The organism is Paenibacillus sp. J14 (assembly GCF_000518465.1).
GTDB classification, from domain to species: Bacteria; Bacillota; Bacilli; order Paenibacillales; family Paenibacillaceae; genus Fontibacillus; species Fontibacillus barengoltzii.
The window spans coordinates 57,672-115,342 of the sequence record NZ_JADQ01000009.1 but is presented as its reverse complement, the minus strand read 5'-3'; the positions used below and the strand labels follow the sequence as shown (position 1 = coordinate 115,342).

Sequence of the window (57,671 nt, the reverse complement as noted above, 5' to 3'; positions counted from 1 at the left end):
GTGGAAGCAGGGCAGGGTGAAGGCATCGTATGGCCGGCCGGCTTCAAGCTGGAAACTGGGGTGGAGCTGGACCGTGAGGGGCTAGTTGCGGAGGACAGCTTCCTCGGTGAGCTGTTCCGGTTAGGAGAACGCACAGCCGCTGAACCTGAACGGGTGGAGGAGTTGGTTGACACCGCGCTGGCACAGGCGGCAGAGAACCGGCAACTGCGACGGATCTTGCAGGAACTGAACCTGGAAGCCAAGCGGGAGCTGGTTCGCCGGGCGGAGGAGTTGGCCGCGGCCTTGCTGATTGATGACACGCCGACGTCGCGGGAAGGGAGAAGCGTCTCATGAAGCTGGAACGGATGCAGATCAGCGGCTTTGGCCGCCTGAATGGGCTGGACGTGGAGCTTCCGGGGCAAGTAACGGTGCTGTACGGTCCCAATGAAGCAGGCAAAAGCACGCTGCTGGGCTTTGTCCGGGCGATGCTGTTTGGCATCCCTACCCGGGCGGCTGCGGCTGAACGGTATGAGCCGCTGCGGGGCGGTGCGCACGGCGGGGTGCTGACAATCTTGGGCGATGACGGAACGCGCTGGATGATCGAGCGGTATGCGCAGCCGCCGGAGGGACGAAATTTGCCGGGCACGCGCGGCGACCGGCTGCGGATCACGCGCAGCGATGAACAAGGCGGCGTGCGGGAGGCATCGCAAGAGGAAATGCAGCGGGAGCTGCTAGGCGGCATGTCCAAGGCGATGTTCAAGCAGCTGTTCGCCGTGTCGCTGACGGAACTGCAACAAGTGGGCGCCTTGCAGTCGGAGGAGCTGAGCCGCTACCTGTTCCACGCCGGGATTGGCGGCGGAGCAGCGGTGCTGCGCGGGGAGAAGCGCTTGGTCCAGGACATGGACAAGCTGTATCGGCCGCGCGGGCGCACGCAGGAAATCGCTCAGCTCCTCCAGGCGGTGGAGCGGCTGGAGCGCGAGGCCGAGGCGGCCAAAGCGCTGCTGCCGCGTTACAACGACGTGCTGGAGGAGCTGGAGCGGCTGGCCGCGCAGCTGGCGGAAGCCGAGGCGGCCCGCGCCGCGCGCAGCCGGGAGACGGCCCGGCTGCAGCGAGCGGTAGGCAGCCGGGCCGATTGGCTGCAGCGCGAGGCGCTGCGCGCGGAGCTGGCGGCGCTGCCGCCGGTCGCCCGCTTCCCCGCGCAGGGGGCGGCGCGCTGGCAGGCGCTGCAGGCGGAACGCGAGCGCCTGCAGCTGGAGCGCAGCGAGTGGGCCCGGCGGCGGGAGGCGCTGCAGGCGGAGCTGGCGCGGCACCGCCCGGATGCGGCGGTGCTGGCGCAGGAGCTGGCGCGGCACCGCCCGGATGCGGCGGTGCTGGCGCAGGAGCTGGCGCGGCACCGCCCGGATGCGGCGGTGCTGGCGCAGGAGCCGGCGCTGCGGCAGCTGGCCGGCCTCCTGCCGGGCTACGAGGCCCGGCAGGGCGAGCTCGCCGAGCTGGCGGCGGAAGCGCTGCAGCTCGAGAGGCGGCTGGCCGAGTGCCTGCGCAGCATCCACCCGGCATGGGGCGCGGAGGATTTGCGCGCTTTTGCCGGGACGGTCGGCGAACGGGAGAGCGTTCGCCGGTTTGCGGCGCGGTTTGCCGCGTACGACAAGGAGATGGAGCTGCTGCGGAGCGAGCGTGCCAAGCTGGAGCGGGCCGCGGCAACCGCGGAGAAAGCCGCTGCGGCAGCGGTCGCGCGGCTGGAGGCCAGCGCTGTGGAAGGGCGGCGGCAGTTCGCCATGCTGGTCCCGCAGGAGCCGAGCGAAATCCGCGCGCTCTGGAGCGAGCTGCGCGGCGAGCTGGACCGCTGGCGGGAAGGCCAAGGGCGGCTCGCGTCTGAGCAGCGGGCGGCTGACGCCAGGGCGCTGGCGGCAGCGCAGATGCGTGCGCTGTACCGCAAGCTGCTCGCCGGCTGCGGCCTGCTGACGGTGGCGCTGCCCGTCATCCTGTGGCTGACGGCGGACGCGCCTTGGGCGGCCGCAGCCACAGCGGCGGCGCTGCTGGGCCTGGACGCGGCCCTGGCGCGGGCCGCCTTCCGCAGCGCACCGCCTGCCGGCGAGCGGCGGCTGCGCCGCGGTGCGGCCGCGTTTGGCGCCGGGGACGACGCCGGCCCGGAAGCGCGGCTTGGCGCGCTTCTATCCCGGCTCGTCCGCCATCCGCAGAGCGCCGCGGCCGCTTCCCGGTCGCGCAGCGGGGCCGCCCCTTCGTCCCGTCCGGTGGACTGGGACGAGGAGGAGCGCCAGCTGCGCCGGTTGATGGAGGCGTGGCTGCTGTGGGATCAGCGCCACGCCGCGCTTCAGGGCGAGGCGGAGGCCGCCTTGAGCCAGGCCTCCGCCGCCCGGGACGAGCTCGCGGCTGCCGAACGCGAGCTGACGCGCCGTGAAGCCAACTTTGAGGAGTTGGCCGGGCAGTGGGAAACGTGGCTGACCGAACGAAAACTGTCCGCCGATCTGTCCCCGGAGGCGGCTGCAGATGTGTTCCGCCTCGCGGAGCAAGGACGGGACTGGCTGGCCCGCTTGGATGGGCTGGCGGCCAAGATGGCCGCGCTGCGTGCGGAGAACGAGCGGTTTGAACAGGAATGCTTGGCTTATGGAGACCCAGCCGCCCCTGATCAGGCCGCAGCAGTTCTGCGAGCAGCCTTATCACGCCTGGACAGTGCGCTCGAAGCGCGGAAACATCACGACCAGCTTTCCGCTCAGTTGTTACCGCTGGAGGAAGAAGGTCAGCGCTTAGACGATCGGTTGCGGCAATTGCGGGAATCGGAGCAGGCGTTGCTCGCCGAAGCGGGTGCAGCTGACGGGGAGGAACTGCTGCGTCTTGGGGCTGCGAAGGAACGGCGGGAAGCTTTGGAGCGTGAGGTGCGGCAGCTGGAGTTGATGCTGTTTGCAGGACTGGACGAAGCGAAGCGGGAGGAGCTGGAGCAGCTGCTGCGGACGACGGAGGAAGCGGAGCTCCGCCAGTGCTTGGACACGGCGGAGGAGGAGCTGGCGCAAGCTGAAGCTTGGCTCGGACAGCTCCAGGAGCAACGCGGACGTTTGCTGCAGGAGCAGGAAAGCTTAGCCGCCCGCTGTTTACGGGACGATCTGATGCAGCAATTGGAGGAGCAGCGAGCGGCTCTGCGCGATCGTCTCGATCAGTATGCGGTGATGGCGGTGTGCCATGAACTGATTGGTCGTGCACGCCGGGTTTATGAGGAAGAGAGGCAACCAGCAGTGCTGCAAGTTGCGTCGGGATACTTCGCGGAAATGACCGGCGGCACCTACCGCCGCATCGTCATGAAGATCGGCACGCAGGAGCTGATGGCGGAGCATGCGGAGTTAGGTCCGCTCGAAAGCGCACAGCTTAGCCGAGGGACAGCGGAGCAGCTGTACTTGTCGATGCGGCTGGCTTTGTCCGAAGCGGTATCGGGTTCTCATCCGCTGCCGTTGCTGCTGGATGACCTGTTCGTCAACTTTGACGAAGTCCGCTTGGTGAGGGCGTTGTCGGTGCTGCGGAAGGTTGCGGACCGCCAGCAACTCATTATGATGACTTGCCATGAGCATGTGGTTCGGCATGTCCAAACCTTGCTGCCGGAAGCCAAGATCGTGCATATGTAGATCGAATCCTTGTGTCGAGCAGCACTAGTGTCAGCGAAAAGCAGCAAGAAGACCCCCGGGGTTAGCCCCTGGGGGTTTCTTTTTGCCGATACATCCCTAACATGAGCGCCCAAATCAAACTGAACAAGCCAAACACAGGATACAGCACCGACAGCAGGGAGCTGAAGCCAAACTGGCTGGTGATATAACAGATACATAAAATCGTAACCGAAATCAGCTTCGGCGGGACCTGAATCCGTTGCTGCAGTTGGAGGGTCACCCCATAGATGTCGGCAACAAAAGTGCTGAAAATCTCCATAAAAATAAGCAGGACATAGATCAGCTGAATGGTGGTTCCCAGCTGCTCGGCAATGCTGCCCATTGGGATTTCGTACTGCACGATCCCCGGCATGTAAGCCGACAGGGCAAAATGACCGGCCATCAGCATAAAGCCAACGCCGACGCCGCCGAGAACACCACCGAGGACAATCACCCGGCGACTTTCAGTATGGCTGCCGATCGGCACCAGCACCGCCTGAGCCATGGACAAGTTAAAGGCTGCATACATGAGCGGCGCAGCCCAAGCGGCGATCAGCGGATGATCCGTCTCCAGCGACAGAAAACGAGCAGCCCCCGGCGAGCCCGCGGTATTGGTGATAATAGCGAGGGAGAGAATCAGCATCATCGGGACCACGATGGAGTTCAACTGCAGCACCCCTTTGATTCCCCGGCCTAGCAGCAGATAGGTAGCAATCAAAGTGATCCATAGGCCTGTCTGATAATGCAAGCCCAAGTGTTCCATAAAGACGGAGCCAGCGCCTGCCAGCATCACGCTATTGACACCGATGAGCACGATCAACGTAAAAATGCTGAGCGCACTGCCGATCCGTTCGCCAAACAAACGGCGGTTTAGGTCTTCATAGGAAGCTGCTTGAATCGTTCGAGCGAGCAGCATCATTTTGGTGCCAAGCCAGACGAACAGCAGCGTAGATAGCAGGATCGTCAATACGCCCCATTTGCCGTACCGGGTGAAAAACTGGAGAATTTCCTGTCCCGTCGCGAAACCGGCGCCAACGACGGTGCCGATGTAGGTGAAGGCGATCTGCAGAACTTTTACGGCATTTTTCATGGTTTTCCCCCCGGTTCTTGTGCTATATATAGTACAAGGTATGTTGTCCAAGAACTGGACATGACTTAAAACCTATAGGTCGTCCAAAAAGTCATCTTTCGAGCGCGGCAGGAGCAGTTGCAGTTCTGGCTTAACGGTGAGCTGTGGCAGGGTTGTGGCAGGCTTCGGCGATGGTTCATGGTTCATCCACGTAACGGAACGGAGAGACGTTATTTGCCGGAGGAAGCGACTCTTCAGATTCTACCGGAACGAGCAGACCTTATTGGGGCAAAATGCAGCGGATGGACCGGCAAAATGACCGAATAAGGACTCTAGATTCCGTTAGAGCGGGAAATAGTCGGGAAATGGGAAAATAAGGGCTGTACGTTCCGTTACGCTCAGCCGAACGTATGCTTGGGGCGGATCCTGCCAGTGCATAGGGCCGCTCACACCCAGCCGCAAGCAAGCCGCTCCCGATGCGGACTCGAAATCTGACTTGTTGGACGAAGCTATAGATTATGAGCTGTGGAGGAAACGATATGGAATTGTTAAAACAAAAAATCGTCGAGCAAGGGGTTATCGTCTCGGACCAAGTGCTGAAGTTGGACGGGCTGCTGAACCATCAGGTGGACCCGCAACTGACGATGGAGATGGGCAAGGAGTTTGCCAAGCGGTTTCGCGATCGAGGGGTCACTCGCGTCATTACGGTGGAGTCGTCGGGGATTGCGGTGGCGTTTGCGACCGCTTATGAGTTAGGTGTCCCGCTTGTATTCGCGCGGCGGAAGAAAACGCTGCTGGCAGAACCGGACATGCTGTGCGAACGCGTCCCTTCGTTTACGAAAGGGATCGTGACGGACATTCTGGTGTCCCGCGATTTTCTTGGAGAGAACGACCGGGTATTGTTCATTGACGATATTATCGCAAATGGCGACGCGGCTCGGGGATTGATCCGAATTATTGAACGATCCGGGGCAGAACTGGTTGGAGCGGGCATCGTCATTGAGAAATGCTTCCAGCCCGGAGCCCAGGCGATTCGGGAGCAGGGGATCCGTCTGGAGACGCTGGCCCGCATCGCATCGTTGGAGGGTGGACAAATCAGGTTCGCGGACTAAGGACAACCGGGCGAAGAAAATGCAGCCAAATTACGGTTAATCCTTTGCAGGCCCCCGTTTTTTCGCTATAATGAGGATTACTAGGGAGAGGAGGCTAAAAGAATGGGGAAAGAATTGGCAGTAGACGCGGAGTTTTTTCTTTCGAAATTGTCCGAAGCGAAGGTAACTTTTGAACGTGCCCTGGATTGCAAACATACCGAGTTTGATGACCTTTATCCCTATATGCTTGAACATCCCCAGTTTTTCTGGTACAAACGCTATGTAGCATGGTCGCAATTGTTAACGATAGCCGGGCTTTGCCAAGAGCTCGATGTGCCCTGGAAGGAACAGTTCAGCCCGCAACAAGTAGGGTATTTGGAGCAAAGAGTGATGTCGGCCAAAGTGCTTGATTTCTGGTTTGAAACGAATGACAGCAGGGAGCACGCTTCTCGCTAATCCCTTGCGTAGGTTCAAAGCAACCTGATGCAGTCCGGTGCTGCACCGGCTGCTGCTGAAAGCATTCAAAGTTCGAAGTCCCGCTAGTTCGCTGGCGGGGCTTTTTCTTGTATTCCTCAAGGGTGGAAGATGGACGGGACCTGCAACTGTTGTATAATGATTTCCAGGAGGTGGGGTATCCGATGATCTCGGATGAATTATTGGACCAATACCGGCTGTCCGGAGAAAAAATACGCGTCGTACGCGACGGCCTTCCGGAGAACGACGTGCGCGGAATCGTGGTGGCTTGGGACGATACGCATGTATTAATCCGCAAGCCGAACCGCAACGTGGTGAAGCTGGATCGCAATTACATTTATCAACCTGCGAAAGAGCCTAGAGTTTCGCCGGTGGATTAAGATATGAGGGAACAGGGGACCTTAAGGAAGGAGATGAGCCTTGAGGTTCCCTTTTTCCATGCGTTCTCTTCGGGATGATCCGGGCCCCTGGACAGTTCCGTTCAAATAAGCGCGCATCCGGGAGGTTATCTCCTGTTGCAGGCCGGCCCACAATATCCGCATATTCCCGCGATAACCCCGGCAACGGTATTCCGCCTGAATGCCGTTCTCATCCTGGTGAATGCGTTCAATGGCGATGTTCCGCTCGCGGAGATTGCCTTGGATTTCCGAGAGGACCAGCGCTGCGCGGCGCTCGCCGCCCCGGATCAGTTCGACGTAAGCTTCGGGGCTCTTCAGCAACCCGCTTTGCTCAAGGATTCGGGCGTCTCTTTGAAATACTCTCTGCAGAAAACCAAGCAGCAACGCGCTCTTGATCAGCGCGAGTTCTTCTTCCTTCATGCCGGGAACGGCCATAGCTCAACACCTCTTCATACGAACTTATGTTCTTATCATAACCCAATGGATGATTTTTAATCAAGGGGGAGGATTTGAAAGTTAAGTATTGACTTTTGGGTGTTGGACATGGTATGATCTATCTTGTCGCTGCAAAATATGATTTTGTACGATATCGACTATGCGGTCGTGGCGGAATTGGCAGACGCGCACGGTTCAGGTCCGTGTGGGCTAACCCCCCGTGGAGGTTCGAGTCCTCTCGACCGCATCGATTTTTAACGAACAAGAGCTCTTGATTGACCTTTATGGTGATCGAGAGCTCTTTTTTTGCTCATTGTTGTGAGAGATCGTGTTGACAAATCCCCAGAGCCAGCCTAATATCAACTTAACTTAAACGTTTAAGTTTAGAACATTAATCGTTTAAGTTAAATTTGCTTGCCGAAGGGATGGTTACGAATGGGAGCGGAAATCGTTACACTTGCTAATGTGTACTCCAGGTTTTTGGGCAATGCTCGGGAGGTTTATGTCTATTTGCCTCCTTCTTATGCGGAAGCGGAGCATCGTCGGTACCCGGTGCTTTATGCGCAGGATGGACAGCATATGTTTGCGTCTGATTCTAAGGGAGACTCTTGGGATATGCACCTAACGGCCGAGCGGTTAAGCCGGGAAGGTCGGATGGAAGAAGTGATTATCGTGGCGGTATCGTCCATTGAGGATCAACGAGGCTCGGAGTATTTCCATGATCATCCGGGAGTTCGAGAAGCTTTCCATACGACTTGTAATGGGGATCTGTACGAAAGGTTTCTCATTGAGGAACTGAAGCCGATGATCGATGCTAAGTTTCGGACATTAACGGACCGGGAGCATACGGCGATCATCGGTTCTTCTGCGGGCGGACTTGTCTCTTATCATATCGCTTTTCGTCGTCCGGACATCTTTGGACAGGTGGCGATCCTGTCGCCTTTTCTGGTGCATGCGGTGGTGAATGAACCAAGGGACCATATGAACCATCTTGAACCGGTACGCGAGCAAAAAATATACCATTCCTTCCCGGTCAAACCGCCCGCGCTGCGCGTTTGGGTCGATATCGGCGGTGCGGAGGGGCTGATCATGCCTCGTCACGTCCGGGCGTTTGTGGATGAATTGATCCAAAGCGGTTTTGCGCCGGGCGAGGATTTGATGTTTTTACTTGATGAGGCGGCGGGCCACTCCCAAGCCGCTTGGGCCAGACGGTTGCACTCCCCGCTGTTGTATCTGTTTGGCGAGATGGGACGCCCGCGCAGTATCAGGCTGGACGGGAGAAGACAAGTGGGGCTGCAAGGGCATCGGGTTTGGCTCTATCCCCAAGTGACCTGCGACACAGGCTTCGAAATGAGTTTACTCCAGGCAGACTATACGGTGGACTGTCCGGAAGTGCTGAAGGTGGGAGCGGACGGCTTGATCGTTCCGCTGGCCGAAGGGAAAGCTGATGTAACGGTCAGCTTCGGCGGGCTTACCGCACTGACGAGCATCGAGGTGATCCCGGACTTGTCCGAGTACGTGCAAGTTGAAATCAGCGTGACCGTTCCACCGTCTACCCCGGCGGATGCTCGAATTCACGCGGGTTTCGAAATCCCGAAAGTTCGAGACGGGTTCTATCAGGGGAGCTTCTTGCTGCCTAGAGACCTGGTATTTGATGTGAATGTATCGCGAGGCTTTGGATTCCATGAGCGCAGGGCAACGAGCCGACGCTTTGACACCTCCGAGCCGGTTCGTCTGCATTTCATCGTGGAGGAGTGGGAGGATGACCCAACTGCCTAATCCTTTATGGACCAAGGCAGTAGCGATTCCCTTCCGGGATATGGTATCATCCTACCAAAGTGCTAGAGATTTGATGAGGTGTTGGCCGTGAAAAAAGCAACCATGAAGGATATTGCCCGTGAAGCGAAGGTTTCGGTGGCAACGGTTAGTTACATTTTAAATCATGTGGACAACCAGAAAATTACGGATGAAACGCGCTGCCGTGTGTTGGAAGCCGCGAAGAAGCTAAATTATATCCCCAGCCTTGCGGCACGTTCGCTTGTCCGGGGGAAATCCGGCATGGTGGCCTTGCTCTTCTGCCGCAGCGAGCGGGACGGGTTATGGAAGCAGTTCTATTACGGCAGATTAGCTGAACGGATGGAGATGCTCTGCAATCAGGCAGGCTATCACCTGCTTGTGCTGGGGATGGACGCCTTGCGGCCCAATCCAGAGATCATCCGGCAGCGGGAGGTGGATGGGGTGCTGTTGGCCGGAGTGAAGCAGGACGTCTTCCGGGACATTTCCGTCCATTTTAGCTTTGGGGTTCCGATCGTACTGCTCGATACCCATATCGACGATCCGCTGTTTCATAAAGTTGTGATGGATTACCGCAAGGCGTTTACCTTATGGAGAGAGCAATCGGCCGCGACCGCACGGCGCTTTCTGGTGTTGGATGACTTCACGAATGAGAACACGATGAAGATCATCATGGATGCGGCAGAACTCGAACCGGAAGCCATTTTCGTGCTCACAGCGGACAACGTGGACCATTTGCCCGATTTTCTGGCGCGGTTTCGAGGGGGCGCCGGGATTGTGATCAACGAGTTTGTTGGCATGCTTGTTGCGAACGCCTCACGAGGACTGGACGTGGATCTGACCGTCCTTTGTACGAGCGGCTGTCCTGAAGTGCTGCCTTCGACGGTCCACAAGCTCACCTCAGAAGCAAATCGCGGACAACTGGAGGTTGCTTTTCAGATCATGCAGTTTTATATCGAATCGAAGGACAAGCCCCCTTCAAATGCAAGCTCCAAAACTCAAGTGGGATATGAAGAATACGTTTCGATTCCATTGCAGCAAGTGAATGCCGAGGGCTAACTTCCCTCCGCTTCGTACGCCTCTTGCCACGATTATCCCTTTCGTTCAGGAAGCTATAAGCCGGGAGCGGGCAAGGTGAAGTGAAGGGAGAAAGCAGGTGCAGTGATAGGCGGTCATCAAGCGGGTTGCGGGTTCCTGAACAAACGGGATAATCCTGGAAAAGCCCCGGCCCATATATACCTCCGCCCGCAGCCTTACATCGATTTCCGAATGCTCCCCGGCGAATGCGCTGCTGCACCTTCCCGATACTGCCCCGGTGTCATCCCCTCTATCTTACGGAAGGAGCGGATAAAGTTCTGCGAGTTGTTGTATCTCAGCTTGGCCGCGATCTCCTTGACGGGCATTTCCGTATTGCGCAGCCATTCTTTCGCCATCTTGAAGCGGTACATCGTGAGGTACTCGCTGAAGGAGCAGCCCGTTTCTTTCCGAAAAATACTGCTGATGTAGTTCGCGTTGTAATGAAGACGGGCGGCGCAAGCCTCCAGGGTTAAATCGGTGTCGTACTCGTGGTGAATCAAATCGATAATTTTCTCCGAAATATTTTGGTACTGGGCGTTTTGCCGGTTATGAAAGATGCGGATCATCGGGTGAATGACCGTCGTCCAGAACCAATCCTCGATTTCTGCTTTGGTGTGCAGCCCAAACATCTCTTCAAACAAAGAACCGCTGCCTGCAGGCCGGATCTGGTGCAAGGCGATCCCCGCTTCCTGCATCATTACCAGCAAATTATTCAGCAGGCGGGTCAGCGGGATTTGATATTCCTGCGGCGTCAGCTCTTGGTTGAACATGGAGTTGAACAGCCGCGCATTCACTTCCTTGGCCTTCTCCGTTTCCGCCAGCTTAATGGCATCTAGCAGCTCGTTTTCCTTATGCGTCGGATAGTTCACGTTCAGGACATGCTTGCCGGAGTTGAGGTTCTCGTATTGAATAATGACCCCCGTCCCGAGCTTCATCCGATATTTTAATGCCTCCATCCCCTCGCGGTAAGCGATGGGCAGTTTTGAGATGGACTGAAATGACAAGCTTAGACCAATGCTGACATGGACTTTCAGGCATAGATGGATTTCGTGCTGCAGCTTCTCCGTCCAAGTATATACGGTTTGGTGGAACGAATCAGGCTCCTCTTCAGCACTTCCGATCAACGTCACGATGGTTTGGTCCATAATCACCGGGGTGAACCGGCTGCGGGGATCCAGCAACTCCTCGATGATATTTTGCGCGGCGAACAGCAGCAGGTTAAGATCCTTTTTGCCATAGGCTGAATCCTCCGTAAAATCCAGGGCTAAGGTAAACACCGTCATCGTTCGCCAAGCGCGGATCTGCTCCTGGTAGCCGTACTGTTCGAGCTTCTCTAGTAATTGGCTTTTGGTGTAGCGCCCTTGAAACGCTTCAATCAAGGAGAACGCCCGCACTTGTCGGATATGCTGCCGAACTTCCGTTTCAAGCTGCGATTTGGACTGGAACAAACGATCATACTCTTCACCAATGAGTTCAAACTCATCGGCATGGGTCCGGCGGACATCGGTTTTGCGCCGGCCGATGAGATGCAGAAGGCGTTCGATCGGCGAGTACATCCGGCGTGAGCCGAACCAGGCCAGCCCGACCGACAACACCAGCATAAACAGGCAGACATAGAAGGTGAACAGTCCAATTTTGCCGGCTTCCCGGGTCAGGCTGCCGATGGAGGTGACTGAGAGATACATCCATCCGTTCAGCTGGGAGCGCAAGTAGGTGACGGCATAAGCTTTCTTGCCGATGTGCGTCTGAAATTGCCCGGAGGGATGAGTTTCGTCCGCGAGCAAGGAGGTATCCTCCCATCCGGTTTCCTCCAGCTGACGGCCGATCCATGAAGGATCAGGATGCATCAGGATTTGCCCGTGCTCATCTGCGACAATCACCAGGTCCTCGGTCTGAACGTCCGTCGCCACAACGTCTTGCAGGCTGCAGGCAGGAAAATTGGCCAATGCCAGTCCGTATTTATGCAAGCTGGAGACCGGCAGCTTCTTGATCAGGCTGATGCTGTAATGGCAAGGTGCTGAATCCGCATTCTCCTCGCTATAAAACCAGGAGGACGGCGTTAACATCCAGGTGGTATCATTTGGCGTATCCATCAGCTGTTCCAGGCCCTCACGGTCCTTATATTCACTCATCCGATACAGCCCGGAGTTCTTCACCATCCAGTCCTGCTGGAGATTCATCAACACGACATCCTCCAGCTTCGTATCGAAGGATTGCATGTTGCGGATTTCATTCCGCAGGTCGTTATATAGTTTGAAATCGCTTTCAGATAACGGGTTTTGAAGAGCCCGCTTGAGCACGGTCGAGTTGACGACTTGATTTAACGTCTGGTTGACAGTTGTTAACTTCCGTTCTACATTGGAGTTAATTTGCGAAATTAGCTCAATTTTGCTTCGGTTGACATTTTTTTGGATTTCTCGGGTTGAAGTCAGATAGGAAAACGTTCCGATGAACAGGACGGGCAGTGTACTTACGGCGATTGTAAAAATCATCAGTTTGCTTAAGAAGCTTAAAGGTTTCACCAATCTCAGCACCTGACCTTATCGTTAAAAAGTCGTTAATTCCAAGTGTATGATGTCTGTCAAATAATAGCAATAATCATCTCGTGAGGCAATAATCATTTTGTATTATTCTTCGGTTTGAGGGGGCTTTGACCAATGATTAGAACCAAAGGCGGGGGCCGCGGATTATTCGCGACAGCGTTGCTCTTACTCGTGCTTGTATTCTTGGTTTCCTTGCTAAGCGGGTGTATAAACCGGGATAGGCAACTTCAGGCATCCGATTCGGATCGGCCGTATTTGTCCGTGTTGGTGCCGCTTCACTTTCCTCAGCCGCCATCGAAGGAGATGGTAGCCAAAATCGAGGAGTTAACCGACGTGCGACTGGATTTGAGATGGGTGTCGGAGGGCGTTTATACCGACAAAATGTTGACGGGGTTAACCACCAACTCCCTGGCGAAGGTCAGCTTTGTGAAAGTATCGGATTATCACATGGTGAAAAATGCGATTCGTTCCGACGTCTTCTGGGAAATTGGGCCGTATTTGGCAGAGTTCCCGAACCTGAGCAAGCTGGATCCGAACATATTAGATCAGACGGCCGTAGACGGCAAGATTTATGGGCTGTATACCGAACGCCCTTCCTCACGGCAAGGGGTCATTTTGCGCAAGGATTGGTTGGAGCGACTGGGGCTGGAGGAGCCCAAGAAACTGGATGAGCTTTATGAAGTGCTGCGGCAGTTTACATACGGAGATCCGGATGGCAACGGGGAGCAGGACACGCTTGGTGTCGTAGACCGGAACGATTTGGTTTACGGTATTTTTAAGACGCTCAGTTCCTATTTTGGCACCCCCAACAACTGGAAGATCGAGGACGGCAAGGTCATTCCGGAATTTATGACGGATGAATATTTGAATACGATGAATTTTATGAAAAAGTTGTACGACGAGAAGCTGATCAATTCGGATTTTCCGCTGACCAGCAAAGAGGTGCAACGAGATCGGTTCATCCGCGGGGAGGCGGGCGTTCTGATCGGAAGTATGACCGACGTGCAGCGCCTTGCCATTGAAGCGCGGGCCATCAATCCGGATGCGGATTTTACGCTGGTGAACCGGATTAAGGGGCCGTACGGGTACAAAGTGTGGTCGATTCCGAATTTTAACGGTTTGTATCTATTTTCGAAGAAAATGATTCCTACCGAGCAGGATCTCAGAGACGCGCTTCGGTTCTTCGACCGAACGATGGATCGGGATGTGGCTAATTTAATGAAATACGGCTTTGAAGGCAGACACTACCGGACGGAAAACGGGATGGTTATTCTGCCGGAAGAAACGTCGCAGCTCCGGGTGAACGAGGTGAATCCGCTATATTCGCTGATGATTGCCGATATCAGCAACCCCAATATTATGGAGGTTGCACAAAAAGAGCATTTGACTCAAATTGCCGAGCAGCTTAGCAAAGACAATGAAGCATTCCTGGTGGACGATCCGACGGTTCGTCTCAGCTCACCGACATATGATGAGAAGAGTGCGGAGCTGTCCACGATCATAAGCGATGCCACCTACAACTACATCCTGGGGCGCATCGACGCCGAAGGCTTCCACCAAGAGATTGAGCGCTGGAAGCAAAGCGGCGGTCAGGTCGTAATCCGCGAATTTGAGGAAGCGCTATCACACCGATAATCATTAGTTCAGGTTTAGCGCTGAGCCGCTGCCGTTATGAGGAAATGATTGTTTCCGTACCTTGGTCATGACGATACCGTGGAAGAGTAAGTAATCCAAACCATGGGAGGTCCAAAGGCTATGAAGAAACAATCCTTCATCCTCATTCTGACCGCACTGTTAGCGCTAAGCGTTGTGCTGGCCGGTTGTGGAAGCGCTAACAATAAGAAAGGCGGCAATTCAACAGCGGCAGAGCCGGCTGCAACCACGGCGGATAACGGCGCGAACCCAACCGCAGAAGCGGAGAAACCAACGGAAATTACGATTATGCTGCCGTTAAATACGTCGGAGACGCCGCCGGATACGATCAAAGCGGAACTAGAGAAGCTGACGAACACGAAGCTGAACTATCAGTTTTTCCCGGCAGACACGTATGAAGAAAAGCTGAACACCGCATTTGCCACGGGTTCCTTGCCCCAAGTGACCTATCTCAAAAACCAAACCACGTTTATTCAAATGAAAGAAGCGATTAAGGACGGACAGTTTTGGGAAATTGGCCCGTTGTTAAGCGAATTTCCGAATCTGAACAAATTGAAGCCGGAAATTCTGAACAACACGAAGGTGGAAGGCAAGCTGTACTCCCTCTATATCGGCAGACCGCTGGCCCGCCAGGGGATCATCTACCGCAAGGATTGGGCCGATAAGCTAGGCTTGTCCGCACCGGCTAATGTGGACGAATTGTTTGAAATGGCCAAGGCGTTTACGGAACAAGACCCGGACGGCAACGGTCAAAAGGATACGATCGGGATCGCTGACCGGAACGAGCTGGTTTATGGAGCGTTTAAGACGGTATCCGCCTGGTTTGGCACACCCAACAATTGGGGTGAGAAGGACGGCCAACTGTTGCCGGAGTTTATGTTCCCGCAATATATCGATACGATGGATTTCTTTAAGAAGCTGCGGGATAACGGCTACATGAACCAGGATTTTGCAGCGACCAGCAAGACCGATGCCGTCAATATGTTCACCAGCGGCAAGGCCGGGCTTTATATCGGCGGGTCGATGCAGGACATTGATTCCCTCAACAAGGATCTGATCAAAAATGTGCCGGATGCTGTACTCGACACGCATAGCATGGTAGCCGGTCCCGACGGGAAGTTCGCCCAGTGGATGATTCCGGGCTACAACAATATCATTCTGTTCCCGAAATCGGCGGTGAAGGATGAAGCGGAGCTCAAGAAGATTTTGGCGTTCTTTGACAAGATGATGACGCCGGAAGTAGCCAATTTGATGTACTGGGGCATTGAAGGCACGCACTATACGGTCGTAGAAGGCAAAGCCAAGGCTGCGGATAACAAAGAATTGATCGAGCGCGAAGTGAAGCCGTTTAAGGACAGCGTCATCGGGGAACCCGAAACCAACGGCATGTACGAAAGCTACAATACGCTGCCAGGCCGGATCCATGCGGAAGAATTAATCAAGGAAAACGTCAAGGTGGGCGTGCCTGACCCTACGGCGGCGCTGGATTCGCAAACCTACGCGGAGAAGGGCGTGGAGCTGCAGCAGTTGATTACGGACGCCACGTATCAATATATTTACGGTCAAATCGACAAGGCGGGCTTCGAGAAAGCGATCGAGCAATGGAAGAGCCGGGGCGGTTCGCAAATTATCGAGGAATATAACGCAGCGAGATAACGTCTTATTGAAGGAACATAGGAGGAGATTTATATGAGAGAGGCAACTGTTCCATCCTCCGTTGCGACGAAGCTTCCGTCGCCCGATCGACGCACGAAGGCCGCACAGCTTCGCAAGCGGCTGTGGCGAAATAAATGGCTGTATGTGATGCTGCTGCCCGGCGTGCTCTATTTTATCATCTTCAAATATTTGCCGATGTACGGGCTGATCATTTCCTTTCAGGACTACAAGCCGTATAACGGCATTCGGGGCAGCGAATGGGTAGGATTGGAGCATTTTCAGCGGCTGTTTACGGAACCGGATTTTATGATGATTTTGAAAAACACGGTGATCTTGTTTGCGCTCAACCTGTTTATCTATTTCCCGGTGCCGATCATTCTGGCGTTAATGCTAAACGAGCTAAGAGGGAACTTCTTTAAAAGGCTGTTCCAAACCTTCGTCTACTTGCCGCATTTTATGTCCTGGGTCATTATCGTGTCGATTACTTACGTGATGGTGACGATGGACGGCGGGATTATCAATGAACTGTTGGTGTACTTTGGCTTCGAGAAGATCAACTTCCTGCTGAACCCTGACTGGTTCCGGCCGATGTACATCCTTCAGGTCATTTGGCGGGAGGCCGGCTGGGGGACGATCATCTACCTGGCCGGCATGGCGGCCATCGATCCTGGATTGTATGAGGCGGCACGGATGGACGGTGCCGGACGGATGCGTCAGGTATGGCATATTACACTTCCGTCGATCCGGGGTGTGATCATAACGCTGTTTATTTTGAAAATCGGGCATGTGCTGGATTTAGGCTTCGAGCATGTCTATCTGCTGTTGAATTCGATGAACCGGCAGGTTGCGGAGATTATTGATACGTATGTGTACACCGCAGGGCTGCGGCAAGGACAATACAGCTACAGCACGGCGATTGGATTCTTCAAATCCGTCATCGGCCTGATCCTGGTCATGCTGGTCAACAAACTATCCAAGAAGTTCGGGGAGGAGGGCGTTTACTGATGGTGGAGGATCGATCGATCAGCGGTCGTATTTATGCGGCGATTAATTTTACGCTGTTGGCCATAATTTCGTTGATTACGGTGCTGCCCTTCGTGCATGTCGTGGCCGGTTCTTTTACGACAAACGCAGAGCTGGCGGCAAATAAATTCGTGCTGATTCCCAAAGTATGGAGTTTGGAAGCCTATCGGTTTATTTTTTCAACGAACACGATTTTTAGGGCGATGGGGGTTTCCGTTGGCGTCACGCTCGTCGGTACGTTGTTCAGCATGCTGCTGACAGCGCTGATGGCATATGGGCTGGCGCGTAAAGACCTTGATGGCCGAAGAACCATCAATTTTCTTGTTGTTTTTACGATGCTGTTTAACGGCGGCTTGATTCCGACGTTCCTGGTTGTGAAGGAGCTGGGGATGATCGATACGTATGCTTCCTTAATCATTCCCTCTGCGATCAGCGCATTTAATATGATCATTCTGAAGAACTTCTTTCAGAACATTCCGGAGGGCTTGGAGGAGTCCGCGCGGATCGACGGCTGCAACGACTTTGGCATCCTGTTTAAAATCGTGCTGCCGCTGTCCATGCCGGCCATCGCCACGATTTCCCTGTTCTATGCGGTGACGTATTGGAATACGTACATGTCGGCGATTTTGTATTTGAACGACAGCGCCAAATGGCCGATCCAAGTGCTGCTGCGACAAATCGTCGTGCTCGCGAGCGGGCTGGACCACAGCGCCGAATTGGATGGAACTGTGCCGCCGCCGGATCAGACAATCAAGATGGCGGTCATCGTGGTTGCCACTCTGCCGATTTTGCTGGTGTATCCGTATCTGCAGAAGCATTTTGCCAAAGGAGCTTTGCTGGGATCGATGAAAGGGTGAGGGGTCTATGGCGATGAAATCCGAAGCGGAAGGAGTTGGAGAAAGATGGGGCAACGTCCAGACTCTCCTATAGCTTGGGCGAAGAAGGCATGCGATTCGATGATGGACATATACCAGGATGCGGGAACTCTCCCTCCCGCTCATCGCTGGCATTATCATCAAGGCGTCTTTCTGTGCGGGATGGAACAGCTGTGGGAGGTCGTTCAGGAGGAGAAGTACATCCAGTACATTCAACAATATGTAGATGACTTGGTGGATGAGCAGGGCAATTTGATGTTCGCCCGCGATGAGCTGGATGCCGTGCAGGCTGGTTTGCTGCTGTTTCCACTATATGAACGAACCGGGAAGTCTAAATATCGAATCGCTGCTGAGAAACTGCGTTACTTGCTGCTGACGCTGAATCGCACGAGTGAGGGCGGTTATTGGCATAAGGATAAGTATCCGTATCAGATGTGGTTGGATGGACTCTATATGGCCGGGGTCTTTTCGCTAAAATATGCAAATGCGTTCGGGGAATCAGGGCTTCGGGCTGAAGTATTGCACCAGGAGAAGCTGATGCGCAAACATATGCTCGACGCCAAAAGCGGCTTGCTCTATCATGCTTGGGACGAGAGTCGGCGGATGCCTTGGGCGAATCCGGAAACCGGCTGTTCCCCGGAATTTTGGAGCCGCTCGCTGGGCTGGTACGGCTTGGCGCTGGCTCAATTCCTCGATTTGCTGCCGGCAGACGAGCCGGGGAGGGCGGAGCTTGCGAGGGCGTTCTCCAGTTTCGTGGATGCACTGATCCGTTATCAGGATCAAGAGAGCGGGCTCTGGTATCAGGTGGTTGATAAAGGTGATCGCCCGGATAACTGGCTGGAAACGTCGGGCTCCTGCTTGTTCGTATACACCTTGGCTAAAGCGGTGCAGCAAGGACTGGCCGGTGAAGATGCCGGGCGTGCCGCATTGCGGGGATACGAAGGGCTGACCCGAGTCGTGGAATGGGACGATAAAGGCCGTCTGGTGTTGCCGGATATCTGTATCGGTACATCGGCAGGGGATTATGACCATTACGCGGCGCGCCCGAAAGTGAAAAACGATCTGCACGGGGTTGGCGCGTTTGTGATGGCCTGCACCCAAATGGAAATGCTCCTCAGCAGAAAGGAAGATCCTGCGGATGTGCATGTATAATATCGTTGATTATGGGGCTGTGAAGGACAGTGGAGTTCCCGCAACCGCAGCCATTGCGGCCGCGATTACGGCGGCAAGTGAAGCCGGCGGAGGTACGGTGCTCGTGCCAGCAGGAACATTTGTGACCGGAGCGATTTTCTTGAAGAGCCATATCGAGCTTAGGTTAAGCCCTGGGGCGGTGTTGTCCTTCAGCACTAACCCGGATGATTATCCGGTCGTACAGTCCAGATGGGAAGGGGTGCAACGGGAGGTCCATGCCTCCTGCATCTACGGGGAAGATCTCGAGAATGTGTCTGTCACGGGGAACGGATGCATCAACGGGAACGGCCAGCCCTGGTGGGAGAAGCACCGGAACCGTCCGGAGGAGCTGCACTATCCGCGTCCGAAGTTAATCAGCTTCGACCACTGCAGGCGGGTAACGATTAAAGACGTCACATTGGTCGACTCCCCTAGCTGGACGGTCAACCCGATTTGCTGCCAAAACGTGACGATTGACAACGTATCAATTCTGAATCCGGCGGACTCTCCGAATACGGACGGAATTAACCCGGAATCGTGCTCGAACGTGCGAATCAGCAACTGCCATATCGATGTCGGGGACGATTGCATTGCGATTAAGGCAGGTACGGAGGAGACGGCGGAGCGGGTTCCTTGTGAGAACATTACCATCACCAACTGCACGATGATTCACGGTCACGGCGGGGTGGTAATCGGGAGCGAAATGAGCGGAAGTATCCGGAACGTGACGATCTCGAATTGCGTCTTCCAGCACACGGACCGCGGCATTCGGCTCAAGTCCCGTCGCGGCCGAGGAGGTATCGTTGAGGATATCCGCGTCAGCAACCTCGTGATGAATAACGTGATCTGTCCTTTTATTATGAATCTATATTATTTTTGCGGTCCATGCGGTAAGGAGAAATATGTGTGGGACAAAAATCCGTATCCCATCACGGAGGCAACCCCGCAGTTCCGCCGGATTCATTTCTCCGACATTACCGCGCGCGAAGTACATGCCGCTGCCGGCTTCTTGTATGGATTGGCGGAGCAGTACATTTCCGAAATCACCTTCGACCGTATCGAGATTTCCATGGCGAAGGACGCGATTCCCGGCCGTCCTGCCATGATGGATGGAATCGAGGAGATGGTGCGGCGCGGGTTCTACCTGGGAAATGTGCGGGACGTACGATTTAACCAAGTGTCGGTTGAAAACCACGAGGGTCCGGCTTTTTATATTGAACACGGGGAGGATGTAGAACTTACGGGGTGCCGCTCACTCCGAACTGCTAAGCCGGAGTCTTTAGTGGAGCGGCATTAAGAGGGGTGCAATTTTCGGGTTGAGGACGCAAATATCGGATTTTCCGCCCAGGCAGCAGCAGGGTGCTATAATGATGGCGTATAAACCGATCAACAGGGGGAGGACTCGAACGATGCACGAACATACGGACCGCTCGCGGGTGAAAGGCTTTCTCCGCGCAGAAGGAACAAAAATCGTCAACGGCGATGGAGAGGAGATCCTGCTGACGGGCTGGGGACTGGGGAATTGGCTCTTATGCGAAGGCTATATGTGGCTATCCCATCACTCCCGGTTCGATCGCCCGCGGCGGATTGAGGCCGTCATTCAGGAATTGGCCGGAGCGGATTATGCGGAAGAATTTTGGAAGCGTTTCCGAGAGAACTATGTGACCCGCGAAGATATCCGGCGCATGGCGGAGCAGGGGTATAACTCAGTCCGCATTCCTTTTAATTGGAGATTGCTGATGGAGGACGAGCCGGGCATCCGCTGGAAAGAGGACGGGTTTGCATTGATCGACCGCTGTTTGGATTGGTGCGAGGAGTTTGGTCTCTACGCCTTTCTGGATATGCATGGAGCGCCTGGCGGACAGACCGGAGCCAACATCGACGACTCGATCGACGATTTCCCTCGCTTGTTCACCGATGAGGAAAGCTGGAACAAAGCAATCGAGCTGTGGAAGGAGTTGGCGCGGCGGTATCGCGACCGCTGGATCGTCGGCGGGTACGACCTGTTAAATGAGCCGGTTCGTCCCGGTTTGATGGAAGGCAAACACGAGGATTACCTCGTTCGGCGGCTGGCGGCATTTTATGATGAAGTAATTGCAGCGATTCGGGAAATGGACGACCGACATCTGCTGTCGGTGGAAGGGCATCACTGGGCGACGAATACGGCAATATTTTATAAACGTTATGATCCCAATATGGTGATCCATTTCCATCGATACGCTTGCAAACCCGGCAAAGAAGCGTACGAGGAGTTCCTTAAGCTGTCCGAGACGCTGGATCAACCGCTATGGCTTGGCGAGACCGGGGAGAACGAGCTGGAGTGGTTTGCGGCGATGTATCCGTTAGCCTTGTCGCTGGGGATCGGCTACAACTTATGGCCGTGGAAGAAGATGGAGCGCGCCAACTCGCCGTATTCGGTGAACAAACCTGATGGCTGGGACGAGCTGCTGGCTTATGTCGAGGGCGGAGCACGACCAAGTTATGAGCGCGCACGGCAGATTCTTGATGCTTATTTAGATAACATCAAGGTAGAGAACTGCACTCCTCATCCAGAGGTAACCGCGGCGGTCTTCCGCAAGCCGGGCTCTCGGGTTCGCGGTACAGATTTTGATGAGCTGCCGGGCAGAGGCATCTCGTTCAGCGGACGCCGCACGGAAGGGAACATTTATAAATACCGGGCCCAAACGGGCATGAAAATCGTGCCGATCTCAGATGAGCCGCAACCGAAGAAGTTCGGGTTTGATTGCGGCTGGCAAAATCTCGCGCTCGAGCTTGCGGACGGCGAGTTTGCCGCCTATTCGTTCTGCGGACTCGAGGCAGGCAACACGGCGATGCTGGAGTTGATTTGCCGGGAAGAAACGGTGATCACATTGAAGCAAGATGGGGTTGAGCGCGCGCGTCTGACGATTTCTCCAAGCCAAGATGTCAGCCGCTACAGCGCCGTACTTGTTGAGGCCGCGAAGACCACGCTAACCGTTAGTGTGGAGACGGGCCGAGTCGAGTTGCATGCCATTACAGTGGAATAAATTGAAAAAAAGGCTTGACTCTTTTCGCGGCGCATGATATTTTATATCTTGTCGCCGCGAAAAATGGTTTAACGGCTTTCGCGGAGAGATCACATTAAGCGGTCGTGGCGGAATTGGCAGACGCGCACGGTTCAGGTCCGTGTGGGCTAACCCCCCGTGGAGGTTCGAGTCCTCTCGACCGCATCGTTTAAACTGCTAGAAGCTCTTGAATTCTCCTGTAGAATTTAAGAGCTTTTTTTGCATACTAGGCATAGTGAACAGCGGAGTGAAAGGGATAATCGCGTAAAGCTGCGGGCAAGAGAGTAATCCATACAAGCGAGGTGAGGCCGCATTGTTTCGAGTGGCGATTTGTGATGATGAGAAGCAACAGCGTGAGCAGATCAAGCAGATGCTGCTGGCGTTATCTTTTAAATCCAATATCGAATTTGACATCGAACAGTTTCCTTCGGGAGAGGCGCTGGTAGCCCATTATGAACAAGGGCAGACGCCGTTTCATATTCTCATTTTGGATGTGGAGATGGGCGGGATCAACGGCATTGCTGCGGCCCGCAAAATCCGGGAGCTTCAGCATCTGGATGAGCAGATTATCTTTTTGACGAGTTATCCTGAATATATGGTGGAGAGTTTTGACGTGTTTATTTTTCAATATCTGATTAAGCCCGTTGAGCCCTTCGTGCTGGAGGAGAAGGTGCTCAAGCTTTGTCATTACTTCCAAGCGCAAGAGAAGAAATTTTTGATCGTCCAGTCCGGCTATGAAGAAGTGGTGCTGAAGCATGAGGAGATTATCGCGATTGAATCCGCCAAGAGCCTAACGATGAAAAATAAACTCAAGTTCATCACCGTTTCCAAGGTGGTTGAAAGTAAGGGGCTGATCTCGAAGTATGCGGAAGCGCTAAAGGACAGCCATTTCTTACAAATCCATCGTTCGATTATCATCAACCTCAACCACGTGGTTAAATTTGCGGGCAATTTCGTACAGATGTCGAACGGGCTGGAGCTGCCAATCGGACGCTCGAAAGTGAAAGAAGTAAAGGATTTCTATACCAAATATAAGGTGATGAAGGATATTACCCATGATTCCATTTAATCTTCCGATTCTGATCAGCAGCGTGTTTGTGCTGGGGTTTCAGATTATTTTCTTCTTTGATTCAGTGTTTGGAAGAGCAACCCGTAAACCGCAGCGATTCGCGCATTTTGTTCTATTCGCGTTGTTGGCATCGGTTTATTTGACGCTTGATTTGGAGTGGTTTGCCTCCGGCGTGGCGCTGCTATTGATCTATAGTCTGGCGGATACGTACCAGGTAGAGTTAAAAAATAAACTTATGTTTACCGTGTTGTACGGCGTGTTGATGTCGATTGTGAATTCGCTGTCCATTTTTATTTTCTATACGCTCGATGCGGATGAATTTCGGGACTTTGAACCTACCAATTTTACGGCGTCCGCGAAAACCTTGTTGCTGTCCTGCATTTTGATGTTTGTCGTCATTCAGTTGATCCGGATGGTGGCCAAACGGCGGACGTATCCGTTAAAGCCCGGCTATTACCTGCTCTTTCTGTTCGTACCGGTGTTCAGCATTTATCAGGTCAATTTGCTGGCGGCGACCAGTGAGAAGAATCTGCATTTCTTCATTTGGGTCATTGGGTTGTTGCTCCTGAATGTTTTGGTGATCTATATGTTTGACACGATGATGGACAAATTCCAAATCCAGCAGGAGAACTTCCAATTGCAGCGGCAGATGGACTATCAGGACGCCAACTATGAAAAAACGGTACATAGCTTCAAGTCGATTAAACGCATCATCCACGATACAAACCAGCATTTTCTATATATCGAAGAGTGCATGAAGCGCGGGGATACGGCTGCGGCGTTAGAGCATATTCGGGTTACGCTAAATAAGGTCGAAGACGCTTATCATCGGGTGAATACCGGCCATCTCGTAATCGATGCGCTGGTGACCAATGCGCTTAACATCGGTGAAGCGAACGGCATTCGGATCGATACACAGCTACAGCTCCATTCGCAGGAGCTGAACATCGACCGCTATGACCTCTGCGTTGTTCTCGGTAATATGCTGGATAACGCCCTGGAAGCTTCCAAGAAAGTCAGGGTGGCGGAAGATCGCTATATTCTGATTCGTATCCGCTCGGACGCGCATGCCCTCACGATTCAAATCCTGAACCATACGGAGCAGAACGTGACCCGTCTGCAGAGCCAGAAGCCGAACCGGGAGTTTCACGGCATCGGTCTCACCAACATCTCCCGCATTTGTGACAAGTACGGCGGGAACATGACGATCGAAACCGGCAATAAGACGTTTAATAACATGGTGATTTTGCCGTTCAGGGATTAAATTTTGCGTTTCGGAACCAAATACGTCTCTTCCCATCTGCCTTCCTGTACGATAAGACCTGTAAAACACAGATCAAGGTACAGGGAGGAATCATCACATGAAGAAATGGATCTTTGGCTTCCTGGCGTTCTTGCTGGTATTGATCGTACCGGTAGGTCAAGGAAGTGTTCAAGCGGAAGCAAGCACCATCAAGGACAAAGCGCAGGCGCTGGCTCAAACCGTGATCGCAGATTACGATGTGACCAGCCTGCAATATGCGATTATGGACCACGGAAAAATCACGTTGTCGGATGGAGCGGGATTAGCGGATAAAGAGAAGGGAGCGCCGGTGACTCCTACTACGATGTATGGAATTGGCTCAGTCAGCAAAATGATTGTCGCTGCGGCGACGATGCAGCTGGTTGACGCCAAGCTCGTTGATTTGGATGAACCGCTCACGACGTATATCAATGACTTTAAAATGGCGGATGAACGGTATCGCCAAATTACGCCGCGCATGCTGCTAAATCACTCGTCCGGATTGTATGGGACCCACTATGAGAACAGCATGTTGTTTGATGACAACGATACGCAAAGCCATGACGAGTTGCTGCGCAAGCTGCGCTCCGAGCATTTGAAGTCCGATCCAGGCGCCTATTCGGTTTACTGTAATGACGGTTTTACGTTGCTGGAGATTTTGGTGGAACGGGTCAGCGGAATGAGCTATACCGACTACCTGAATCAACATTTCAACCAGCCGTTGGGACTGGTAAATACGAAAACGCCGCTGGACACCTTTAACCGCGCGAAGCTGGCGAAAGCTTATTTTCCGGGAGTGGAAGAGGTTTTGCCAGCAGAGAATGCCAATATCCTGGGTGCGGGCGGCCTGTACTCCACCGCTGAAGATTTGGTGAAATATGCAGAGGTGCTGATGGGCGACCGTCCCGAACTGTTGTCCAAGGCTGCCGCGAAATCGATGCAAGCCCACGAATATCGCAACGGCATCTGGGTAGAAGAAGAATCCAATGTGTTTAACTACGGATTGGGTTGGGACGCAGTGGATTTGGCTCCTTTTGGAGATTACGGCATCACCGCTTTATCGAAAGGCGGCGATACGATTGTGTATCACGCTGCACTGATCGTTTTGCCGGAGCAGCACATCTCGATCTCTGTCCTTTCTTCGGGAGGAAGCTCGTTCTATAACAGTGCATTTGCCGCTAGAGTCTTACTGGAGTATTTGAATGAGAAAGGCTGGATTGACGAGATCCAACCTGACCCAACCTTCGAGGCTCCTGTAAAAGTTGAAATGCCTAAAGAGCTGCAAGCTTATTCTGGGCTATACGGCATGGTCGGCGAAACGATGAAGGTAGAGATCAAGCAAGGGGAATTCGAATTACCCGCGCAAATGAGCGGGCTGATTCCGGAACAAACGTATGTATATACAGGGAATGGCCGATTTACGAGCAGCGATGGCGCCACGAATGTCAGCTTTGTGAAGGAAACCAACGGCAAAATCTATTTGAAGCTGGACACTGATTTGAACTTCCCGGGGCTTAGCCAAATGCATATGGTGTCCTACGAATATCAGAAGCTGGAAGCCCAGCCGCTGAGCCAAACGGTGAAGGAACAATGGAAAGCCAGAGACGGCAAAACATACTATGCGCTGGACGAAAAAATCAATTCGTTTTTTTACTTGTCCACGGCCATTATCAACAAAACGTTAGCGCTTGATCTGGATTACGGATATGCCAACGGCGCGAAGATCGTGGATGCGAATCAAGCGGTTAACGTGATGGAAATTCCGAATATGAACGGCCGGGATGCGTTTGATTTCAAATTCTCAAAGTCCAGCGGCGCAGAGATTTTGGATGTAAATGGTCAAACCTACATTCGCGAGGACGGGATTCCGAACCTTTACGCTGGTAAGGAATCGAAGATTACCATTCAACCAAGCGGCCAAGCAAGATGGTTTCACATTCAGCCGTCCTTGGCCGGGCGGACGATGACCGTGAACATGGAAGGTAGCGGCGGCTTCATCGTATATGACGAACAAGGGCTGATGGTCCACTCGTCGATCATTCGTAAGCAAAATTCCATTCCACTGCCGGCCGGCGGGAAGATCGTCTTTGGCGGGCAGGCAGGTGATGTATTCCGCATTCATTTAAGTAATAAGTAAATAATCCGATATGAATCCAAAAGCCGCTAGCCAAGCATATGATGCCGGGCAGCGGCTTTTTTCTATACTCAGGTGGGTTCTGGACAGAAGCCTGGACTTAGAGTGGATAAATATTGGGCGTAACCCGGATCGAGCTTCGCCAGTTCAGCAAAATAGCTCCCGATTCCATGATTGGTAGATAATGAAGTGTCGGCGAAGTACAAAGGATACGAGACGGGGACATGTCGGTAATAGTAGGTTTTGGCTTGTTTGGGCAGCTTGAACACAGTTGGAGGGATGTGGGTCACCGCATCAAATTCATTATGAATCCGGTAGCTGTTGGGGACGTGCTGCGAAAAGGCCTGAACGAAATCCGGGTCTCCCACGCGAGGAGAACCAAACGTAAACAGGATGGGAACCCGGTTCGTATTGACAGCGATATCCATTGCACATAGCGTGGCTAATGCGGCCCCTAGGCTGTGACCGGTGAGATATAGCGGTTTGTCTTCGGGAAGCCGACGCAGCGCGGAGTAGATCTGGCGGCGGGCGGATGCATATATCCCGGTAAATCCCTTGTGTGTGCTGCCAGCATCCTTGGCCCATTTGAATTTCTGCTGGGTTGCGATGGCATCAGCGATCCAATTGGAGGCCGAGCTTGTTCCACGGAAAGCAATGATGATCTCCTCCGGCGAATGCCAAATAAATCCGAAACGTTCCCATACTCCAATCAAAGATTTCGCTTCGAGCGTATCGTACAGCGCATAAGGAGGCGGAAGAACAAATGAACCGTCTGGATTTTTGAATTGCGCATAGGTCTGGCTGCACACCGCGGCTAAGAACATCGCACGCTGGACTTGATTCTGGTTAAGCTCCATCATCCACCCTCCTTGCGTCTTCCTGCTTTCAAATATATTAAGCGTGAGGAAGGAAGATGCTATAGTGCGCCATTGACCCGGTCTTATATAATAGGGACGACTGGAAATAACTATCGGCGGAGGACCCCATATGGACATTCAGATATCGGCCTTAAGTTCGGAGCGGCTGGAGGACTTCAAGGCGTATTGCCGGAAGCATCGTCAAGAGGTCGACGATTCCTTCCTGTATGAAGAGGATTTGACGGAATTTCAAATTCACGAAGAACACCCCACCTATATCGCTGTTAATAGGGAGGGAGAGTTGATTGGCACTGCTTCCATTATTGCTGATGCCTATCAGCGGAAAGGCCTACAGGCGCGTTTTCGCATTTTGCATAGCGAGACGGGAGATCTGGCGGTGTATCGGCGCTTGCTTGACGAAATCGTGAAGCATGGCGAGGGCTTGGACAAGATGTTTATTTTTGTCCCGTCCGTCAATCCCGGGCTGATGGAGATCGTTCCGCAGCTTGGTTTTCAGGTGGAGCGGTACTCCTTCCTGTTGGTGAACGAGCAGCTGGAGCCTGTGCCCTATGAAATTCCGAAAGGCTACAGTCTGCGCGGGTTTCGTCCCGGGGAGGACGAGGGAGCCTGGTGCGCCGTGCGGAACGCCGGCTTCTCCCAGTTAAAAGGCAGCCAGACACCGATCACACCGGATATGGCGGCGAAGTATGCCAAGGAGGCGGATTATCTGGACGGCGGGATGATCTTCTTGGTTCATGAGGGACGGCCGGTCGGCATCGTGCGCTGTTCGGACGATGAATATCTGGATGCGCCGATCATGAACATCGGTTCGTTGGCGCTTCTCCCTGAATATCAGGGGAAGGGGCTGGGACGTCTGCTGCTGCGGCGGGCCATGGAGTTTGGCCGGGAAAGCGGCTATCACCGGACTATCCTGTGCGTGAATGCGGAAAATGAACGGGCGAAGGCCTTATATCTTCAAGAAGGATTCAAAGAGGTGGAATACGCTGTGAATTATCGGCTGGATCTGCGGTGTCGGTGAGCGGCGGGAGACCGCCGGTTCACTTTTTTTGTAACCGTTGTCATCAGGAGTGAACATTCATGGATGCTGGGGGGATCGATATGAGTGAGCTTTGCCGGGTTCTGATCGTTGATGACGAGCTGTTGGTACGGCAGGGGATTAAGCACCATCTGGATTGGGGGCAGCAAGGATTTCAAATTGTCGGCGAAGCAGCGAATGGCAAAGAGGCGTTAAAGCTGGTGGAGCAGCTGTCACCGCATATCGTCATTACGGATATTGTCATGCCGGTGATGGATGGGGAGGAATTTACCCGCGTGCTGAAAGCCCGTTACCCGCAGGTCGAGGTGATTGTGCTCAGCAGCTTTGGGGAGTTCGAGTATGTGCGTTCCACATTCCAGAGCGGTGTCGCGGACTACATCCTCAAGCCCAAGTTGGAGACGGAGGAGCTGTTGCAGGTACTGCAAAGAACTGCCCGCAAAATCCCCGGGCTGGCGCTCCAGGAAGCTGCGCGCGGTGACCTGCCGCTCGTCCGTTTGCTTGAACGTCTGATTGACGGATACGCGCCGGAGGAGGGGGATGCACGGCTGGCGGCAGCTTTCCCCTACGAGCGGTTCCTGCTGACCGGCACGGATGCCGGGTGGATGGCCGGGGAGCCGGAAGGGTATCTGGAGGGACTTGCGGCAGGGCTCGAGAGCCGATTACAGGAGCTGTCTGTTCCGGTGCGGCTCCAAAGTATTGTTACCGGGGACAAACGGTTGCTGATGCTGCTGAATTTTTCCGATGCGGACAGCCAGGAAGTGATTGAGGCGATTCGCGAGTACGCGCGGAACAAGGCGGAGGCGATGCCGGAGACAACGTGGGTGATCGGCAGCGAATTTGCGGAGCTAAACGATTTGGGGAGTATGTATCGGGAGGATTGGCTGAAGCTGCTGAGCTATCGGTTTTATTTTCCGGGGATAACCGTCCTACAGGCGGATGAGTTGCCCCCAGCTCGCGGTCTTCCTGCGTTCGATATGAAGGAATTACTGTCCGGGCTGAAGCGGGGGCAGGCGGAGGAAGTTTTTGCACGAATGCGAGAACTTGCCGCCGAAGCGGCCGGTTGTTACTTGCAAACGCCATTTGAATTCAAATCGTTCCTGGGGAATGCGGTCTTCCATGTCACCCTTGCTGCCTTGGAGCTTCATCGTGAGGCGAAGGAACTGGACGGGTTAAAATACGCTTACTTCAAAGCGATCGATGAAGCGCAGGATGCGACGGGTGCTCTGCAGGCGTTTAACACGTTCTTAAGCGAAGTAGAATCGATCGTTGCCGCCCGCGTTCCGCTCCCCGGCGACGGTAACATGAAGCTGCTGCTCGACTATATCGACGAGCACTATGGCGAGCCGCTCACCTTAACCTCGCTTAGCCGGCATTTTCATTTTAATCCGTCGTATTTATCGAGTTATTTCTCTGCTCACAATGATGAGGGGTTCAGCGAATATTTGAACCGGGTTCGGATTGCCAAGGCGATGGAACTGCTGCGTTCAGATGGATTGCCGATCTCGGAAATCGGCAGCCGCGTCGGTTATTCGGACCCGAGTTATTTCACCAAAGTGTTCAAAAAACATACGGGATTGTCGCCGCGGGAATACCGGCGGCAGCAGCTCGCCAAGAGGGGATGACGGATGAAGTTGATCGAAAAATTTCGCCGCAGCCGTCTGATTTCCAAACTGTTCATCGTCATGACCGTCAGCATCGTTGCCGTGTGTCTGCTCACCTCATTGATCACCATCCGCATGGCGGAGCGGCTGTTCGCTGAGACGTTCAGTATCACCAACGGGAAGGTATTAAATCAGATCAATACTGGACTGGAATCATTTAACGATTCCGTCGTTAATGCCGTCACGTTTGCCTCGCAAAGCGGTTCGGTGAAGACGTATCTCACCGGCGGGGATACGAATTCGGTGGCGATGTCGAAGGTTTACTACCGCATGGCGGAGCAGATGGAGCAAATCTCGTCCAATCTGGGGGCATATGATGTTGCTGTCACCATTATCGGGGTTAATGGGCGCAGCTATTCCACCGATCCGAATTATTGGCCGGCGTCGCCGCAGGATCTTGCCGACGATCCGTTAACCCGCCAAGCTGCCGCCGAGCCGCTGCGAGTGTTGTACCAATACGATGAGCGGGACGGGAAAGCGGGCAAGGAACGGTTTATTGTGGCTACGAAAGCGTTGGTCGACCGAACCGGCGGGCTTAGTTACGGGATGCTCTATATCGCGATACGGGAGTCAGAGTTTCGGCGTTTTTTTGCCAACTTTACCAGCAACGGCAACGATGTTTTGGTGCTCGATCCTTCTGGAGTCGTGGTCTCCAGCAACCGCACGGAGCTGATCGGCGGCAAGTCGCCGGAGCTGCTACGCGATGTGGAGACGCTGAAGCGCGACCAGCTCGATTATTTAAACGGTACAGCGTTTGGTCAAGATGCCATCATTCTGGCGAATGAGCTTCCGCCTTATCATTTCTATCTAGTGAATCTGATCGACCGGCAGTACACCGCCGGGCAGATCATGAACATCCGCCAACTGGCGCTGATCTGCTTGACTATCATTGGCGCTGCGCTGCTAGTTGTGTTCGTGATCTCACGCCGATTAACGCTGTCGTTAACCCGTTTGGTTCGGCTGATGTCGACCATCACAAAGAAGGATTTCCGCAATTATATCGCTGTCAGCGGCAGTTATGAGGTAAGAGAGCTGAGCAAGGCGTTTAACTATATGCTGGACGAACTGAACGATTATGTGCACCGGCTGCTGGAGACGCAGAAGGAGCAGCGGAACGCCGAGCTCGCCGCATTGCAGCGGCAGATCAACCCGCATTTTCTTTACAATACACTCGCTTCGATCAAGTTGTTGGTGCAGAAGGGCAATAAGGAGACGGCCGCCGAGACGATTAATGCGCTGATCTCCCTGCTGCAAAATACGATCAGCAATGCCAACGAAACGATCACGATCGAGCAGGAACTGGAGAACTTGAAAAACTACGTATTTATCAAGCAAGTCCGGTACGGCGACCGAATCAAGGTAAGCTATTTCGTGTCGCCTGACTGTATGCATTGCAAGGTTCCGAAGCTGATGCTTCAGCCGTTTATCGAAAACGCCTTTTTCCATGCGTTTAACGTCAAAACCGAAGGGACGATCTACATCCTGATCTCGAGAACAGAGCACTCGCTTGTGTGCGAAGTGGCAGACAACGGGGACGGAATGGAAAATGGCGGACAAGAACTAATGCTGGAGCAGCACACCTCTGACGAATCAGTTTCGGGCGCTTCCAAGGGGCGGAGACGGAAGCCTGCGGGTATTGGTATTCAGAACGTTAATCACCGAATCAAGCTGTTGTACGGAGAGTCCTACGGTGTACAGATCTCCAGTGTTAAAGGGCAAGGGACGCAAATTCGCATTGTGCTCCCGTTAATGGAGGAAACGGAGGTTACCGGGGATGCGGTCTAAAGATTTTTCCATTTTCCAAAAAATAGACCACTGCCGCGAAAGCCCCTCCTTCACACGGACAAGAAAATCACCAAACCACACAAAGATATTCCTAACGGCCGGTTCGACCGCAATGCTATCCTAAAAGCGAGCAAAAGGAAGCGCTTACTTATAGGTTGAAAGCGCTGCCCATCATTAAACACGAGGGGGATGAACCGAAATGAGAAAAAGCTTGATTGTGCTGCTAGCCATTTTACTGCTAACGCTGGTGGTGTCTGCTTGTTCCGGAGGTTCCGGAACTTCAGGAAACGGTGGGAACGCGGCAAATCCAGGTAATTCAGCCGATTCGAGTGCAGGAGACGGCGGGGGAGCGTCGCAAGGCAGCCAGGAAATCACGGTTTGGGCTTGGGATCCCAACTTCAACATTGCGGCATTGAACCTGGCCAAAGAACGCTATGAAGCGAAGCATCCCGACGTGAAGGTGAACATCGTAGAATATGCGCAGGACGATATCGTGCAGAAGTTGAACACCGGGCTCAATTCGGGAACAACCAAAGGGCTACCCAATATTGTGCTGATTGAAGACTACCGGGCGCAAAACTTCCTGCAGGCTTATCCGGATGCATTCCGTGATATGTCTGATGTGATCAAAGCAGAGGATTTCGCCGAGTACAAAATCGGGCCAACCAGCTATAACGGCAAGCAATACGGCGTTCCGTTCGATTCCGGAGCAACAGGGCTGTATGTGCGGACGGATTACCTGGAGCAAGCAGGTTATACCTTGGACGATGTGACGAACATCGATTGGAACCAATATATCGAAATCGGCAAGAAGATCAAAGAAGTTACCGGCAAAGATATGCTGACTCAAGATCCCAACGACCTCGGGTTAATTCGGGTGATGGCGCAGTCAGCAGGAGAGTGGTATCTGAAGGAGGACGGCAAAACGCCAAACTTGGCGGACAATCCGGTAATCAAGGAAGCGCTGGAAACGTACAAAGCGATGTTTGATGCGAATATCGTCAAGATGAATTCGGACTGGAGCCAATTCCTGGCGGCCTTTAACAACGGAGATGTCGCGACCGTGCCTACAGGTAACTGGATTACGCCGTCCGTCAAAGCCGAAGCCTCCCAATCCGGCAAATGGGCGGTTGTCCCAACGCCGAAACTGGCGGGCAGCGCCAATTCCGTGAACGCCTCGAGCCTTGGCGGCAGTTCATGGTATGTCATGAACCTGGACGGTCAGGACGCGGCAGCGAATTTCCTCGCGGAAACGTTTGGTTCGGACAGCGAATTCTACTCCCTGCTGCTGGAGAAGATCGGTGCGATTGGTTCGCTGAAGGCAGCCTCCAGCGGTTCTGCTTATGATAAAGCCGATGATTTCTTTGGCGGCCAGAAGATTTATGCAGATTTCGCGAAGTGGACGGAAGAAGTGCCTAAGGTCAATTACGGGCTGCACACCTATGCGATTGAGGACATTCTGGTCATCGAAGTTCAAAATTACTTAAACGGCAAAGATGTGGACAGCGTCATGCGCGACGCTCAAGCTCAGGCTGAATCCCAGCTGCAATAAGCGAAGCGAAAGGAACTAATGAAACCTTGGGCTGTTCCCAGTTCCAAGGTTTCACTGGTTCTGAGGCGGCCTTGCGGACTACAAAGAGAAGGAGATGAAATCAATGAGAGCATCCGGGCCTGCACTTCGCTTGCGCTGGAAAACTTCGATTATCGGTTGGTCTTTTGTCATTGTTGCGGTGCTGATGATCGCTTGGTTTTATTTCTATCCGATGATCCAAGCCTTCATCCTATCACTGCAAACCGGCACCGGTTCGAACCTGACCTATCACGGGCTGGGGAATTACCGGCGGTTGTTTACAGACTCCATGTTCCTGACCGCGGTCAAAAATACATTGATTTACCTGGTTGTTCAGGTGCCGATCATGGTGTTGTTGGCTTTGGTGCTGTCCGTCGTGTTAAATGACCGGAATTTGAAGTGGAAAGGCTTCTTCCGCACGGCGATTTTCCTGCCTTGCATCACGTCACTGGTCGCGTACTCGGTCATTTTCAAGTATCTGTTTGCAGGCGACGGATTAGTGAATCTGATGCTGCTGCATTTGCACCTCATATCCGAACCGATCCCCTGGATCACCGACCCGTTCTGGGCGAAGGTGACGATCATTATCGCGATCACTTGGCGTTGGACCGGATATAACATGATTTTTTACCTATCAGGGATTCAAAATATCGAGCCGACGATTTACGAAGCGGCCAAAATCGACGGGGCGTCGGCGGTGACGCAGTTTTTCCGGATTACGATTCCGCTCCTGAAACCGATCATCTTGTTTACTTCAATCACTTCGACCATCGGCACGTTGCAGCTGTTCGACGAAGTGATGAACATTACGCAGGGCGGACCTGGGAACGCCAGCTCTACGATCTCGCAGTACATCTACAATCTCTCGTTTAAATACTCGGCAAATTTCGGGTATGCGGCAACGGTGTCGTATTCCATTGTCGTGATGATCATACTCTTATCCATCATCCAGTTTAAAGTGGCAGGTGATCGCGATGCTTAGAGCGGCCAAACGATTTTCGATGTATGCCTTCCTCGCTGTGGCGGCGTTTGTCTCGATTTTTCCGTTTCTATGGATCATCGTGAGCTCAACGAACCCGTCGGTGGACGTCACCCGGGGCAAGCTGCTGCCGGGCTCCCATTTTGGGGCAAACCTGCGCAACCTGCTGGATTCCGTTGATATCCTAAATGCGCTTAAGAATTCGCTGGCCGTCTCCGTCTCCACGACGCTGCTCGCCCTGCTGATCGCTTCACTGGCGGGTTATGGCTTCGAGATTTACCGCAGCAAAGCGAAGGACATGGTATTTAACGTGCTGCTGCTGTCGATGATGCTGCCTTTTGCGGCTTTGATGGTGCCGCTCTACCGCATGTTCGGCCGAATTACCAATCTGTTGCCCTTGATCGGTATCGACACGCTGGCCGCGGTTGTGCTGCCGACGATGACGACAGCGTTTCTGATCTTCTTCTTCCGCCAGAGCACCAAGATGTTCCCGAAGGAGCTGCTGGAAGCGGGCCGGATCGACGGTTTATCCGAGCTGGGGATGTTCTTCCGCGTTTATGTGCCTACGATGAAGACAACGTATGCGGCAGCGGCGATTATCACGTTTATGAGCAGCTGGAACAACTATATGTGGCCGCTGATCGTGCTGCAAACACCGCAGAAGCAGACGGTGCCGCTGCTGATCTCCACGCTGGGTTCCAGCTATTCACCGGATTACGGGCTGATCATGCTGGCGATTGTCATTTCGACGCTCCCGACGGCCATCGTTTTCTTCGTGATGCAGAAGCATTTTGTGGCCGGGATGATCGGGTCGGTGAAATAACGAGGGGCTCGCCATTAATGATAAGTTGGCAGCCAATCCCCATGCGCTTCGATCAAGTCATCACACATCGCGATAATATCGTCGATGGACAGCTCAGCGGACGTGTGGGGATCCAGCATGGCAGCATGGTAGATATGCTCCCTCTTACGGGTAATCGCCGCTTCGATCGTCAAGAGCTGGGTGTTGATGTTCGTCCGGTTTAACGCAGCGCATTGCGGCGGCAGATTTCCTACATAGGTAGGCGTTACGCCGCTGGCATCCACAAGGCAGGGAACTTCCACGCACGCTTCGGATGGCAGGTTCGGGATCAGCCCTGTGTTCATGACGTTGCCTCCGATCTTAAACGGAACATTGGTTTCAATGGCTTCCATGATGTACGAAGCATATTCGTGCGTGCGCTCATGCGTCAGTTCCCGGTTGCCGACGAGCTCCTCGCGCATGCGCTCCCAATTCGAGATTTGCTCGACGCAACGGCGCGGGTATTCATCCAGCGGAATTTGAAAACGTTCGATTAGTTCAGGATAGTTCCGTTTGATGAAGTAAGGATGATATTCGGCGTTATGCTCGGATGATTCCGTAACGTAGTATCCAAATTTCAGCATCAATTCGAACCGAACCATATCATGATGCGGCTGTTTTTGCTTCTGTGCCGCAAGGCGTTTGATTTCGGGATAGAGGTCAACGCCGTCCCGGGTAACTTCGAGCAGCCAAGCCATATGGTTGATGCCCGCGATTTTCGCCTGAACACCTGTAGCGTCCAGCCCCAGGCTGCTGAACAATCCTGGCACGCAAACCTGCACGCTGTGGCAGAGACCAACGGTACGGACCTGTCCATACGTATTCATGACGTTGGTTAGCACAGCCATCGGGTTCGTGTAGTTGAGGAATAAGGCGTCCGGGCAAACTTCACGGATATCCGCGGCAAAGTCCAGCATGACAGGAATCGTCCGCAGGTTGCGGAAAATGCCGCCGATCCCCACTGTATCGGCGATCGTTTGGCGCAGCCCGTATTTCTTCGGAATCTCAAAATCCGTAATCGTACACGGATCGTATCCGCCGACCTGGATGGCGTTGATCACGTATTTCGCCCCTCGCAGCGCTTCCTTCCGGTCGGTGTAGGCTTTCACGACGCATGTGCTGCCGCTGCTGTGCTTCAGATTGTTTAGCATGTTCTCCGAATCTTTGAGGCGCTGCAGGTCGATATCGTACAAAGCCAGCTCGAAGCCCTGCAACGCGGGAGTCAACATGCAATCGCCTAACACGTTTTTGGCGAATACCGTACTTCCAGCCCCGATAAATGTAATTTTGGACATGTTAGATCTCCTCCTTTTTCCTCCTCAATATAGCTCTCCACCTGAAAGAAAGGTATGGAGGAATGAAAGGGAAGTATGGAGGAATGTTGTATTTTGGCCTGCCATCCCTTACGCTAGGGAGAGCAGGCCATTATGCTTTCAGGAGGTTGTGGTGATTGATTCCCGAGCACGACTTGTTTGAAGTCCATATGAACCCTGATGACCGGGAGCGGGACATCACGGTCTTGTTTAGCGGACAAGGGCGGCCGCACCCGAACCATCGCATCGGGCCGTCCGTGCATGACTATTTTTTGCTGCATACGGTGTTTGAAGGGAAGGGGACGTATACCTGGGGAGGACAGGAATATTCTTGCCGGACGGGGGATACCTTTGTCATTTTTCCAGAGGGATTGTTCACTTACGAGGCGGATTCCCTAGATCCGTGGCATTACGCATGGGTTGCGTTAAGAGGACCGGGGGTCCTTCGGCAGTTGGCGGATGTTGGCATTACACCGGATAAACCGGTGGTAAGTTCTGAAGAGCCGGAGGAACTACGGGAGTTATACGCTCGGCTGCGATCATCGTTTCGTCAAAGCGACCCTCCGCATTTGGAGAGTCTTGAGGCAGCGGGCTGGATGACGCTGCTGCTGCATCATTTCGGAAGGGTGAATCGGGAGCACCTGCCTCGTAACGCAGCGAAAGAGCCAACGATGATCGACCGGCAGGTAGAGCAGGCGATCCGCTGGTTCCAGCTGCAGTATCCGCAGCAGATCGGTATTGAAGAGCTGGCGCGCAATTTAGGTTACCATCGCGCCCATCTGTTCATCGCCTTCAAGGCCCGGACAGGACTGTCACCGAAGCAGTACTTGACGAAGGTCAGGATCGAGAAAGCGAAGGAGCTGCTCACCGGCCCGTTAACCATTGACCAAATCGCTTCCTCCGTAGGTTTTAACGATGCGTTATACTTCTCGCGGCTATTTAAGAAATCCACGGGTATGTCCCCTAGTGAGTATCGCAGCAGGAGTGGAAGGGGATAGGAGGACAGCGCTCAGAAACATGCAAAAGGCGCTGTGTGCAAACAACGCCTTTTGCGTGATGTTCTAATCCCCTGACCAGCGCTGCAGCACCATCAAGGCGGCTCCTGTGGCTACGGCGGATTCGGTTAGCTGCCCTTGGGTGAAGAGCGGATTATACTGAGGGTAATGGTACGCATTCTGCTTGGCGACCTCCACCGCAGTATCGAAGACGAGCGGGTGCGCGTTGATCAGCGGGCCGCCCAATACAACATATTCAGGGTGTAACGCATTAATCAGATTCGCCAGCCCGGTTCCGAGGCAGACCGCCGTCTCCTGAAATTGTTCCTTAACCAGCGGATCATCCTGCGACAACGCGTCCACCAGAGTCGCGAAGTTGATCTGCTCCGGGGCTAGGCTGGACAAGACGCTGCTGCGTCCGCTCTTCAGCTCTGCACGTACCCGATCTTCCAGCGCAGGCACGGACACGAAAGCCTCCAAGGCACCGGAGTTGCCTTTATTGCGGAGCTTGGGTCCGTTCATCTGAATGATCATTTGTCCAATCGCTCCCTCGGTATCGGCGGCGCCCCGAAGAATCCGGCCTTCTGACATAGCGGCGGACCGGATATTCACGCCGACGTGTACGTAAAGCGCATGGCGGATCGTGTCCGAGCGCAGGGCCCAGTGTTCGCCGATCAGCGCGGTGTTGGCGCCGTTGTCTAGCTGGGCCGGGATACCCAATCTCTCTTCAAGCATGGCACAGATCGGGACGTGGCGCCAGGACGGCGCGGGGAACCACTCCGGTTCGAGGATGATGCCATTCTGATGATCCAACGGGCCTACCGCCCCGATGCCCAGGCCCAGTACGTCGGCGGATGTGATGCCATGCTCATGAAGAAACCTTTTGGCCGTATCGGTAACAAGGTCGGCCAGCACCTCCGGTGTCATGTGTTCATCCATTTTCCAACGAGCCAACGACAACGGGGTCAAATGCATATCATACAAACCGAGAACCGAGTAAATTCGGGAAATCTCCAACCCTAAGATATACCGGTACTTCGGATTGGTTTGGAACAAGATTGGCTTGCGGCCGCCGGTCGAGTTCCCCAGCCCGGAAATGACGAGCAACCCCCGGTTGGTCATCTCCTCCAGGAACCGCGTCATGCTGCTGGGGGTGAGTGAAAATTCGTTCATTAAATCGGCTTTGGAGACGGTGCCGAGAAATGAGATTCGGTCATAAATCTGTTTCTTAATAGAAGGATTGGAATGAGTCAACATTGATTAAGGTCTCCATTTCCAAGTTCATACTGCGGGATATTTTTAGGTATCAAATATAAAGTATAAAGGGAGTTGGAGTGTAAAACCAGCCCCTCTGAACTTTGATCAGAACGATAGATTAAGGATTTTCCTGTTGACTCTCTGAAAAAGAAGTGATAATATATATTCTGTTGCTGCAAATGATTGCATCAACTATTTATGCGGTCGTGGCGGAATTGGCAGACGCGCACGGTTCAGGTCCGTGTGGGCTAACCCCCCGTGGAGGTTCGAGTCCTCTCGACCGCATCACTTCATCAATGACAGGCTCCTGATCTGCTGTTTCTAGCAGAGCAGGAGCCTTTTTGATTACTCAATATCTTAATCAGGCGCAGCTGCAGGCATCCAACCAGTTAGCAGCGCTCCGCCTTCCGAATGGTTACCTGCGGAGAGCTCACCTCCGTGAAGCCTTACAATTCTTTGTGAAATGGTCAGCCCTAATCCGCTGCCTCCAGTTGAACGATTTCTAGATGCTTCACCGCGATATAGAGGTTCAAAAACTCGATGTAGTTCTTCCGAGGAGAAGCCCGGGCCGGTATCACGGATCATAAACTTTATCTTGTTACCTTCTTTATCACATTGAACAACAATTTCACCATGCGAGGGTGTGTGTCTGACGGCATTATCCAACAAATTGTTTATCGCTCGCTCCAATAAATGCAGATCACCGTTAATGAAGCAGTCGTCTGCAGCATGGGTCGAGATCGAGAGGTTCTTTTGGCGAGCTAGCGGACTTAAACTTTCAACCGATTTCAGGATGATGAATTTAAAATCAATCTTCTGATGATGAAGATCCATCTGCACATGCTCCATCTTTGTAAATGTGAACAGGTCCTCTACCAACCGGTCCAATTGCGCCGATTTTTCCTTACAAACCGCCAAATATTTGGTTATTTTATCCGGGGATTGGGCAATGCCTTGCTCCAGACCATCCAAGTAACCTCGTAAGGCGAACAATGGGGTACGCAAATCATGAGCAACAGCTGTAATCACGAATCGGCGCTCTTCTTCCAATTCCGCTTGTTTTTGAAAAGCTTTTTGCATTCCATTCACCATCACTTCGAATGCATCGCGTACCTCAGAGATTTCGGTGATATAGGATCTAGGCAACTCTACATCCCAATCTCCTGCAGCGATTTTTCTAGCTGCAAAGCTCATCTTTTCGAGAGGCTTTAGAAGAAACCTTCGCATTTCAACACCGACAATAAAAAAAGCTAACAATAGCCCGGTAAATATCGAAATGAACTTAGCCGCATTTGACTTCGGAAGATAAATCATGACCTTTCCAAGTAAATGACCGTCCTCTATAATGGAGAACCGTTCGGTAGAAGGCAATACGCCATGGCTCTGCGGATTAGAACGGTAAATTTCTTGATCTGATGCAGATAGAATAGCCGCTTCCATTTTCGCTTGTTGCAACTCATGATGCAATTGGTTTTGCCAATTCGGATCCCTCCATTTGTCCGAATTGGTTTCGATCAGCCGTACGATCTTCTCGATCCATTGTCCTTGCAGAATCTCGGCTTGAGATCCATTTTTTGCGAAGCTGAGCGTGTTTGTCTCTATGAAGTGTGTTGTCACATAAAAGATCCACGGCACTAGCATTATGAAAAAGAAAAGCAGTAAAGTAAACGAACGAATACGAAGTGTTCTCATCTTAACCTCCCTCGAAGCGATACCCTATTCCCCATACGTTGACTAGGTATTGAGGATGGTTCGGATCGGATTCAATTTTTTCGCGAAGTCGACCGATGTGCACCCGAATCGTATGCCTGTCGCCTACTCCATTCCAAAATTTCGAAAGTATCTGTTCATATGAAAAAACATGCCTGGGGTGTTCGGCAAATAATCGCAATAATTCATATTCCCTCGGGGTGAGCACTATACTCTTCCCATCCACGAACACTTCTCTTGTGGATAGATTTAACTTGATGCGGCCAAAATCCAGGATTCTCTCACTCATTTGCAGTTGGGAAACAGAACGTCGTAGTACAGCTTTAATCCTGGCTACAATTTCACCGGGTGAAGCGGTTTTGACAATATAATCATCACCGCCGAGCGTCAGGCCGCGAATCTTGTCCACATCGTCGCTGCGTGCGCTCAAGAAAAGGATCGGAACGTTACTCTTCTCCCTAATCCGGCGACATAACTCAAACCCGTTTTGACCCGGCATCATGATGTCAAGAACAATACAATGAATGGAATTCTGCTCAAACAATGTCCAAGCTTGAATAGAATCACAAGCGGTTATAACGCGAAAATTTTCGTACTCTAAAAAGTCGCTCAATAGTTCAACAATGCTTTGATCATCGTCTACAACCAGTATGGTACTGATTTCACTCATGAATATCCCACCTTTGAAAACTAGTTTATCATTTAACCCCATGCAACAAACAGAACCACCTAATTTGTGATGATTTGTTTATTGTTTTGTGACCTTTATACAACTTCATTTGAGATACTCGTTTGTTACGATACTTCTTGCCGAGTCGGACAGCAAATATCGCGAGTTAGGGCTTTTCTACGCAAAAAACGGATGAAGGAGGTTGACATATTTCCCAGATACGATCCGCAGGTTCGAGGATCAATCTACTGACTTTGAATATGAGGAGGATTATGGATGTTAACGGTTCAAGTCGTGCTTTTTGATGGCTTTGACCTTCTGGATGCCATTGCGCCTTACGAGGTTTTTTGTGCCGCGGCAATGTATGCTGAACACGCGTTAAGCGTAGAATTCGTTACCGCTGAAGGGCCGAGATCCGTCACCAGCGGCATCAACGGGTTAAAAATTGAAGCGAGCGGCAGACTGAACCCGGAACGTACGGGCATCATTCTCGTACCTGGCGCGTCGGGTGACGTCGAAGGAGATGGGCCGAATTCGCCCCCAGCCATTCTGTCGCGGGCACTGAATACCGAATTGGTTGAAATGATTGAGCAAGCACTCGGGCAAAATGACATCATCGTTGCCACGGTTTGCGGCGGTTCCCTGTTACTGGCCATGGGAGGGCTCTTGGAGGGCAGACCAGCGGTAACGCATCATCTGGGCATGGATGTACTTGGAGCAACCGGAGCCATTCCCGTTCCTGCACGCGTAGTGGATAGCGGCAACCTGGTCACTGGTGGCGGCGTTACTTCGGGACTCGATGTAGCGCTGTATCTGGTGGAACGCGAGCTTGGACCGCGCATCGCGCACGCGGTAGAGCAACTGTTCGAATACGAACGGAGAGGAACGGTCTGGCGGGAAGAAGGAAGGGCGCCTGGCTCTCACAAGGCAGAGACCGACGAAGAAACGAACGCGACGAACAATATGGGGATGATTTATGATACCTCGGAAATCAAATTACCCGGAGAATCTGAATTCGACGGGGATTGGGATACAACAATTGCTACGCCTGTTGGAAAACTGGAGGTCAAGCTCTCCATTTCCATAAGGAATGGGTTGGTCCAAGGCCAGGCTACACAAGGGGATGAGACGGTCGAGTTTATAAATCCCTTACTTCAGGACAATAAGCTCACCTGGTCGCTGCGCGTCACGAAACCTATGAGGTTAAATCTAAAATTCGAAGTTACCGTGCGTGGAGATGACATGATTGGATTCGCCAGAGCCGGCATACTGCCTGCATCCAAATTAACAGGCAAGCGTGTTACCTAACCCATAAATGCGATTTGGCAATTAAAATGAGGGGATGGATCGCATGAAGGAGTGGAAAATATCATACGGCCTTTTGGCCTGCATCAGTATTCTATTTATCCTTTACGCTTTGGTGGCCAATTTTATTATCGATCCCGAAGCAAAGGCGTTTATAAGCCATAAAATCGGCCTGAAGCGCGAACTTAATCTTCCGGTCTGGATCAACGTTATGCACGTTCATGTTGCGTTTGCCTGCATCGCCATGGCGACAGGGTTGCTCAACTTCTCCAACCGCGTCCTTGAAAAAAGCCGCAAGTTCCACCGTATAAACGGCTACGTTTATTTAGTATCCGTCCTTCTTGTCGTGATTACTTCCGGATATATGGCTCCTTATGCTACCGGAGGAAAAATAAGCAGTATGGGGTTCAACGCTCTTAATCTAATATGGCTGTTTATCACCATTACGGCGCTTGTACAAATCAAAAAGAAACGCATCATTCGGCACCGGAACTGGATGATCCGAAGTTACGCCTTTTGTTTTACGAACATGACAATTCATCTCATCACCTCCCTTTTTTATCAGGGATTTGGTCTCATTTACGCTACCAGCTATACAATTGGCGTTTACGGCTCTATTGTGCTGCTGTTGATCATTCCTAACATCATTATCAGAAATATCAATCGATCCAGAAAGGCAGTGGTAGGATGAAAAAAATTATAGGAGTACTCATGTCGTTTGTACTAGTTCTATGTCTAGTTACCTCTGCAGCAAGTGCGAATTCAAAAGAAAATAATGATCCATTCAAAGACAAAAGGATGCATGTTCAAATCGTCTTGTTCGATGGTTTCGATCTGCTGGACGCATTAGCACCATACGAAGTATTCGCTGCTGCGGGAATGTACTCAAAAGGAAGTTATTGTAGCTACAGTATGCGGTGGTACACTACTGCCTGCGATGGGAGGTTTGTTGAAAGATAGACATGCGGTTACCAATCAAATAGGCATGGAAGCGTTAGGATCTCTCGGTGCAATTCCGATTGAAGCAAGAGTCGTTGAAGATGGTCCTCGCTTCGTAAGCGGGGGAGGCGTGACTTCGGGTCTTGATGTGGCCTTGTATTTGATTGATCGTGAGTTAGGTCCCCAAATCGCAAATGCTGTAGAAAAGTTATTCGAGTACGAGAAAAGAGGCACGGTGTGGCGAGCGGAAGGCATTGCGCCGATCCATTTTGACGAAAACTAATACCGATCCGATAAGAGCAACAGCGGCAGACTAGGATGCAAAAGACCATAGCCTGTCCGCTGTTGTTGGCTCGATCACCGGCCAAAAGAATGCAACTGGCTTTGGTTTGGCTAAATTTTTCATGAGACTGACTTGCATCTTATTCAAAACAAAGTTATCATAGATACATGAAGTCTTTAATTCGAATGGAGGTGTACTATGAAAATTCACAAGCAACTGATTATGCGTTTGAGGTGATGTTCCATTTAGTGGCAACAACGCCGGACAAGATTACTAGACCCATTTTATGACAAATTAAAGATATTATATATCCATAGTATATCTAATTGAAAGGAAGATCACGATGGCTATTCAACATGCGAAAGATTCTACTTTTAGACAGATGGTGCAGACGGAAGGGATAACAGTAGTGAATTTTTGGGCTCCTTGGTGCGGTCCATGCAGAATGTTTGCACCTGTATTAGAGGAGTTTGAAAAGGAAGCAAATGATTCCATTAAAGTCGTTAAAGTTAATGTAGATGAAAATCCGGTAACCTCTTCACAATTTCAGATTATGAGCATCCCGACAACCATTATATTCAAAGATGGACAGCCTCTATATAAAGAAATAGGCATATTGTCGAAAGGTGAACTGCAGCAGCTTGTTGGCTCCAAATAAATCAACAAGAAAGGGGAGATTCTTTTGACTTATGATTGTGCTATTATCGGCGGAGGCCCGGCAGGACTCAATGCGGCTCTGGTACTTGGGCGGGCCAGACGCAGTGTTGCGTTATTTGATAACAGCCAGCCCCGAAATGCGGTGACACATGCCTCCCATGGATTTATAACAAGAGACGGTGTGACACCCGCCGAGTTCAGGCGTATTGCATATGAGGAGGTTCTGGGGTATCCCTCCGTAGAACTTTTACCTTGGGAAGTGACCGAGATTCACCGGACTGATCACAGGTTCGTCGTTGTGACGTCAACCGGAAAACAGATTGAAGCACGTAAATTACTGATCACCACGGGACTTAGGGAGATTTTCCCGGATATTCCAGGTTTGCGTGATTGTTATGGAACAAGTTTATTCAGTTGTCCCTACTGCGATGGCTGGGAGCTTCGAGATCAGCCGCTAATTGTTGTTTCCGAGAACTCTGGAGTGTTTCATATGGCCAAGCTGCTCTATACCTGGAGTAAAGATCTTGTGATTTGTACAAATGGGCATGCTGTTCTGGACAACGATCAAAAACAACTGTTGAAATCCAGAAACATCGAAGTGGTTGAACAAGCAGTAACGATGTTTATCGGTTATGAGGGGAAATTGCGGCAGGTGGAATTTGCGGATGGCACACGAATCGAGAGAACGGGAGGATTCATTACACCGGAATGGAAACCGAAGGCGTCTTTTCAGGGTTCGCTTGGTTACGAGGTAAATGAGTTTGGCGGTATCGCCACAAATGAGTGGGGCAAAAGCTCGGTTCCAGGTGTGTATGCCGCCGGGGATGCAGCTTACGTAATGCCTTCCCAGTTGATTTTTGCTGCAGCAGGCGGAAGCAAAGCGGCGATTGGCATCAACATGGAGCTGACAGAAGAAGATTTCGTTTAGCTCTAAGTGGACATGTCCTTCTCTTGGGGAAAAAGTTTCTTAGAGAGAAGGACTTTTTTCAAAAGTCATAAGTGTAATGGCTACATATAACAGAAAGGGATGAAGAGGATGATGACGAACGATTTTTTTAATGATGCCGTTTGGGAAGCAGCTTGGAAGAATGATCCAGATACAGCGGTTAGCAAAATGAAAAAAGCTGGAATTGATCCAGCACATACTTTTGACCATAGGGCAAAGTCATTTAACGAGCAGGCGTTTAGCGAAGAAGGCAGGCGAAGAACAAAACGGATTATGAATTGGCTGGAAAGTCAGGGTGTGACATTTAAAGATATCTCCATATTAGACATTGGAGCGGCCTCAGGCGGATTTACCGTGCCATTTGCGGAGAGAGGGGCTAGTGTTACTTCTGTGGAGCCTAGTCTTCCATTAGTTGAGCTATTGAAAAGTAATATAACGGGATTAAAGAACGGGAATGTAGAGATTGTGGCTGAGCCTTTTGAAGACATTGATATTCAAGCAAAGGGGTGGGAAAAAGCCTTTGATTTCGTATTTGTCTCCATGTGCCCGGTTATTGTCGATTGGGACAGTGTGGAGAAAGTGCTGAGCTGCGCACGACAGTATTGCTATATCAGCCTGTCTGTCGGCTCCAGGGAGCACAGTCTGGTAAAAGAGATTTGGCCTTTGGTCACTGATCAGCCCATGAAAACGGAACATTTGGAAATGGCTTATTTGCTCCATTTACTGTATCTCAAAGGGTATTCCTATCAGTCGCTCGTAACCCGGGAAATGAAATCTACAGAAGTATCTAGAGACACGGCGCTCCAGGAGGTTATGGAATGGCTGAGAATTTTCGGTTTGACTGCGGACGACCAGAATAGGAAAATCATAGCCAATTATTTGGAACGGACCTATCCGACGGATAAGGTTGTCATCCAGCAGGGTGGGCGTTTTGGCAAGGTGCTTATTCAATTGAAGGATCAGAGCATGTACACCGGTGTCCAAGAATTTCCCCATAAGTAATTTCTTTAACTGTATAATGGATAAAAAATATCTGTAATATCTACAAACTGGAGTGTCTGTAGTAAATTGAGGAACGTTATGAAAAGAAAACCTGTAATCATTGTCGCATCTCTAATCGTCGCGAATTTTTTGGCACAACTCATGCAAACCATGCTGAACACGGCTTTGCCACAAATGATGCTTGACCTTGGAATCCAGGTCAATCGGGCGCAATGGCTGATCACCGTCTATCTTCTGGTTTCTGGAATTGTCATCCCTGTGACGGGATTCCTGATCGGAAAATACTCGACGAGAACCCTGTTTTTCGCATCCGCTGGGGCCTTTACGACAGGGACGCTAATTGCCGGCTTCTCCGTCGACTTCACATTGATCCTATGCGGACGAATTATTCAGGGGATTGGCGCCGGATTGCTGGTACCAGTGTTCCTGAATACGATTATCCTAGTGTTCCCAAAGGAAAAACTCGGGGCAGCGATGGGGCTGGCCAGTCTCATTGTGGGACTCGCCCCTGCACTGGGGCCGACGATTTCCGGCTTCGTGATTCAAAATCATTCTTGGAGAATCTTATTCTATGGGGTGGCGCCCATAGCGATCGCGAACCTGTTTGTCGCCTATTATTGCTTGGAAAACGTTTGGGATACGCATAAAGCGAAATTGGACTGGAGATCTATTCTCTATTCGAGTTTGGGCTTCGGTTGTCTGTTGTATGGATTTAGCATCCTTAGCGATCAGGGAAAAGGGATTCAGTTTGCGCTGACCTTCCTTATCGTGGGATTCGCAGTGTCGTTTCTGTTTGTGAAGCGCCAATTCAAACTGGCCGTCCCTTTGCTTGATTTCAACGTATTTCGTTACCCGAGATTTACTTATGCATCGATTATAGGCGTAGTCCTGTTCATTGTGATGGCCGGGGTGGAACTGCTGCTCCCGATATATGCACAAAATGTCAGGGGACTACTGCCTAGAGAATCGGGGCTAATGTTGCTCCCAGGTGCATTGCTGATGGGGGTGTCCGGAGTGGTTTCGGGTAAAATCTACGACCGTTATGGCGGTCGCTATTTGATTCGGATTGGCTTCTTCGGGATAGCCGCCGTAACGGCCCTATTAACGATAGCGCTATCGATTCACGCTCCGTATGGTCTGTTGGTAGGGTTATATGCGTTGCTTATGACCGGGGTCGGTTTTATGATGACCCCAATTACTGCTTTTGCCATGGCAAGCTTGCCGAATTCGATGATGAATTACGCTTCGCCGATGACCACGGCCATACGTACATTGGGCATGTCAATGGGCGGGGCTCTGCTCATCACCCTGGTGACAATTACCGCAGATTACAGCTCATTATCTTTTCCGATCAATATGCATCAAGGAATTCAAGCCGCATTTTGGTCACTAGCCCTCGTTGCAGCGAGTGGTTTTCTTCTTACCTTCTTTGTTCCATATGGTAAAGGTTCAGTGGAATATAACGAATAAAGGAGTAATAAGGGAGGCGATATTTGACATAAGCCAATGTAAAAAGTTATTATGGGCACATAAAGTCCATAATTGAGGTGAACATCACGTTATGAAATTTTCTAAAGCGACAAACTATGCTCTTCATACGATGCTCTTTCTTGCCGCATTCCCGCCGAACAAACTTATCGGCGTACAGCAATTGGCGGAGAGACAAGAGGTTTCTCCAACGTATTTATCCAAAATCCTTACCAAGCTGGTCAAGGCAGGAATGATTGAATCGACTTCAGGAGCCAATGGTGGATATCGCTTAAAACGGAATTGGGAAGAAATCTCGTTTCTCGACGTGATTCAAGCCATTGAAGGCTCCGCCTCCTTATTCGACTGCGAAATGAATCATGGATCAGAGTGTTTAGTTCAGAAGGTGATGGTATCGGCTGAAGAGAAAATGGAGGACTTTTTAAAAAAACAAAAATTATCTGAGATTGCTAAGAAAATGACAGTAGTTCTTTGAAGAAAAACTGTTTTTATGAGAATGGTTTATTTTATTAAACCGTGTTCACGAAGAAGAGCTCTCGATATACCTTAATGGTGAATCGAGAGCTTCTTTTGCATATTCGGAAACTTGTCGAATGCAGGAGCCTGGAGGTTCTGGTTTAAACTGAGAAAATAAGTTTTAGACTCACATGGTGGTGCTGAACGGGCAGTATAACGCGATACAGACTCTGTGGTGTATATAAGCTGAATGCTTATCTGAAGGCAGTCCCCTCAGCCAGGGCCCAGTTAAAGATCATTTATTCGTGAGGGCTAAGGGCTAACAAGCGTTTCAGGTTATCATCAATAAACAGATTATCCGCACTGTTGATTCCACGGCCGGCAAAATGGCCCCAGATGGACGGAATTGGCTTAAAGTCGGCATTAGGCATAAACTTGGCTTCGTATGCATTATCGTCGGCTGAGCAGAAGAGGTCCGTGCTCCCCGGCATGATGCAGGCTAGGGCTTTAATGCTTTTAAGCGCCTTCTCAAAATCCCCGTTGTATGAAGGGTTCGCACTAATATCTGCATGCTGGCCTGTCTCTAACATGGCCAGTACATTATGCGGATCCATCTTCATGAAGCTATGTTCCCAGACCTCGGTCACAAAGGCCTCCAAGGAGTCAAAGCCTAACTCCCGGTACAGCTCCTCCCTATAAAACGCCTGCGACAGTCCCCATCCGGCATAAACCCGGCCAACGGCGCGCATGTCTTCGGAAGTCAGCTGGTTTAGCTTGCTTGAATCAAAGCCTACTCCTGCCAGCAGCGCGGCCTTCAGACTGTCCAGCACCACAAAAGTATGAGGCCAAGTTTTGGCAATTCCCGCGAAAGGCGCAATTCGTTCCACCATCTCCGGGTAACTTGCCCCCCACTGAAAGGCTTGAATGCCGCCCATGGACCAGCCCACTACGAGTGCGATCTTTTGAATGCCAAATTGTTCGGTCACCAGCCGATGCTGGAAACTAACGTTGTCATAGAGGGTTACCTTGGGAAAATGAGCTCGGTCAAACGGAGGGGCTGTGTTGCTGGGAGATGAAGATAACCCGTTGCCCAGTAGATTGGGAACGATAATAAAATATTTGTCCGGATCCAGGGCCATTCCGCTGCCAATCAGCCATTCATTCTGAGTATGCTGGTCACCAAATGCAGTCGGATAGACGATAACATTATCTTTTTGTGCATTTAGTGTCCCATAAGTCTTATATGCTAGAAAAGCGTTCGGCAAAATCACTCCTGATTGCAAGGTGACATCACCCAAATTAAAAATTTCATAATCCATCCTAGAGGCCTCCCTTCTAAATGAAACCACATGTTCAAGGTCAGATGTGATTTCTTGTGTTTAGTATAGAGTCGTGATACTCTCAGGGAAAGTGAACATAATTCACAATAGTATTCAATAATTTTGAAGGTATGGGGGATCGATAAATGGAGCTGCGTCAACTGAATACGTTTTGTACGGTTGCATCAACCTTAAATTTCACTCGGGCCGCAGAGGTGCTGAACTACGTACCCTCTAACGTTACCATGCAAATAAAAGCCTTGGAGGAGGAGCTGGACGTTCGTCTCTTTGACCGCTTGGGCAAGCAGTTGGTTCTCACCGCAGCGGGTAAACGTTTTTTGATTCATGCCCGGAGCGTTCTGGACAAATTGGATGAAGCACGCAGCGTTGTTCATGATAACGAGTCTTTAAACGGTACTCTGACGATAAGTGCCAATGAGGTTATTTGCGCGTACCGGCTTCCTGCTGTCTTTCGGCGCTTTCGTTCGCAGCATCCCAGCGTTCGTCTGATCTTCCGCTCCGTTCCCAATCAAGAGCTCAAACAATCGCTTTTTGAGGGGAACTCAGATATCGTCTTCATGCTTGACGAGCCCATTCGCTCGAGCGGACTTGCCGTAGAACCGCTGCTGGAAGAAACCTTCCGCCTGTTTGCTGCTCCGGATCACCCGCTTGCTAGGCAAAAGGAGCTGCAACTGGAGGATTTTCACGGAGAAGTGTTCCTGACGAATGAAAAAGGCTGTCCTTATAGAACCATGTTTGACCGGTCATTTGAGAAAGAGGGCATTGACAGCATTACGTATTTAGAGTTTCAAAGTGCAGAAGCCATTAAACAATGCGCCATTTCGGGAATCGGTATAGCTTTTCTCCCAGAAATCGTAACGGAAGCCGAGGTAGAGCGCGGTGAACTTGTTGCCCTTCCCTGGCAAATTCCCGATCTGCATGTGTATACACAGATGTTATGGCATAAAGACAAGTGGCTTTCACCCATCCTGTTGTCTTTCATAGAAGCGGCGAGAGAAGTTCTGACTTAACCCCCCTTTTTTTGTCGGGATACAATCAAGGACTTTAGTTTTCACATGGGAGGAAATTGATGGATCTATAGCGTCTCACGCACCGGGAGCAACTGCTGTCGAAGTTGTAAAGTGTTCTAATGTCTGCAAGGAAGCTTCTGCGTTATATGGATGTAGAAGGAAAGAAGGCGGATTCGTATTTCGAACTTAATGAACTGAGAGAAGTTGGCACGCCTAGTATTAACATTATCACACTGACGGGATATCAATATACTGAGGCAAGTTTCTCGGATATTATCACTACGCTTATCACTCTACTAAATAAATCCGCAAAAATAAAAATCCAAAATAGATATTTTTTAAAAGCCGATTTTTGTATGGATTATTCATGCAAAAAATCGGCTTTTTTTGTTTTTATTAAAAAATGAGAGGATGAATAAATATGTTCAATTTATTTAGAAAAGAGAATCGTATTCAAGCCGAGGTCACTTCTTTTATATAACAAGAAAAATATCGGCGTAAAAAGGCGGATGAGTTTATTCGGATGCTCTCAGAAGCCATCCCATATGTTGCAGAAGAAGTATGGGGGTTGCGAGATAAAGAAATTACGATTGGCGATAATATTGTTTTTCAGTTAGAGGAAAAACGATTTTACCTCATGGAAGAGATAAACGACACAATACAAGAAGTTGAGAGGTTAAAAGGGTAATTATACTGGAGAAGCGTGCAGGTAATTATGAACTATGCTAAAGATATGATCGAAGATATACAGGGTTACCAACATTCCTCCAGCCTCTCTTAAATTGAGGGCAGCATTATAGCAGAAATACGTCAATATAAATAACGATAAAGGCCAAGCCAGAACAGGTCCGACAATTTTACGAATACAGGGGGACTACAATCGTCGTCCCAAACTCGAACAAAATCATCAACGAAAACAGTTGTTTGGGGCTGATTGAAACTTTGCTCAATGACTGTCTCTCCATTAAACCGGTGTTGTTATACTGTAATTATTCGTAATCCTTCCCTTATTTATGAGACAAAAAAAGGAGCTCCAGCGAGAGGATCTCACTGAAGCTCCTTGGGATTTGTCAGTCATTTGCATCAGTTACCCGGATCAGGACTTACTCGTTCCAAGGCGAATGATGAATGCAATCGCAGAAATTGGTCCGTTTAAAGTCAGGGATCATTGCAGCGCAAACGTCGGCTTTAATGTTGCCGAAGGTCGTTTCTGTTTTGTTGGGTCCAGAAGTTGAAGAAAATCCAAGTACAGGACTAAATGGCTTATAATGAGAATGCAAGATCATGATTCCTCCAAAAATCAAGAGCGGCCCGTCTTGAAGAACCGTATGTGCCGCATCCGGTGCTGGGGATGTAGCCATCCAACCGCCCCTGGGGAGAAGCCTGTTTTAGTGCTTCTCCCCAGGGGCTTTTTTATATCAAGCAGGGTTAAGGCGATGCAGCGCATGTTTCCCGACAGGGACAGTCATACTAGCAGAAAAGGAGGCTGGTGTGGATTGACGACGGGGGAAATCGCTTTTTACTTTTTGCTGTACGCGTTATTGGGCTGGCTGCTCGAAAATGTGTACAACTTCTTTACGCAAGGCGTGTTCTGGAAGGAAGGCTTTATGAAAGGACCGTTTAAGCCAATGTACGGCGTGGCCCCGATTCTCTTGCTGTGGCTTGTCCAGGAAGGAGGACACCGGCCGCTGCTTACCGGATTGCTGTGCTGCATCATCCCAACCGTAGTGGAAGGAGTTAGCGGCTGCTTGCTGCTGATGTTGTTTGGTCGCAGATGGTGGGATTATTCGGGGCAGCGCTTCCAGCTTGGAGGGCATATCTGCCTCAAGTTCTCGGTGTATTGGGTCGTTCTGTCGATATTGATGCTGAAAGTGGTGCACCCTCTGGCGGAGCAGGCTTATCGAAGCGTTTCTGCTGTCTGGCTGGTGGTGGGTCCGGTGCTGCTCTTATTATTTGCCATTGATCTGGCATGGACCTGTCTTACGCGGCGAAGAGAATATCGCGGGAGCTTGATCTAGCCCATCGTTGACAAGAAGAAAGGAGGAAACCTCATGTCCGAGTTCAATCAAATGGTTCGACGAATCCTGATCCTGGCGGTCGGCGGTCTTACTGCACTGTTGCTAACGACCTCGATTAGCGGTCAAGCCGCGCCATCAGCAAATCAGTTCGTGGAGAACTCCAGTACGGAAACAGGTGAATTGAAGTCAGCAGCGCATGATTCTAAAGCCTCCCTTAAACCGCGTTCTGCTTCCCGCAAGGTGGCGGTCATTATTGATGATTTAGGCAACGGGATGGAAGGTACTGAGGAAATCCTCAACCTGCCGATCAAATTAACCGTGGCGGTTATGCCATTCTTGGAAACGACGCAGGAGGATGCGCGGCGCGCGCATGAACGCGGGCACGATGTGATCATTCATATGCCGATGGAGCCCAAGCAAGGCAAGCCGGAATGGCTAGGACCTGGGGCGATCCTCACCAGCATGTCGGACGAGGAGATCCGGCAGAGGGTAGAAGCTGCGATTGACCAAGTTCCCTACGCCGTTGGAATGAACAATCATATGGGCTCGAAGGTCACCGAGGATGAGCGGGTGATGTCGGTGGTATTACAGGTGTGCCGTGAGCGGGGGTTATTTTTCATTGACAGCCGAACGAACTATCGGTCCGTTGTTCCCCGTTTAAGCGAGGCGATGGGGCTGCCTCGGTTGGAAAACAATATTTTTCTGGACGATGTTGGCAGTGAAGCCCACGTGACGAAGCAACTGCGGCAAGTTCTGAACATGCTGAAGAAGGGGGAGCGCAATAGCTGCGTCACGATTGGGCATGTTGGTATACAAGGGAAGAAAACAGCGGCTGCTTTGAAAAAAAATATCCCGATCTTACAATCCGAAGGCATTGAGTTCATCGGAACGAGTGAGCTGGTATGGGAACAATTTAGTCCCAGCCTACAGCTGGGACCGGGGGTTACATTACCGTAAAGTATTCGGCGATGCCGCGATACAACGCTTCGGCAATCTTCTGTTGACCGCGTCTGTTCGTGAGAATAGCGCGGTCTTCCTCGTTGCTGAGAAAGCCCATCTCTACAATGACGGCCGGACAATCAACATGGTTAAGTAAGTAAAACGGTTTGCCAAGCTCCGGACTTCGGGAAATGTCCAGTTGGTAGAACCGCTCCAGCGACCGTTGAATCGAAGCAGCCAGCATCGCGCTGCGTCCTTCGTTCTGGTGGAGTACAAGCGGTCCGCGTTTCGCCGAGTTCCGCCCCCAGTTGACATGCAGGCTGACGACGATCGAAGCTGGCAACTGTTCGCTAAGTTCCTTGCGCTGTGCCAAATCCCGCAGGTGCCGTGAGCGGCTCTGAAGCCAACGGTTGTCGTCGCTTAATGCGTAATCACCAGTTCGGTTAAGAATCGCGCGGTAGCCGTGGCTTCGGAGGACGACGTAAAGCCGACGCCCGATTTCGAGATTGATGTCCTTTTCTAGAAATTGCTTATAGGACGTGCCGCCGTCAATTCCGCCATGGCCGGCATCGATAAGGATCACCGGCTCGGGGAAGGCATGCCTGAGGTCATTGCCTTCATCCGCCGCAGTCGCAATACCGCAGCTTCCCGAGGCAACGGAGACCGTGAACAGGAGTGTTATCAGGCATCGTATCATCTTTCCCATTTGTCTCACCTTTCAGGAGATACTTCCTCTATAGAGTGAACCTGCGGCGGAGAAATCATGCATTCCGCGGCTTCGTCAGATGCCTGGAGGATTTGTGGGTTTAAGGCAGGGGGAAACGGCACAAACTAAAGCTAACGAAGAACGACAAAGCGAGAAAGGAGCTTATCTCCATGGCTAAAGGTGACGAGCTGGTCAAATATATCACCGAACGAGTGGTAGATTACGTGGAAACTCCGCGGGAAATCCGCCGTGAGCGGTCGAAAGCGAAGGAACCGTGGAGTCGGCGCTGGTTCGGCATGATCCCGTTCTCCATCTCCTTGTGGGCGGGGCAGCTTCCCAAGCCAAAGAAGAAAGAAGTCCAGAGAAAAGAACAGGCCTCCCACTCACGGGAAGTTTGAGCAAGCCAAAGCTTGAACCCGGTTATGAATGACAGCCGCCTTCTGTCCCGAAAGGGAGAGGGCGGCTGTTTAAGTTAGCATAGTGCAGAGGCATCCTTGGTCTTGCTATAGCCTTCGTCAACGCCATCTTCATCGTGACCTGCTTTGCAACTCACTACCCTGCGTCAACGTACCCTATGCTTCAATTTATCCTCGTTGTACGAACTCATCTGTTAACTGGATCAACAGGTGAATGCCTTCGCGAATCTGAGCCTCATTTTGAAACGAAAAGCTAAGCCGGATCCGTTCGTCTAATTCTCCCAAGGGATCGCAGATCGTTCCGGGGACAAACGTCAACCCGCGACGGATGCCCTCGGTGAGCAGTTGATTGGAGTTTATGCCTGCAGGGAGGCGGACCCACAAGTTCAATCCGCCTTGCGGACGGTACCACTGCCATCCGGTGCCCGGGGCGAGTGCTTGCTCCATGACGTCCCGGCGAATCTGCAGCGCCGTCCGTAGCTTCTCCAGGTGCTGTTGGAGCCGCTCGGACTCGAAGCAGTGCTGGAACAGCTTCTGGTTGACCAGCGGCGTGCCGTTGTCGGCCAGCGATTTGGCCGTCAGCAGCGGGGCCATGACCGCCGTGCGAGCGGCAACGGCACAAATGCGCAGCCCCGGCGCCAAATATTTGCTGAAGCTGCGCAGGTATACGACCCAGCCTTCGGTATCGTAGGAATAAAGCGGCGGGGGAGGCGGCATATCGAAGTAGACGTCATGAACCGCGTCGTCCTCGACGAGCAGGCAACCGTAGCGCTCAGCCAGCTCGACCAGCCGCTTGCGTTGGCTGGCCGGCACGGTATATCCCGTCGGATTATGAAACGTGGGATTCATATAAAACATCCGGGGCTTATGGCGTTTCAGATAAGCCTCAACAAGGTCGAGATCGTATCCGTCCCGATGAATCTCCACAGGCAGGAGACGCGCGCCTCGCTGACGGAAGCAATCAAGCGCCGAACTGTAGGTTGGGCGTTCGACCAAGACATAATCCATCGGACGAAGATAAACGCCCGCCAACAGGTCGACCGCTTGTTGTCCGCCAGTCGTAATCAGCAGCTCGTCGGGGGAGACCTGAAGCTTATCTTTCCGCTGCATATCTGCACAGAGCAGTTCCCGCAGCTCCTCGTCCCCCTGGACGGACGAATACGTGCCCAGCAGCTTAGGATAACGGTCGAACACCTGCTTCACGTGGTCCGACAGGAACAGGTTCGGCAGCAGATTCGGGTCGATGAGCGCCTGGGAGAACGAGTAGACGGCGGGGATCTGGTGAATCTCGCTTAACGAATTTTGCAGATACCCGGTCCTGTGCCAAGCGACAGGAGGAGACGTGGTTCCGCCTGCTCTGCCGGTGCCCTGGTTGGAACGGGGGGGACTCCCATCTTCGGGTACAGCAGGTTTTGTGGACGGTCGGCTTCCGGACACGAAATAACCGGATTTTTCCTTGACGTAAATGGTTCCGCGCTCTTTCAGCACCCCGTACGCCCGGAAGACGGTTAATCGATGAAGCTGCAGCTCGCCTGCTAACTCACGTACGGAGGGCAGCTTATCATGCGCTTTCCAATCCCCCCGATCAATCCGGTCTAAAATATACTCGATCACTTGCGTATACCGAACTCTCCGGGGTTGTGCCAGCTTTGGTCTTACGTTCATCGTCATCCTCCTTGCGTTGTGCCGTGAGTTCTATTTTAAACCGAAAAACCGAGAATCTGTTCTATCCCGTGTCATCTGTTCTGTTCTCTTTCCTGTATGATACAGATCAACAGCTGAAAGGGGAAGATTTTCGATGATTGTGATCAACTATTTCATGATGTGTCTCGTGTTTGGCACGACGTTTTTAGCGATCAAAATTGGCGTGGATCATGCTGCGCCTCCATTCTTTGCGGCAGGGGCCCGCTTCTTCGCCGCCGGGGCAATTCTGTTTCTATGGATGGTTTGGAGGAAAAAAGCGAAGTGGTCTCTGCTGCTGCGCAAGGAGATGCTGGTGACAGGCGCTTTGTTGACCTTCGGGACGTTCGCCTTGTTGTACTGGGCGGAGCAATACGTCACCTCTGGCGTCGCTGCGGTATTATCGGCTACCGGGCCGCTCATGATCCTGTTGATGCAGATGATGGTGCTGCGGCAAAAAGCGACCGGACGCGCTGTCCTGGGTATTCTCATCGGCTTGTCCGGCGTCATGCTGCTGGTGCTGCCCAACATGGTGTCAGTTCAGGCCGGGTCCCGCTGGGCGATCGGCTGCGCGGCGGTGTTGATCGGGGAAGTGGTGTATTCGGTCGGCGCGTTATATACCAAACGAGTCACGGAGAATTTTGCTGCCGTCTCGCCGATTGCGCTGAATGCGGCACAAATGATCTACGGCGGCTTGCTGCTGTTCCTCCTGTCGGCTTTTACCGAACGAGTGACAATGGGAGATTTGCTGGAGCCGACGGTGCTGGGCTCACTCATCTATTTAACCGTGGTGGGGTCGATGGTGGGACACAGCTTGTTTTACTGGCTGGTGGCCAAGACTAACCCGGTGTTTCCCTCGACTTGGCTGTACGTATCGCCGCTGATTGCGATGACAATTGGCGTGTTGTTTTACGGCGAAACGGCCGGATGGCTCGCGGTGTTAGGCGGGGTTGCGATTATTGCCGGCACGGTGCTGACCAATTTGGACAGCTTGCGCCAGCTGCTTCGCAGGCCGGCACGATTGACGGCACAGGCTGCCGCAGAGGGAGGTACGGGTTCGACGACGGGGTCGTAGGGGAGGTCTGAGAAGATGTCTGGAAAAAACTGCAAAATAGAGCACTGCCAGCAAACAGCAGTGCTCGTGTCAGGTCTCGCATTTTAAAAAGTGACGAATTTCCCGCTCGCCATCAAGGCATCCAGCGCGATCACCCGGAGGGTCGTGTCGGTGCCCGTAACGACGTAAACGGCTTCGGTTTCGGTCCCAGCTTCTGCCGAAGGGGCGGTTAGTGTCTCGGACAAGCTGTCGTTCTTCCAGATTTGATAGCCGTAGACCGGCAGAGGGAAGGAATAAGTGCGTTCGGCTCCGGAAGCCGCA

51 protein-coding genes, 3 tRNA genes and 2 pseudogenes (2 of these 56 cut by a window edge) are annotated in these 57,671 nt (G+C 52.0%); 43 read left to right on the top strand and 13 right to left on the bottom strand.

All coding sequences use genetic code 11. The annotated features are described in order from the left end of the window. From M891_RS0104880 to M891_RS25715, 3 genes and pseudogenes are all read left to right on the top strand, one after another. On the top strand, positions 1 to 333 hold the final stretch of the coding sequence (locus M891_RS0104880; RefSeq protein ID WP_036699408.1) for a metallophosphoesterase family protein. It extends 999 nt beyond the left edge of the window; 333 of the gene's 1,332 nt are visible here — the last part of the coding sequence; the start codon falls outside the window, past its left edge; it ends in the stop codon at positions 331 to 333. Beyond that, positions 330 to 1,004, top strand: a pseudogene (locus M891_RS25720) (AAA family ATPase); the annotation flags it as partial. The gene M891_RS0104880 and the pseudogene M891_RS25720, both read left to right, overlap by 4 nt. A gap of 546 nt (positions 1,005 to 1,550) precedes the next feature. After that, positions 1,551 to 3,611 carry an ATP-binding protein gene (locus M891_RS25715; protein ID WP_232228287.1) on the top strand — a complete coding sequence of 687 codons (2,061 nt, stop codon included), beginning with the start codon at positions 1,551 to 1,553 and terminating at the stop codon, positions 3,609 to 3,611. A 61-nt stretch (positions 3,612 to 3,672) separates the two neighbouring features. Here M891_RS25715 and M891_RS0104870 read toward each other — a convergent pair whose 3' ends face one another. Continuing rightward, a complete protein-coding gene (locus M891_RS0104870) occupies positions 3,673 to 4,719 on the bottom strand; it encodes a YkvI family membrane protein (RefSeq protein ID WP_028538030.1) in 1,047 nt (348 codons plus the stop codon). A 518-nt stretch (positions 4,720 to 5,237) separates the two neighbouring features. On the opposite strand from M891_RS0104870, the gene M891_RS0104865 reads away from it, so the two are divergent. The 3 genes from M891_RS0104865 to M891_RS0104855 all read left to right on the top strand — a co-directional run bounded on the left by M891_RS0104865 (position 5,238) and on the right by M891_RS0104855 (position 6,643). Further along, entirely contained in the window at positions 5,238 to 5,810 is a 573-nt protein-coding gene (locus M891_RS0104865; RefSeq protein WP_028538029.1) for a xanthine phosphoribosyltransferase, read from the top strand. A 102-nt stretch (positions 5,811 to 5,912) separates the two neighbouring features. Beyond that, positions 5,913 to 6,245 carry a hypothetical protein gene (locus tag M891_RS0104860; RefSeq protein ID WP_009222820.1) on the top strand — a complete coding sequence of 111 codons (333 nt, stop codon included), beginning with the start codon at positions 5,913 to 5,915 and terminating at the stop codon, positions 6,243 to 6,245. Between the two features lie 182 nt (positions 6,246 to 6,427). Next, on the top strand, positions 6,428 to 6,643 hold the full coding sequence (locus tag M891_RS0104855; RefSeq protein WP_028538028.1) for a hypothetical protein: 216 nt from the start codon (positions 6,428 to 6,430) through the stop codon (positions 6,641 to 6,643). A gap of 21 nt (positions 6,644 to 6,664) precedes the next feature. Here M891_RS0104855 and M891_RS0104850 read toward each other — a convergent pair whose 3' ends face one another. After that, positions 6,665 to 7,096 (bottom strand): hypothetical protein, encoded by a 432-nt coding sequence (locus M891_RS0104850; protein WP_028538027.1) that lies wholly within the window; start codon positions 7,094 to 7,096, stop codon positions 6,665 to 6,667. A 162-nt stretch (positions 7,097 to 7,258) separates the two neighbouring features. On the opposite strand from M891_RS0104850, the gene M891_RS0104845 reads away from it, so the two are divergent. The 3 genes from M891_RS0104845 (at position 7,259) to M891_RS23320 (ending at position 9,949) form a co-directional block, all read left to right on the top strand. Then, positions 7,259 to 7,343 (top strand) — tRNA-Leu (locus M891_RS0104845). A gap of 188 nt (positions 7,344 to 7,531) precedes the next feature. Then, a complete protein-coding gene (locus tag M891_RS0104840; RefSeq protein WP_028538026.1) occupies positions 7,532 to 8,875 on the top strand; it encodes an alpha/beta hydrolase in 1,344 nt (447 codons plus the stop codon). 87 nt (positions 8,876 to 8,962) lie between these two features. Then, positions 8,963 to 9,949: a LacI family DNA-binding transcriptional regulator gene (locus tag M891_RS23320; RefSeq protein ID WP_051416835.1), complete on the top strand. Its 987-nt coding sequence runs from the start codon at positions 8,963 to 8,965 to the stop codon at positions 9,947 to 9,949. Between the two features lie 194 nt (positions 9,950 to 10,143). Here M891_RS23320 and M891_RS0104830 read toward each other — a convergent pair whose 3' ends face one another. Beyond that, positions 10,144 to 12,489, bottom strand: coding sequence for a helix-turn-helix domain-containing protein (locus M891_RS0104830; RefSeq protein ID WP_028538025.1), 2,346 nt, complete (start codon positions 12,487 to 12,489; stop codon positions 10,144 to 10,146). 135 nt (positions 12,490 to 12,624) lie between these two features. Between M891_RS0104830 and M891_RS0104825 the strand changes: the two genes are divergently transcribed. The 11 genes from M891_RS0104825 to M891_RS0104775 all read left to right on the top strand — a co-directional run bounded on the left by M891_RS0104825 (position 12,625) and on the right by M891_RS0104775 (position 26,419). Then, a complete protein-coding gene (locus M891_RS0104825) occupies positions 12,625 to 14,145 on the top strand; it encodes an extracellular solute-binding protein (RefSeq protein WP_028538024.1) in 1,521 nt (506 codons plus the stop codon). A 120-nt stretch (positions 14,146 to 14,265) separates the two neighbouring features. After that, a complete protein-coding gene (locus M891_RS0104820) occupies positions 14,266 to 15,819 on the top strand; it encodes an extracellular solute-binding protein (protein WP_028538023.1) in 1,554 nt (517 codons plus the stop codon). 33 nt (positions 15,820 to 15,852) lie between these two features. Next, a complete protein-coding gene (locus M891_RS0104815) occupies positions 15,853 to 16,824 on the top strand; it encodes an ABC transporter permease (protein ID WP_028538022.1) in 972 nt (323 codons plus the stop codon). After that, positions 16,824 to 17,699 (top strand): carbohydrate ABC transporter permease, encoded by an 876-nt coding sequence (locus M891_RS0104810; RefSeq protein ID WP_028538021.1) that lies wholly within the window; start codon positions 16,824 to 16,826, stop codon positions 17,697 to 17,699. Before M891_RS0104815 ends, M891_RS0104810 begins: the two co-directional genes overlap by 1 nt. 45 nt (positions 17,700 to 17,744) lie before the next feature. After that, positions 17,745 to 18,869 (top strand): glycoside hydrolase family 88/105 protein, encoded by a 1,125-nt coding sequence (locus M891_RS0104805; RefSeq protein WP_028538020.1) that lies wholly within the window; start codon positions 17,745 to 17,747, stop codon positions 18,867 to 18,869. Then, complete coding sequence (locus M891_RS0104800; RefSeq protein ID WP_028538019.1) at positions 18,856 to 20,184, top strand: glycoside hydrolase family 28 protein; 1,329 nt, start codon at positions 18,856 to 18,858, stop codon at positions 20,182 to 20,184. Before M891_RS0104805 ends, M891_RS0104800 begins: the two co-directional genes overlap by 14 nt. Positions 20,185 to 20,296: 112 nt before the next feature. Beyond that, positions 20,297 to 21,913: a glycoside hydrolase family 5 protein gene (locus M891_RS0104795; RefSeq protein ID WP_028538018.1), complete on the top strand. Its 1,617-nt coding sequence runs from the start codon at positions 20,297 to 20,299 to the stop codon at positions 21,911 to 21,913. Between the two features lie 98 nt (positions 21,914 to 22,011). Further along, positions 22,012 to 22,096, top strand: a tRNA-Leu gene (locus M891_RS0104790). A 148-nt stretch (positions 22,097 to 22,244) separates the two neighbouring features. After that, positions 22,245 to 23,000, top strand: coding sequence for a LytR/AlgR family response regulator transcription factor (locus M891_RS0104785; RefSeq protein WP_028538017.1), 756 nt, complete (start codon positions 22,245 to 22,247; stop codon positions 22,998 to 23,000). Next, complete coding sequence (locus M891_RS0104780) at positions 22,987 to 24,264, top strand: ATP-binding protein (RefSeq protein ID WP_028538016.1); 1,278 nt, start codon at positions 22,987 to 22,989, stop codon at positions 24,262 to 24,264. The genes M891_RS0104785 and M891_RS0104780 overlap by 14 nt, the downstream gene beginning before the upstream one ends. Positions 24,265 to 24,361: 97 nt before the next feature. Next, on the top strand, positions 24,362 to 26,419 hold the full coding sequence (locus M891_RS0104775; RefSeq protein ID WP_028538015.1) for a serine hydrolase domain-containing protein: 2,058 nt from the start codon (positions 24,362 to 24,364) through the stop codon (positions 26,417 to 26,419). 68 nt (positions 26,420 to 26,487) lie between these two features. Here the strand turns inward: M891_RS0104775 and M891_RS0104770 are convergent, their stop codons facing one another. Then, positions 26,488 to 27,273, bottom strand: coding sequence for a lipase family protein (locus M891_RS0104770; RefSeq protein WP_028538014.1), 786 nt, complete (start codon positions 27,271 to 27,273; stop codon positions 26,488 to 26,490). A gap of 130 nt (positions 27,274 to 27,403) precedes the next feature. On the opposite strand from M891_RS0104770, the gene M891_RS0104765 reads away from it, so the two are divergent. The 6 genes from M891_RS0104765 to M891_RS0104740 all read left to right on the top strand — a co-directional run bounded on the left by M891_RS0104765 (position 27,404) and on the right by M891_RS0104740 (position 35,148). Continuing rightward, positions 27,404 to 28,312, top strand: a complete 909-nt coding sequence (locus M891_RS0104765; protein ID WP_028538013.1) for a GNAT family N-acetyltransferase — start codon at positions 27,404 to 27,406, stop codon at positions 28,310 to 28,312. 59 nt (positions 28,313 to 28,371) lie between these two features. Further along, the gene (locus M891_RS0104760; protein WP_309599151.1) at positions 28,372 to 29,952 is read left to right on the top strand and encodes a response regulator transcription factor; all 1,581 of its coding nucleotides are present in this window, start codon (positions 28,372 to 28,374) and stop codon (positions 29,950 to 29,952) included. Between the two features lie 3 nt (positions 29,953 to 29,955). After that, a complete protein-coding gene (locus M891_RS0104755; RefSeq protein ID WP_051416834.1) occupies positions 29,956 to 31,776 on the top strand; it encodes a cache domain-containing sensor histidine kinase in 1,821 nt (606 codons plus the stop codon). Positions 31,777 to 31,975: 199 nt separating this feature from the next. Beyond that, positions 31,976 to 33,328, top strand: coding sequence for an ABC transporter substrate-binding protein (locus tag M891_RS0104750; protein WP_028538010.1), 1,353 nt, complete (start codon positions 31,976 to 31,978; stop codon positions 33,326 to 33,328). Between the two features lie 103 nt (positions 33,329 to 33,431). After that, complete coding sequence (locus M891_RS0104745) at positions 33,432 to 34,328, top strand: carbohydrate ABC transporter permease (protein ID WP_028538009.1); 897 nt, start codon at positions 33,432 to 33,434, stop codon at positions 34,326 to 34,328. Continuing rightward, positions 34,321 to 35,148 (top strand): carbohydrate ABC transporter permease, encoded by an 828-nt coding sequence (locus tag M891_RS0104740; RefSeq protein ID WP_028538008.1) that lies wholly within the window; start codon positions 34,321 to 34,323, stop codon positions 35,146 to 35,148. The genes M891_RS0104745 and M891_RS0104740 overlap by 8 nt, the downstream gene beginning before the upstream one ends. Positions 35,149 to 35,162: 14 nt before the next feature. Here the strand turns inward: M891_RS0104740 and M891_RS0104735 are convergent, their stop codons facing one another. Further along, positions 35,163 to 36,461, bottom strand: coding sequence for an alpha-glucosidase/alpha-galactosidase (locus M891_RS0104735; RefSeq protein ID WP_028538007.1), 1,299 nt, complete (start codon positions 36,459 to 36,461; stop codon positions 35,163 to 35,165). A gap of 155 nt (positions 36,462 to 36,616) precedes the next feature. Here M891_RS0104735 and M891_RS0104730 point away from each other — a divergent pair, with 155 nt between their 5' ends. Further along, complete coding sequence (locus M891_RS0104730) at positions 36,617 to 37,477, top strand: AraC family transcriptional regulator (protein WP_028538006.1); 861 nt, start codon at positions 36,617 to 36,619, stop codon at positions 37,475 to 37,477. Between the two features lie 63 nt (positions 37,478 to 37,540). Here the strand turns inward: M891_RS0104730 and M891_RS0104725 are convergent, their stop codons facing one another. After that, on the bottom strand, positions 37,541 to 38,731 hold the full coding sequence (locus tag M891_RS0104725) for an ROK family protein (protein WP_028538005.1): 1,191 nt from the start codon (positions 38,729 to 38,731) through the stop codon (positions 37,541 to 37,543). Between the two features lie 200 nt (positions 38,732 to 38,931). Here M891_RS0104725 and M891_RS0104720 point away from each other — a divergent pair. Beyond that, positions 38,932 to 39,016, top strand: a tRNA-Leu gene (locus M891_RS0104720). 72 nt (positions 39,017 to 39,088) lie between these two features. Here M891_RS0104720 and M891_RS0104715 read toward each other — a convergent pair. Both M891_RS0104715 and M891_RS0104710 read right to left on the bottom strand, forming a co-directional pair. Beyond that, complete coding sequence (locus M891_RS0104715; protein WP_028538004.1) at positions 39,089 to 40,423, bottom strand: sensor histidine kinase; 1,335 nt, start codon at positions 40,421 to 40,423, stop codon at positions 39,089 to 39,091. Between the two features lies 1 nt (position 40,424). Further along, complete coding sequence (locus M891_RS0104710; protein ID WP_016312684.1) at positions 40,425 to 41,111, bottom strand: response regulator transcription factor; 687 nt, start codon at positions 41,109 to 41,111, stop codon at positions 40,425 to 40,427. A gap of 276 nt (positions 41,112 to 41,387) precedes the next feature. Between M891_RS0104710 and M891_RS0104705 the strand changes: the two genes are divergently transcribed. The 8 genes and pseudogenes from M891_RS0104705 (at position 41,388) to M891_RS0104665 (ending at position 48,206) form a co-directional block, all read left to right on the top strand. Continuing rightward, entirely contained in the window at positions 41,388 to 42,419 is a 1,032-nt protein-coding gene (locus M891_RS0104705) for a DJ-1/PfpI family protein (protein ID WP_028538003.1), read from the top strand. A 43-nt stretch (positions 42,420 to 42,462) separates the two neighbouring features. After that, the gene (locus tag M891_RS0104700; protein WP_028538002.1) at positions 42,463 to 43,107 is read left to right on the top strand and encodes a DUF2306 domain-containing protein; all 645 of its coding nucleotides are present in this window, start codon (positions 42,463 to 42,465) and stop codon (positions 43,105 to 43,107) included. Positions 43,108 to 43,214: 107 nt separating this feature from the next. Beyond that, positions 43,215 to 43,617, top strand: a pseudogene (locus tag M891_RS23315) (hypothetical protein); the annotation flags it as partial. Positions 43,618 to 43,981: 364 nt separating this feature from the next. Then, positions 43,982 to 44,296: a thioredoxin gene (trxA, locus tag M891_RS0104685; protein WP_028537999.1), complete on the top strand. Its 315-nt coding sequence runs from the start codon at positions 43,982 to 43,984 to the stop codon at positions 44,294 to 44,296. A 24-nt stretch (positions 44,297 to 44,320) separates the two neighbouring features. After that, positions 44,321 to 45,223: an NAD(P)/FAD-dependent oxidoreductase gene (locus M891_RS0104680; RefSeq protein ID WP_028537998.1), complete on the top strand. Its 903-nt coding sequence runs from the start codon at positions 44,321 to 44,323 to the stop codon at positions 45,221 to 45,223. 111 nt (positions 45,224 to 45,334) lie between these two features. After that, positions 45,335 to 46,243 (top strand): class I SAM-dependent methyltransferase, encoded by a 909-nt coding sequence (locus M891_RS0104675; protein WP_028537997.1) that lies wholly within the window; start codon positions 45,335 to 45,337, stop codon positions 46,241 to 46,243. A gap of 78 nt (positions 46,244 to 46,321) precedes the next feature. Further along, positions 46,322 to 47,713 carry an MDR family MFS transporter gene (locus M891_RS23310; RefSeq protein WP_016312676.1) on the top strand — a complete coding sequence of 464 codons (1,392 nt, stop codon included), beginning with the start codon at positions 46,322 to 46,324 and terminating at the stop codon, positions 47,711 to 47,713. A gap of 91 nt (positions 47,714 to 47,804) precedes the next feature. Next, positions 47,805 to 48,206, top strand: a complete 402-nt coding sequence (locus tag M891_RS0104665; protein ID WP_016312675.1) for an Rrf2 family transcriptional regulator — start codon at positions 47,805 to 47,807, stop codon at positions 48,204 to 48,206. 280 nt (positions 48,207 to 48,486) lie between these two features. Here M891_RS0104665 and M891_RS0104660 read toward each other — a convergent pair whose 3' ends face one another. After that, on the bottom strand, positions 48,487 to 49,506 hold the full coding sequence (locus M891_RS0104660; RefSeq protein WP_016312674.1) for an alpha/beta fold hydrolase: 1,020 nt from the start codon (positions 49,504 to 49,506) through the stop codon (positions 48,487 to 48,489). 146 nt (positions 49,507 to 49,652) lie between these two features. Here M891_RS0104660 and M891_RS0104655 point away from each other — a divergent pair, with 146 nt between their 5' ends. From M891_RS0104655 to M891_RS25245, 3 genes are all read left to right on the top strand, one after another. Further along, positions 49,653 to 50,537 (top strand): LysR family transcriptional regulator, encoded by an 885-nt coding sequence (locus M891_RS0104655; protein ID WP_028537996.1) that lies wholly within the window; start codon positions 49,653 to 49,655, stop codon positions 50,535 to 50,537. A 146-nt stretch (positions 50,538 to 50,683) separates the two neighbouring features. Next, the gene (locus M891_RS0104650; RefSeq protein ID WP_016312672.1) at positions 50,684 to 50,944 is read left to right on the top strand and encodes a hypothetical protein; all 261 of its coding nucleotides are present in this window, start codon (positions 50,684 to 50,686) and stop codon (positions 50,942 to 50,944) included. A 116-nt stretch (positions 50,945 to 51,060) separates the two neighbouring features. Continuing rightward, positions 51,061 to 51,225 (top strand): hypothetical protein, encoded by a 165-nt coding sequence (locus M891_RS25245; RefSeq protein WP_016312671.1) that lies wholly within the window; start codon positions 51,061 to 51,063, stop codon positions 51,223 to 51,225. A 415-nt stretch (positions 51,226 to 51,640) separates the two neighbouring features. Here M891_RS25245 and M891_RS26125 read toward each other — a convergent pair whose 3' ends face one another. Continuing rightward, the gene (locus tag M891_RS26125; RefSeq protein WP_028537995.1) at positions 51,641 to 51,898 is read right to left on the bottom strand and encodes a hypothetical protein; all 258 of its coding nucleotides are present in this window, start codon (positions 51,896 to 51,898) and stop codon (positions 51,641 to 51,643) included. 135 nt (positions 51,899 to 52,033) lie between these two features. Between M891_RS26125 and M891_RS0104635 the strand changes: the two genes are divergently transcribed. Continuing rightward, positions 52,034 to 52,555: a putative ABC transporter permease gene (locus tag M891_RS0104635; RefSeq protein WP_016312668.1), complete on the top strand. Its 522-nt coding sequence runs from the start codon at positions 52,034 to 52,036 to the stop codon at positions 52,553 to 52,555. Between the two features lie 33 nt (positions 52,556 to 52,588). Beyond that, positions 52,589 to 53,512 carry a divergent polysaccharide deacetylase family protein gene (locus M891_RS0104630; RefSeq protein WP_016312667.1) on the top strand — a complete coding sequence of 308 codons (924 nt, stop codon included), beginning with the start codon at positions 52,589 to 52,591 and terminating at the stop codon, positions 53,510 to 53,512. Here the strand turns inward: M891_RS0104630 and M891_RS0104625 are convergent. Continuing rightward, positions 53,499 to 54,209, bottom strand: a complete 711-nt coding sequence (locus M891_RS0104625) for an N-acetylmuramoyl-L-alanine amidase family protein (RefSeq protein WP_028537994.1) — start codon at positions 54,207 to 54,209, stop codon at positions 53,499 to 53,501. The genes M891_RS0104630 and M891_RS0104625 overlap by 14 nt on opposite strands. A 161-nt stretch (positions 54,210 to 54,370) precedes the next feature. Between M891_RS0104625 and M891_RS0104620 the strand changes: the two genes are divergently transcribed. Next, on the top strand, positions 54,371 to 54,598 hold the full coding sequence (locus M891_RS0104620) for a YqzE family protein (protein ID WP_016312665.1): 228 nt from the start codon (positions 54,371 to 54,373) through the stop codon (positions 54,596 to 54,598). A gap of 186 nt (positions 54,599 to 54,784) precedes the next feature. On the opposite strand, the gene M891_RS0104615 is transcribed toward M891_RS0104620, so the two are convergent. Beyond that, entirely contained in the window at positions 54,785 to 56,281 is a 1,497-nt protein-coding gene (locus M891_RS0104615) for an aminotransferase-like domain-containing protein (protein ID WP_016312664.1), read from the bottom strand. A gap of 133 nt (positions 56,282 to 56,414) precedes the next feature. Between M891_RS0104615 and M891_RS0104610 the strand changes: the two genes are divergently transcribed. After that, positions 56,415 to 57,371 carry a DMT family transporter gene (locus M891_RS0104610; RefSeq protein ID WP_016312663.1) on the top strand — a complete coding sequence of 319 codons (957 nt, stop codon included), beginning with the start codon at positions 56,415 to 56,417 and terminating at the stop codon, positions 57,369 to 57,371. Positions 57,372 to 57,454: 83 nt separating this feature from the next. On the opposite strand, the gene M891_RS0104605 is transcribed toward M891_RS0104610, so the two are convergent. Beyond that, positions 57,455 to 57,671, bottom strand: the 3' portion of a protein-coding gene (locus M891_RS0104605; RefSeq protein ID WP_157268761.1) for a hypothetical protein. The gene runs 926 nt beyond the window's last position; 217 of the gene's 1,143 nt are visible here — the last part of the coding sequence; its start codon lies beyond the right edge, outside the window; it ends in the stop codon at positions 57,455 to 57,457.

Excerpts from the sequence above, each read along its gene's own strand:
- M891_RS0104870 (WP_028538030.1), bottom strand. The coding sequence starts at position 4,719 with ATGAAAAATGCCGTAAAAGTTCTGCAGATCGCCTTCACCTACATCGGC.
- M891_RS0104865 (WP_028538029.1), top strand. The coding sequence starts at position 5,238 with ATGGAATTGTTAAAACAAAAAATCGTCGAGCAAGGGGTTATCGTCTCG.
- M891_RS0104860 (WP_009222820.1), top strand. The coding sequence starts at position 5,913 with ATGGGGAAAGAATTGGCAGTAGACGCGGAGTTTTTTCTTTCGAAATTG.
- M891_RS0104855 (WP_028538028.1), top strand. The coding sequence starts at position 6,428 with ATGATCTCGGATGAATTATTGGACCAATACCGGCTGTCCGGAGAAAAA.
- M891_RS0104850 (WP_028538027.1), bottom strand. The coding sequence starts at position 7,096 with ATGGCCGTTCCCGGCATGAAGGAAGAAGAACTCGCGCTGATCAAGAGC.
- M891_RS0104840 (WP_028538026.1), top strand. The coding sequence starts at position 7,532 with ATGGGAGCGGAAATCGTTACACTTGCTAATGTGTACTCCAGGTTTTTG.
- M891_RS0104825 (WP_028538024.1), top strand. The coding sequence starts at position 12,625 with ATGATTAGAACCAAAGGCGGGGGCCGCGGATTATTCGCGACAGCGTTG.
- M891_RS0104820 (WP_028538023.1), top strand. The coding sequence starts at position 14,266 with ATGAAGAAACAATCCTTCATCCTCATTCTGACCGCACTGTTAGCGCTA.
- M891_RS0104815 (WP_028538022.1), top strand. The coding sequence starts at position 15,853 with ATGAGAGAGGCAACTGTTCCATCCTCCGTTGCGACGAAGCTTCCGTCG.
- M891_RS0104810 (WP_028538021.1), top strand. The coding sequence starts at position 16,824 with ATGGTGGAGGATCGATCGATCAGCGGTCGTATTTATGCGGCGATTAAT.
- M891_RS0104805 (WP_028538020.1), top strand. The coding sequence starts at position 17,745 with ATGGGGCAACGTCCAGACTCTCCTATAGCTTGGGCGAAGAAGGCATGC.
- M891_RS0104800 (WP_028538019.1), top strand. The coding sequence starts at position 18,856 with ATGTGCATGTATAATATCGTTGATTATGGGGCTGTGAAGGACAGTGGA.
- M891_RS0104795 (WP_028538018.1), top strand. The coding sequence starts at position 20,297 with ATGCACGAACATACGGACCGCTCGCGGGTGAAAGGCTTTCTCCGCGCA.
- M891_RS0104780 (WP_028538016.1), top strand. The coding sequence starts at position 22,987 with ATGATTCCATTTAATCTTCCGATTCTGATCAGCAGCGTGTTTGTGCTG.
- M891_RS0104775 (WP_028538015.1), top strand. The coding sequence starts at position 24,362 with ATGAAGAAATGGATCTTTGGCTTCCTGGCGTTCTTGCTGGTATTGATC.
- M891_RS0104770 (WP_028538014.1), bottom strand. The coding sequence starts at position 27,273 with ATGGAGCTTAACCAGAATCAAGTCCAGCGTGCGATGTTCTTAGCCGCG.
- M891_RS0104765 (WP_028538013.1), top strand. The coding sequence starts at position 27,404 with ATGGACATTCAGATATCGGCCTTAAGTTCGGAGCGGCTGGAGGACTTC.
- M891_RS0104760 (WP_309599151.1), top strand. The coding sequence starts at position 28,372 with ATGGATGCTGGGGGGATCGATATGAGTGAGCTTTGCCGGGTTCTGATC.
- M891_RS0104755 (WP_051416834.1), top strand. The coding sequence starts at position 29,956 with ATGAAGTTGATCGAAAAATTTCGCCGCAGCCGTCTGATTTCCAAACTG.
- M891_RS0104750 (WP_028538010.1), top strand. The coding sequence starts at position 31,976 with ATGAGAAAAAGCTTGATTGTGCTGCTAGCCATTTTACTGCTAACGCTG.
- M891_RS0104745 (WP_028538009.1), top strand. The coding sequence starts at position 33,432 with ATGAGAGCATCCGGGCCTGCACTTCGCTTGCGCTGGAAAACTTCGATT.
- M891_RS0104740 (WP_028538008.1), top strand. The coding sequence starts at position 34,321 with ATGCTTAGAGCGGCCAAACGATTTTCGATGTATGCCTTCCTCGCTGTG.
- M891_RS0104735 (WP_028538007.1), bottom strand. The coding sequence starts at position 36,461 with ATGTCCAAAATTACATTTATCGGGGCTGGAAGTACGGTATTCGCCAAA.
- M891_RS0104725 (WP_028538005.1), bottom strand. The coding sequence starts at position 38,731 with ATGTTGACTCATTCCAATCCTTCTATTAAGAAACAGATTTATGACCGA.
- M891_RS0104715 (WP_028538004.1), bottom strand. The coding sequence starts at position 40,423 with ATGAGAACACTTCGTATTCGTTCGTTTACTTTACTGCTTTTCTTTTTC.
- M891_RS0104710 (WP_016312684.1), bottom strand. The coding sequence starts at position 41,111 with ATGAGTGAAATCAGTACCATACTGGTTGTAGACGATGATCAAAGCATT.
- M891_RS0104705 (WP_028538003.1), top strand. The coding sequence starts at position 41,388 with ATGTTAACGGTTCAAGTCGTGCTTTTTGATGGCTTTGACCTTCTGGAT.
- M891_RS0104700 (WP_028538002.1), top strand. The coding sequence starts at position 42,463 with ATGAAGGAGTGGAAAATATCATACGGCCTTTTGGCCTGCATCAGTATT.
- trxA (WP_028537999.1), top strand. The coding sequence starts at position 43,982 with ATGGCTATTCAACATGCGAAAGATTCTACTTTTAGACAGATGGTGCAG.
- M891_RS0104675 (WP_028537997.1), top strand. The coding sequence starts at position 45,335 with ATGACGAACGATTTTTTTAATGATGCCGTTTGGGAAGCAGCTTGGAAG.
- M891_RS23310 (WP_016312676.1), top strand. The coding sequence starts at position 46,322 with ATGAAAAGAAAACCTGTAATCATTGTCGCATCTCTAATCGTCGCGAAT.
- M891_RS0104665 (WP_016312675.1), top strand. The coding sequence starts at position 47,805 with ATGAAATTTTCTAAAGCGACAAACTATGCTCTTCATACGATGCTCTTT.
- M891_RS0104660 (WP_016312674.1), bottom strand. The coding sequence starts at position 49,506 with ATGGATTATGAAATTTTTAATTTGGGTGATGTCACCTTGCAATCAGGA.
- M891_RS0104655 (WP_028537996.1), top strand. The coding sequence starts at position 49,653 with ATGGAGCTGCGTCAACTGAATACGTTTTGTACGGTTGCATCAACCTTA.
- M891_RS0104650 (WP_016312672.1), top strand. The coding sequence starts at position 50,684 with ATGGATGTAGAAGGAAAGAAGGCGGATTCGTATTTCGAACTTAATGAA.
- M891_RS25245 (WP_016312671.1), top strand. The coding sequence starts at position 51,061 with ATGCTCTCAGAAGCCATCCCATATGTTGCAGAAGAAGTATGGGGGTTG.
- M891_RS26125 (WP_028537995.1), bottom strand. The coding sequence starts at position 51,898 with ATGGCTACATCCCCAGCACCGGATGCGGCACATACGGTTCTTCAAGAC.
- M891_RS0104630 (WP_016312667.1), top strand. The coding sequence starts at position 52,589 with ATGTCCGAGTTCAATCAAATGGTTCGACGAATCCTGATCCTGGCGGTC.
- M891_RS0104620 (WP_016312665.1), top strand. The coding sequence starts at position 54,371 with ATGGCTAAAGGTGACGAGCTGGTCAAATATATCACCGAACGAGTGGTA.
- M891_RS0104615 (WP_016312664.1), bottom strand. The coding sequence starts at position 56,281 with ATGAACGTAAGACCAAAGCTGGCACAACCCCGGAGAGTTCGGTATACG.
- M891_RS0104610 (WP_016312663.1), top strand. The coding sequence starts at position 56,415 with ATGATTGTGATCAACTATTTCATGATGTGTCTCGTGTTTGGCACGACG.